This window comes from Burkholderia sp. Tr-20390, assembly GCF_017104595.1.
Taxonomy (GTDB): domain Bacteria; phylum Pseudomonadota; class Gammaproteobacteria; order Burkholderiales; family Burkholderiaceae; genus Burkholderia.
In genome coordinates this window covers 115,343-173,013 of record NZ_JAAGPC010000002.1, presented here as the reverse complement: position 1 = coordinate 173,013, position 57,671 = coordinate 115,343, and the positions used below count along the sequence as shown (strand labels likewise).

44 protein-coding genes and 5 pseudogenes (2 of these 49 running past the window's edge) are annotated in these 57,671 nt (G+C 61.8%); 17 read left to right on the top strand and 32 right to left on the bottom strand.

Annotation, left to right across the window (positions count from 1 at the left end):
* Window positions 1-321: pseudogene (locus G3N98_RS01880) on the top strand (PLP-dependent aminotransferase family protein) (its annotated part extends 639 nt beyond the left edge of the window); the annotation flags it as partial.
* Between the two features lie 194 nt (window positions 322-515).
* Entirely contained in the window at window positions 516-2,744 is a 2,229-nt protein-coding gene (locus G3N98_RS01875; RefSeq protein WP_206147021.1) for a transglycosylase domain-containing protein, read from the top strand.
* Window positions 2,745-2,790: 46 nt separating this feature from the next.
* Here the strand turns inward: G3N98_RS01875 and G3N98_RS01870 are convergent, their stop codons facing one another.
* The 4 genes from G3N98_RS01870 to G3N98_RS01850 all read right to left on the bottom strand — a co-directional run bounded on the left by G3N98_RS01870 (window position 2,791) and on the right by G3N98_RS01850 (window position 8,935).
* Window positions 2,791-4,719, bottom strand: a complete 1,929-nt coding sequence (locus G3N98_RS01870) for a WG repeat-containing protein (RefSeq protein ID WP_206147020.1) — start codon at window positions 4,717-4,719, stop codon at window positions 2,791-2,793.
* Between the two features lie 54 nt (window positions 4,720-4,773).
* Window positions 4,774-6,036, bottom strand: coding sequence for a hypothetical protein (locus G3N98_RS39650; protein WP_241025686.1), 1,263 nt, complete (start codon window positions 6,034-6,036; stop codon window positions 4,774-4,776).
* A 402-nt stretch (window positions 6,037-6,438) separates the two neighbouring features.
* Window positions 6,439-7,539, bottom strand: coding sequence for an adenosine deaminase (gene add, locus G3N98_RS01855; RefSeq protein ID WP_206147019.1), 1,101 nt, complete (start codon window positions 7,537-7,539; stop codon window positions 6,439-6,441).
* 46 nt (window positions 7,540-7,585) lie between these two features.
* Entirely contained in the window at window positions 7,586-8,935 is a 1,350-nt protein-coding gene (locus G3N98_RS01850) for an NCS2 family permease (RefSeq protein WP_206147018.1), read from the bottom strand.
* A gap of 94 nt (window positions 8,936-9,029) precedes the next feature.
* Here G3N98_RS01850 and G3N98_RS01845 point away from each other — a divergent pair, with 94 nt between their 5' ends.
* A complete protein-coding gene (locus G3N98_RS01845; RefSeq protein ID WP_206147017.1) occupies window positions 9,030-9,941 on the top strand; it encodes a LysR family transcriptional regulator in 912 nt (303 codons plus the stop codon).
* A gap of 6 nt (window positions 9,942-9,947) precedes the next feature.
* On the opposite strand, the gene G3N98_RS01840 is transcribed toward G3N98_RS01845, so the two are convergent.
* From G3N98_RS01840 to G3N98_RS01785, 12 genes are all read right to left on the bottom strand, one after another.
* A complete protein-coding gene (locus tag G3N98_RS01840) occupies window positions 9,948-11,000 on the bottom strand; it encodes a nucleoside hydrolase (RefSeq protein ID WP_206147016.1) in 1,053 nt (350 codons plus the stop codon).
* A 10-nt stretch (window positions 11,001-11,010) separates the two neighbouring features.
* Window positions 11,011-12,123: a porin gene (locus G3N98_RS01835; protein WP_206147015.1), complete on the bottom strand. Its 1,113-nt coding sequence runs from the start codon at window positions 12,121-12,123 to the stop codon at window positions 11,011-11,013.
* Window positions 12,124-12,283: 160 nt separating this feature from the next.
* A complete protein-coding gene (locus tag G3N98_RS01830) occupies window positions 12,284-13,603 on the bottom strand; it encodes a L,D-transpeptidase (protein WP_206147014.1) in 1,320 nt (439 codons plus the stop codon).
* 388 nt (window positions 13,604-13,991) lie between these two features.
* Window positions 13,992-15,419, bottom strand: coding sequence for an MFS transporter (locus tag G3N98_RS01825; protein WP_206147013.1), 1,428 nt, complete (start codon window positions 15,417-15,419; stop codon window positions 13,992-13,994).
* 186 nt (window positions 15,420-15,605) lie between these two features.
* Complete coding sequence (locus G3N98_RS01820; protein ID WP_206147012.1) at window positions 15,606-15,965, bottom strand: hypothetical protein; 360 nt, start codon at window positions 15,963-15,965, stop codon at window positions 15,606-15,608.
* Between the two features lie 15 nt (window positions 15,966-15,980).
* Window positions 15,981-16,577 carry a hypothetical protein gene (locus G3N98_RS01815; RefSeq protein ID WP_206147011.1) on the bottom strand — a complete coding sequence of 199 codons (597 nt, stop codon included), beginning with the start codon at window positions 16,575-16,577 and terminating at the stop codon, window positions 15,981-15,983.
* A 77-nt stretch (window positions 16,578-16,654) separates the two neighbouring features.
* Window positions 16,655-17,053: an SMI1/KNR4 family protein gene (locus G3N98_RS01810; RefSeq protein WP_206147010.1), complete on the bottom strand. Its 399-nt coding sequence runs from the start codon at window positions 17,051-17,053 to the stop codon at window positions 16,655-16,657.
* A 25-nt stretch (window positions 17,054-17,078) separates the two neighbouring features.
* On the bottom strand, window positions 17,079-17,297 hold the full coding sequence (locus G3N98_RS01805; RefSeq protein ID WP_206147009.1) for a hypothetical protein: 219 nt from the start codon (window positions 17,295-17,297) through the stop codon (window positions 17,079-17,081).
* A gap of 212 nt (window positions 17,298-17,509) precedes the next feature.
* Window positions 17,510-18,100 carry a hypothetical protein gene (locus G3N98_RS01800; protein WP_206147008.1) on the bottom strand — a complete coding sequence of 197 codons (591 nt, stop codon included), beginning with the start codon at window positions 18,098-18,100 and terminating at the stop codon, window positions 17,510-17,512.
* 395 nt (window positions 18,101-18,495) lie between these two features.
* Window positions 18,496-18,816: a hypothetical protein gene (locus tag G3N98_RS01795; protein ID WP_206147007.1), complete on the bottom strand. Its 321-nt coding sequence runs from the start codon at window positions 18,814-18,816 to the stop codon at window positions 18,496-18,498.
* A 188-nt stretch (window positions 18,817-19,004) separates the two neighbouring features.
* A complete protein-coding gene (locus G3N98_RS01790; protein WP_206147038.1) occupies window positions 19,005-19,439 on the bottom strand; it encodes a hypothetical protein in 435 nt (144 codons plus the stop codon).
* Window positions 19,436-24,091: an RHS repeat-associated core domain-containing protein gene (locus G3N98_RS01785; protein ID WP_241025699.1), complete on the bottom strand. Its 4,656-nt coding sequence runs from the start codon at window positions 24,089-24,091 to the stop codon at window positions 19,436-19,438. Before G3N98_RS01785 ends, G3N98_RS01790 begins: the two co-directional genes overlap by 4 nt.
* Window positions 24,092-24,559: 468 nt before the next feature.
* Between G3N98_RS01785 and G3N98_RS01780 the strand changes: the two genes are divergently transcribed.
* A complete protein-coding gene (locus G3N98_RS01780) occupies window positions 24,560-27,007 on the top strand; it encodes a DUF3772 domain-containing protein (RefSeq protein WP_206147005.1) in 2,448 nt (815 codons plus the stop codon).
* Window positions 27,008-27,112: 105 nt separating this feature from the next.
* On the opposite strand, the gene G3N98_RS01775 is transcribed toward G3N98_RS01780, so the two are convergent.
* Complete coding sequence (locus G3N98_RS01775; RefSeq protein ID WP_124456264.1) at window positions 27,113-28,624, bottom strand: aldehyde dehydrogenase family protein; 1,512 nt, start codon at window positions 28,622-28,624, stop codon at window positions 27,113-27,115.
* Between the two features lie 716 nt (window positions 28,625-29,340).
* Here G3N98_RS01775 and G3N98_RS01770 point away from each other — a divergent pair.
* The 3 genes from G3N98_RS01770 to G3N98_RS01760 all read left to right on the top strand — a co-directional run bounded on the left by G3N98_RS01770 (window position 29,341) and on the right by G3N98_RS01760 (window position 33,031).
* Window positions 29,341-30,825 carry an amino acid permease gene (locus tag G3N98_RS01770; protein ID WP_241025698.1) on the top strand — a complete coding sequence of 495 codons (1,485 nt, stop codon included), beginning with the start codon at window positions 29,341-29,343 and terminating at the stop codon, window positions 30,823-30,825.
* Window positions 30,826-30,971: 146 nt separating this feature from the next.
* Entirely contained in the window at window positions 30,972-32,240 is a 1,269-nt protein-coding gene (locus G3N98_RS01765) for an FAD-binding oxidoreductase (RefSeq protein ID WP_206147003.1), read from the top strand.
* A gap of 116 nt (window positions 32,241-32,356) precedes the next feature.
* Window positions 32,357-33,031 (top strand): TetR family transcriptional regulator, encoded by a 675-nt coding sequence (locus tag G3N98_RS01760; RefSeq protein ID WP_089426695.1) that lies wholly within the window; start codon window positions 32,357-32,359, stop codon window positions 33,029-33,031.
* Between the two features lie 70 nt (window positions 33,032-33,101).
* On the opposite strand, the pseudogene G3N98_RS01755 reads toward G3N98_RS01760, so the two are convergent.
* Window positions 33,102-33,452, bottom strand: a pseudogene (locus G3N98_RS01755) (phospholipase D-like domain-containing protein); the annotation flags it as partial.
* A 68-nt stretch (window positions 33,453-33,520) separates the two neighbouring features.
* Between G3N98_RS01755 and G3N98_RS40305 the strand changes: the two are divergent.
* From G3N98_RS40305 to G3N98_RS01735, 4 genes are all read left to right on the top strand, one after another.
* The gene (locus G3N98_RS40305) at window positions 33,521-34,732 is read left to right on the top strand and encodes a tyrosine-type recombinase/integrase (protein WP_206147002.1); all 1,212 of its coding nucleotides are present in this window, start codon (window positions 33,521-33,523) and stop codon (window positions 34,730-34,732) included.
* Window positions 34,725-36,452 (top strand): phage integrase SAM-like domain-containing protein, encoded by a 1,728-nt coding sequence (locus G3N98_RS01745; protein ID WP_206147001.1) that lies wholly within the window; start codon window positions 34,725-34,727, stop codon window positions 36,450-36,452. Before G3N98_RS40305 ends, G3N98_RS01745 begins: the two co-directional genes overlap by 8 nt.
* A 123-nt stretch (window positions 36,453-36,575) precedes the next feature.
* Entirely contained in the window at window positions 36,576-38,516 is a 1,941-nt protein-coding gene (locus G3N98_RS01740; protein WP_241025685.1) for an integrase, read from the top strand.
* Complete coding sequence (locus G3N98_RS01735) at window positions 38,513-38,884, top strand: TetR family transcriptional regulator (protein ID WP_206146999.1); 372 nt, start codon at window positions 38,513-38,515, stop codon at window positions 38,882-38,884. The genes G3N98_RS01740 and G3N98_RS01735 overlap by 4 nt, the downstream gene beginning before the upstream one ends.
* Before the next feature lie 181 nt (window positions 38,885-39,065).
* Here the strand turns inward: G3N98_RS01735 and G3N98_RS01730 are convergent, their stop codons facing one another.
* Both G3N98_RS01730 and G3N98_RS01725 read right to left on the bottom strand, forming a co-directional pair.
* Window positions 39,066-41,561 (bottom strand): phospholipase D-like domain-containing protein, encoded by a 2,496-nt coding sequence (locus tag G3N98_RS01730; RefSeq protein ID WP_206146998.1) that lies wholly within the window; start codon window positions 41,559-41,561, stop codon window positions 39,066-39,068.
* A 382-nt stretch (window positions 41,562-41,943) separates the two neighbouring features.
* Window positions 41,944-42,462 carry a 3'-5' exoribonuclease gene (locus G3N98_RS01725; protein ID WP_206146997.1) on the bottom strand — a complete coding sequence of 173 codons (519 nt, stop codon included), beginning with the start codon at window positions 42,460-42,462 and terminating at the stop codon, window positions 41,944-41,946.
* 661 nt (window positions 42,463-43,123) lie between these two features.
* On the opposite strand from G3N98_RS01725, the gene G3N98_RS01720 reads away from it, so the two are divergent.
* Window positions 43,124-43,369 carry a helix-turn-helix transcriptional regulator gene (locus G3N98_RS01720; protein ID WP_124483872.1) on the top strand — a complete coding sequence of 82 codons (246 nt, stop codon included), beginning with the start codon at window positions 43,124-43,126 and terminating at the stop codon, window positions 43,367-43,369.
* A 13-nt stretch (window positions 43,370-43,382) separates the two neighbouring features.
* Window positions 43,383-43,922 (top strand): LysR substrate-binding domain-containing protein, encoded by a 540-nt coding sequence (locus tag G3N98_RS01715; RefSeq protein ID WP_346779058.1) that lies wholly within the window; start codon window positions 43,383-43,385, stop codon window positions 43,920-43,922.
* A 175-nt stretch (window positions 43,923-44,097) separates the two neighbouring features.
* On the opposite strand, the pseudogene G3N98_RS01710 reads toward G3N98_RS01715, so the two are convergent.
* The 3 genes and pseudogenes from G3N98_RS01710 to G3N98_RS01700 all read right to left on the bottom strand — a co-directional run.
* Window positions 44,098-44,280 (bottom strand): annotated as a pseudogene (locus tag G3N98_RS01710) (fumarylacetoacetate hydrolase family protein); the annotation flags it as partial.
* A gap of 622 nt (window positions 44,281-44,902) precedes the next feature.
* Complete coding sequence (locus G3N98_RS01705; protein ID WP_206146996.1) at window positions 44,903-45,757, bottom strand: SDR family oxidoreductase; 855 nt, start codon at window positions 45,755-45,757, stop codon at window positions 44,903-44,905.
* A gap of 28 nt (window positions 45,758-45,785) precedes the next feature.
* Window positions 45,786-46,550 (bottom strand): SDR family NAD(P)-dependent oxidoreductase, encoded by a 765-nt coding sequence (locus G3N98_RS01700; protein WP_206146995.1) that lies wholly within the window; start codon window positions 46,548-46,550, stop codon window positions 45,786-45,788.
* A gap of 353 nt (window positions 46,551-46,903) precedes the next feature.
* Between G3N98_RS01700 and G3N98_RS01695 the strand changes: the two genes are divergently transcribed.
* On the top strand, window positions 46,904-47,812 hold the full coding sequence (locus G3N98_RS01695) for an AraC family transcriptional regulator (protein ID WP_206147037.1): 909 nt from the start codon (window positions 46,904-46,906) through the stop codon (window positions 47,810-47,812).
* A 419-nt stretch (window positions 47,813-48,231) separates the two neighbouring features.
* Here the strand turns inward: G3N98_RS01695 and G3N98_RS01690 are convergent, their stop codons facing one another.
* The 3 genes and pseudogenes from G3N98_RS01690 to G3N98_RS01680 all read right to left on the bottom strand — a co-directional run bounded on the left by G3N98_RS01690 (window position 48,232) and on the right by G3N98_RS01680 (window position 49,482).
* Entirely contained in the window at window positions 48,232-48,519 is a 288-nt protein-coding gene (locus G3N98_RS01690) for an ATP-binding protein (RefSeq protein ID WP_346779057.1), read from the bottom strand.
* Window positions 48,468-48,862, bottom strand: a pseudogene (locus G3N98_RS01685) (DDE-type integrase/transposase/recombinase); the annotation flags it as partial. The gene G3N98_RS01690 and the pseudogene G3N98_RS01685, both read right to left, overlap by 52 nt.
* A gap of 152 nt (window positions 48,863-49,014) precedes the next feature.
* Window positions 49,015-49,482, bottom strand: a complete 468-nt coding sequence (locus G3N98_RS01680; protein ID WP_206146994.1) for a cupin domain-containing protein — start codon at window positions 49,480-49,482, stop codon at window positions 49,015-49,017.
* A gap of 266 nt (window positions 49,483-49,748) precedes the next feature.
* On the opposite strand from G3N98_RS01680, the gene G3N98_RS01675 reads away from it, so the two are divergent.
* Window positions 49,749-50,585 carry an IclR family transcriptional regulator gene (locus G3N98_RS01675; RefSeq protein ID WP_206146993.1) on the top strand — a complete coding sequence of 279 codons (837 nt, stop codon included), beginning with the start codon at window positions 49,749-49,751 and terminating at the stop codon, window positions 50,583-50,585.
* A gap of 439 nt (window positions 50,586-51,024) precedes the next feature.
* Here the strand turns inward: G3N98_RS01675 and G3N98_RS01670 are convergent, their stop codons facing one another.
* From G3N98_RS01670 to G3N98_RS01660, 3 genes are all read right to left on the bottom strand, one after another.
* The gene (locus G3N98_RS01670; protein WP_206146992.1) at window positions 51,025-52,158 is read right to left on the bottom strand and encodes an MFS transporter; all 1,134 of its coding nucleotides are present in this window, start codon (window positions 52,156-52,158) and stop codon (window positions 51,025-51,027) included.
* A 128-nt stretch (window positions 52,159-52,286) separates the two neighbouring features.
* Complete coding sequence (locus G3N98_RS01665) at window positions 52,287-52,469, bottom strand: DUF1508 domain-containing protein (protein WP_206146991.1); 183 nt, start codon at window positions 52,467-52,469, stop codon at window positions 52,287-52,289.
* A 19-nt stretch (window positions 52,470-52,488) separates the two neighbouring features.
* Entirely contained in the window at window positions 52,489-53,148 is a 660-nt protein-coding gene (locus G3N98_RS01660) for a glutathione S-transferase family protein (protein WP_206146990.1), read from the bottom strand.
* Window positions 53,149-53,237: 89 nt separating this feature from the next.
* Here G3N98_RS01660 and G3N98_RS01655 point away from each other — a divergent pair.
* Window positions 53,238-54,012, top strand: a pseudogene (locus G3N98_RS01655) (transposase).
* Here G3N98_RS01655 and G3N98_RS01650 read toward each other — a convergent pair.
* From G3N98_RS01650 to G3N98_RS01635, 3 genes are all read right to left on the bottom strand, one after another.
* Window positions 53,913-54,725: an amidohydrolase family protein gene (locus tag G3N98_RS01650; protein WP_206146989.1), complete on the bottom strand. Its 813-nt coding sequence runs from the start codon at window positions 54,723-54,725 to the stop codon at window positions 53,913-53,915. The pseudogene G3N98_RS01655 and the gene G3N98_RS01650 overlap by 100 nt on opposite strands.
* 354 nt (window positions 54,726-55,079) lie before the next feature.
* Window positions 55,080-55,829, bottom strand: a complete 750-nt coding sequence (locus tag G3N98_RS01640; RefSeq protein ID WP_206146988.1) for an RraA family protein — start codon at window positions 55,827-55,829, stop codon at window positions 55,080-55,082.
* 17 nt (window positions 55,830-55,846) lie between these two features.
* Complete coding sequence (locus tag G3N98_RS01635; protein WP_206146987.1) at window positions 55,847-56,806, bottom strand: membrane dipeptidase; 960 nt, start codon at window positions 56,804-56,806, stop codon at window positions 55,847-55,849.
* Between the two features lie 291 nt (window positions 56,807-57,097).
* Here G3N98_RS01635 and G3N98_RS01630 point away from each other — a divergent pair, with 291 nt between their 5' ends.
* Window positions 57,098-57,671, top strand: partial view of an aldehyde dehydrogenase gene (locus G3N98_RS01630; protein WP_206146986.1) — the 5' end (the start) only. 887 nt of this gene lie beyond the right edge of the window; the window shows 574 of its 1,461 coding nt (coding positions 1-574); its start codon is at window positions 57,098-57,100; its stop codon lies off the right edge, out of view.

Sequence of the window (57,671 nt, the reverse complement as noted above, 5' to 3'; positions counted from 1 at the left end):
GTGTATGCGGAACAGCGCACGCTGCTGATCGACACGCTCGGTGCGCGGCTGCCGCGCGAACGCGCGTGGGTGCAGCCGGGCGACCAGGGCATGCACGTCGTGCTGTGGCTCGCGGAAGGGATCGACGATCTCGACGTGGTCGAGCGCGCCGCGCAAGCCGGCGTCGCGGTGCGCGCGGTGTCGCCGACGTTCGCGCCGGGCACGGCCCGCCCGGGGCTCGTGCTCGGCTTCGGCGGGTTCGGCCGCGCGCAGATGGAAGCGGCCGCCCAGCGCCTCGCGGAGGTGGTCGCAATGGCCGCCGACGGCGCCGTGCCACGCTGACCCGACGGCTTCGAGCGCGGGCGGCGCCGGCCGCGATTCGTCGGGAGAATCGTGCCACGCCGCGCCATAAAAGGTTGTCGGCGGGCAACAAACGTAATCGTCTGTAAATCCTGCAAGCAAACGGCTGTTTTGGCGGGCGTCGCACGCGTGTCGTTTGCTAGGATCGCGCCTCTTCCATCCGCGCTCCTGCCGCCTTGAATCGCTTCGTGCCGCTTCTCCGAGACGCGTGGCTCCGTTGCCGCGCCCGCGTCGTACCGTTCGCCGCCGCCTGCGGCGTGCGCCTCCGCGCGCTGGGCGCCGGCGTGCTGCATCGCCTGCGTCATCCGACGCGACGCGGCGTCGCGCTGACGCTCGCCGCGATCCCGGTGCTGGGCCTGCTGGTGCTGCTCGCGTTCGTCCCGTTCACGCCGAGCATCGGCGACATCCGCAAGGCGCGCATCGATCGTCCCGCGCGCGTGCTGTCCGCCGACGGCCAGCTGATCGCCGAGTTTCGCCCCGTCAACCGCGAATGGGTGCCGCTCAAGCAGATCTCGCCGCACATGGTCGACGCGCTGATCGCGACCGAGGACCACCGTTTCTACGCGCATCACGGCATCGACCTGCGCCGCACGCTCGCGGCCGGACTGCACACGTTCTCGGGCGACCGCCAGGGCGGCTCGACGATCACGCAGCAGCTCGCACGCAACCTGTATCCGGATGAAGTCGGCCGCGCGCCGACGCTCACGCGCAAGGTGAAGGAGCTGATCACCGCGTTCAAGATCGAGTCGGTGTACAGCAAGGACGAGATTCTCGAGACCTACCTGAACACCGTGCCGTTCCTGTACAACGCGTACGGCGTCGAAATGGCCGCGCGCACCTACTTCGGCAAGTCGGCCGACCAGCTCGACATCGTCGAAAGCGCGACGCTCGTCGGGATGCTGAAGGGCAACAGCTACTACAACCCGGTGCTGAACCCGGAGCGCGCGGTACAGCGACGCAACATCGTGCTCGACCGGATGGCGCAGATGCACATGCTGACGCCGCAGCAGCTCGCGAAACTGCAGCGCCAGCCGCTGCGCGTCGACTTCGAGCCGCAGTCGGGGCAGCCCGGCCTCGCCCCGCACTTCGCGGTGCAGTTGCGCAAATGGCTGATCGCGTGGGCCGATCGCAACAACTACGATCTGTACTCCGATGGACTCGTCGTGCGCACGACGCTCGACGCGCGGCTGCAGGACATGGCGACGCAGGCGCTGACGCGGCAGACCGAACGGCTGCAGGCGATCGCCGACAGCGCGTGGCGCGGCCCGTCCGGCTGCGGGCTGCGCAACGACCTGTTCCGCGGCTTCATCCGCCAGACGCCCGACTATCGGCAGGCGCGCGACGCGGGGCTGACCGATGTCGTGGCGCTGAAGCGGCTCGGCGCCAATCGCGATTTCATGCGCGCGCTGTGCGAGCGCAAGACGCAGGTGCAGGCCGGCTTCGTCGCGATCGATCCGCGCAACGGCGCGATCCGTGCGTGGGTCGGCAGCCCCGATTTCGGTAGCGAGCCGTTCGATCATGTATCGCAGGCGCGGCGCCAGCCCGGCTCGACGTTCAAGCCGTTCGTCTATGGCGCCGCGTTCGCGGACGGCATGCGGCCGGGCGATACGTTCATGGACCGTCCCGTGGCGATCCCGATCGACGGGCGCGCGGTCTGGCGCCCGACCGATGCCGAGCCGCCGACCGATGAGCCGATGACGCTGCGCGATGCGCTCGCGCTGTCGCGCAACCGCATCACCGCGCAGGTGATGCAGCACGAAGGCGCCGCGAAGGTCGCGCAGCTCGCCCGCGCGATGGGCGTGCGCGAGAGCCCGCTCGACGCGGTGCCGTCGCTCGCGCTCGGTACGAGCCCCGTCACGCTGAAGGAGATGGTATCCGCGTACGGCACGATCGCGAACCGCGGCGTATACGTCGCACCGCAGATGATCACGCGCATCGAGGATCGCGACGGCAAGGTGCTCGCCGTCTTCGGCAGCGCACCGCCCGAACGCGCGTTGCCCGAGCCCGCCGCGCAGACGCTGGTCGACGTGATGCGCGATGTCGTCGATCGCGGCACCGGCGCCGACATTCGTTCACGGTATGGCATTCGCGTCGACGTCGCCGGCAAGACGGGCACGACGCAGGACAACGCGGACGGCTGGTTCATCCTGATGCATCCGCAGCTCGTGGCCGGTGCGTGGGTCGGCTTCGACGATGGCAGCGTGACGCTGCGCAGCGACTACTGGGGCGCGGGCGCGCACAGCGCGCTGCCGATCGTCGGCAGTTTCTACGATGCGGCGCTGCGCGCGCGGGCGATCGATCCGCACGCGCAGTTCTCGCCGGATTTCCGGCCGCGCAGCGCGCCGGCGCCGCGGCGGCGCGCGCCGCATCCGGGCCTGTTCGACTGGCTGAAGTTCTTCCGCTGATCGGCATGCCGGCGCGCCACGCCGGCCTCCACGACAACGGCTCGGCCTATCGAAGCGTCGTCGTCGCTTGCCCGTCCGCGTACAGCCATACGGGCACGCCGTCGTCGCGCAAGGCGGCGACCGGTTCGCCCAGGCTCCAGTTCTGCGCGACTGCGACACGGCGGACGAACCACGGCATCAGCATCGCGTGTCCGTCGGCGGCGTCGCGATCGTCGTCGAACAGCGCATCGTCACCGATGCGCGTGTAACGCGCCGGATGCAGCACGGTGCCGTCCGCGCGAAGCACCGTCGCACGCACGTCGTTGCCGCCCTCTTCCTCCACACACGCCAGCCAGCCGTGACCGGCGCCCCAGAACAGGCCGGCCACGTCGTCGTAGCGCCCCTGCACGAGCGTCGCGCCCGTCTCGAGATCGCAGATCGCGAGCTGCACCGGCTCGCCCGGCAGGACACCGATCGCGTAACGCGTGAACAGCTCGCCCGGCACGGCTTCGTCATCGGGCAACCACGGCAGCGCCCCCATGTTGACGAAGTCGAACGGCGTCAGCACGCGGCCCTGCCCGTCGACGATCGCGCAACGCCCGTCGTCGCGCCGCACGATATGGCGGATCGCGCCGAGCTCGGTCAGCATGTCCGTCCGTTCGTCGTCAGTCAGCCTGGCGACTTCCGCATAATGCGGCTCGACGACGACGCGGCCTTTCGCATCGACGAGGCCGACGTGACCGTTGCGCCGCGCGACGAAGGCGCCGCATTCGGACGACCATTCGAGCGCGTCCCACTCGGGCTGCGCGCGCCATTGTCCGTCGCGCCCGATCAGCCCCCACCCTTCGCCCTCGGATACCGCCGCGACGGTGCCGTTCTCGAACTCGTGCGCATCGTCGAAACGCGGCGGAATCGCCCACGCACCGCGCGTGTCGACGAAGCCCCAGCGGCCGTCCAGGCTCGCGGACGCGACTCCGCCCGTGAAGTCGCCGAAATCGTCGAGCGACGGTTCGAGCACCCACGTGCCGTCCGTGCGCACGAGCCCGAATCGCTCGCCGACGCGCACGCAGGCGACGTCGCCGCTGAAATCCCACACGGCATCGAACGACGGTTCGCGCACGACCCGCATCTCGTCGCCGTCGCCATCGCCGTCGCGGTCGACATCGCCATCGGCGGACAGCAGGCCGACCTTCCCGTCACGTTCGGCCCACAGGAGCCGGTCGTCACGCGCGCCGCTCGTCCACAGGTTCGTCCACTCGGGCGGCACGATCACGTGCCACGCATCGTTGGTTTCACGTCGCACACCCCACAGCCCGTTACGTGCGCGAAAGCTGAACGTGCCGTAGCCGAGCCGGCCGCCGTGCACTTCGCCGGCATCGAACAGCTCGGCAAACGCCACGCCGCGCGGCGGTTCCTGACGAACGAAATAGTGATGCAACAGGCCGCCGAACCCGAAGCCCCACGCCCAGTCGCGCCAGTCGGGCGGCGACTCGATCTCGAGCGCATCGCGCACGCCGCGCACGTCGCGGAAATCCATGCAGTTCGCGACCTGCCACCACAGCCGCGTGCAGGTATCGCGTTCCTGGTCGATGTAGTCGTTCGGATCGCCGCCGTCGAGCCACGACAACTCGTCAAGATTCGCGGAAAACCGGGGGGCGCCGTGCGCGTCGCCGAGCGCATCGATCGATTCGCCGAGATGCCGCACGACCGCATCGAACTGGCGCGCGAGCGCCGGATCGTCGCCGGGCAGCGGATACGAGACGACGAACGACGCGAGCCGGCTCAGTCGCGCAAGCCCGGTGCGCGCGTCGCTGGTGAGATTCGGCGTGCCGGCATCGCCGAATATGCGCTGATCGGTGATCGCGTCGCCCGCACCGCCGTCGGCAAGCAGCACGCGCCACAGCAGCGGAAAGTGATTGTTGGATTCCGCGAGCGCGATCGTTCGCGCGTCGTCGCCGTCACCGGCCTGGAGATACAGCCATGATCGATTGCCCATTAAAAGGGTCGCCCTCGTTCTTGTTGTCGTCGTATTGCGTCGGTTCGCCCGCCATCAGCGTGCGGTGGATGCCTTCAGCAGCCGCAGGATCTCCGGCGTGTCGGCGGCGTCCGCCAGCACTTTTGCGGACGGCTTCACGCCCGCGTCGAGCAAGCGCTGCACGCCGTCGACACGGCGCGCGGTCACCTCGCCGTCGAGCAGCGCATCGTCATGCAGCACGTCCGGGTTCGCCTCCTTCGCGAGCAGCACGAAGACCGAAGCGGCCACGGGCGGATTCAATGCGTCCGGCAACGCGACATCGGCGAGCCGGTACGGGTTGTTGTCATGGAGCTGCCAGCGCAGCACGCCGCGCGCCTGCAACTTGCCGAGCGCGGCGAGTGCCTCCGGTTCCGGCAGTTTCACGATTTCGGCGATGAGGTCGCTCGCGTGCTCTTCGCGGCCATCGCGCAGCGTGTCGGGCGGCGGCAGGTTCGGCACCAGCGCGTCGAGCACGAGCGCCTGCCGGCGCGCGCGATCGGGCGACGCCTGCGCGCCTGCGTCGGGCCGGATCTGCCGCAGCAACTGGCCGGCCACGCGCCAGCGATCGTCCCGGCCGAGTTCGTCACGCGGCACCTGATGCGCGCGCAACAGCATGCCGAGCCGGCGCCACATCGTATCGATTTCCTTGTCGTCGTTCGACATCAGGCCGTCGCCAACGATCTCGTCGAGCGTCTGGCCGCACACGAACGCGCGCTGCCGCACCGGATCGAGTTCGGCGAAATACGTGTGCGCGGCTTCTGGGAGCGCATCGAAGTCGGCCTGGCTCATGTCGGGCGGACGGTGGCCCGGGCACGGGCCCGCGCCGGCAATCTCCCGCCCCGCCACCGCCTTCACGGGCTCCGGCGGCGAATCGCCGCTGCGCGCGACCGGATACAGTTCCATGCCGTTGACCTGAAAACCTTGTATCGCCAGCATCACGACGCCAGTCGTCGAATGCTTCGTCTCGAAGTTCTTGCCGGCAATCGATGTGACCTGATACGGCGCGCCGATCGGCAGCTTGATCAGTTCGCCGCCCGGCACGTCGAGCACGCAGGTGCCCGGCGGCGCCTTGTCGGGACCGTCGGTTTCCAGCTCGGCCTCGTGCGTCGGCGCCGTTTCGACACTCCACTGGCCGGCGTCGCGCACACGCAGCACGATCTCGCCGCTCACTTTCTCGACGCGCAGCGTCGCGGGTTTGCCGGCCGCCGGCGCGTAATCGCCGAGCAACGCATCGCAGGCAGTGCCGGCCCGCGCGGACAGCGACGCGAGCAACAGCAGACAGAACAAGGGGGTACGCACGGCTGAAGCCTCTCTCTTCGAATTGTTTTGGGAATATCCGGCGCGACAGCGCACGGCGGCTGCGACACGACCAATCGCTACCGGACGCCAATATAGCGAACGCGGGCGACGCGTGCCAGCGGGCGCGTGCCCATGACGGCGATGTGCAGGAAATGAAAAGGTATGGAGAGGCGTGTGCCGGCTCAGGCCAACCGGACGAAGCGGAGCCGCCGCGCACCATCGTCGTCATCGCTCAACGAGGGAGGAGCCCGCATGACCCAGAGCGCAGTCGCGATCGCGAACCTGCTGTACCGCTACGCGGAATTGCTCGACGCCGGCGGCCTGCCGGGCGTCGTGAAGCTGTTCCGGCACAACGAGTCGCCGGCCGGTTGAAGCACCGGCCGGCGTAAAACGCCGCCGCGCTCAGCCGGCCGCGAGCGTGGCAGCCAGCACGTCGAACTCCGGCGCCCACGCCGCACGCCACGCAGCCTTCGTCGCGTCGTCCACCCATGCGCCGTCGATCCCGTTCAGCATGAACTGCTTCAGCTCGGCCACGGTGAAGCCGAAATGGCTGAACATCAGCTCCCATGCCTCCGACGGATTGACCTTGTGCAGCGTCGGATCGTCGGTGTTCGGATGGATCTTCAGCCCGAGGCCCGGCATCTTGCGCATCGGATGAAGTTCCGCCCATTGCTCCGGCGGCAGCGTGCGCAGGTAGTACGAGTTCGTCGGCACGACGGTGAAGACGATCCCGCGCTCCGCATAGCGCGCGCACAACTCCGGGTTGTCGACGATCGTATAACCGTGATCGACGCGATCGACCTGCAACAGATCGACGGCCGTCTCGACGTTGCGCCACGGCATCCCGAACTCGCCCGCATGCGCGGTCGTGCGAAAGCCCGCCGCGCGCGCATTGCGGTAAGCCTTCCAGAACAGCTCCGGCGGCCGGTCGTTCTCGCGATAGTCGATCCCGAGCCCCGCCACTTCATCCGCGCGGTTCGCCTTCATCCATTCGACGATCGCCACCGCTTCGTCGGAATCCTGCTCGCGGTCGATGCTCGGGATCAGGCGCGCGCCGATTCCGAAGTCGCGTGCGGCGTCGCGAATACCCGTCACGATCGCGGCCTGTGCATCCGCATACGCGATACCCGACACGCGCACCGTACCCGTCGGATTCCAGAAGAATTCCGCATGCCGGACGTGGTGCGCGGCCGCATCCTCCAGATACTCGTACGCAATCCGCCGCAGGTCGTCGGGCTGCGTGAGCAGATGCCGGTCGAGCGCACGCAGCACATGCAGCACGCCGACCGGCTTCTCGCCGCGCGCGTAGAACGCGTCGATCTCCGCGCGCTCGATCGGCGCGCCGCTGCGCGCCGCGAGCGCGACGAACGTGTCGTGCCGCACCGCGCCGAGCAGGTGGCAATGCAGCTCGACCTTCGGCAGCGCGTGGAAGAAGGCCTGGTGGGCCGGCGTGATCTCGATGCCCGTGCGCGCGGCCGGGACGTTACCTGGTGTTGCCTTCATTGCAGTCTCGTTATGGGTAGTGCCGATGCGTCGCGAAAGCCGTCTCTCAGTGCGGCTTCACGACGGTCCAGAAGTAGTAGCCGAGCGGAAGCGCGAGCACGACGAGCCCCCACGACACGTCGCGCCAGCGGCCGGCCAGCAGCTTGACGAGCACGTAGCACAGCAGGCCGCCCGCGATGCCGGTGCCGAAGCTGTTCGACATCAGCGTGAGCAGCACCATCGACATCACGGGCAGCGCATCGGTGAAGTCGTCGAAATGCGTATGGCGGATCGTCGCGAACATCGACAGCCCGATCAGGATCAGCGCCGGCGCGGTCGCCTCTTTCGGGATCGCGAGCGCGACCGGCACGAACAGCAGCATCGCGGCGAACAGCACGGCCGCCGCCAGCGACGACAGCCCGCTGCGGCCGCCGGCCTCGACGCCTGCCGCCGATTCGATCAGCGCGGTCAGCGCGGGAATGCCGAACACGGGGCCGAGCGTCGCCGCGAGCGAATCGACGAGGAACGGCCGGTTGATGTTCGGCAGGTTGCCCTGCTCGTCGAGCAGGTTCGCCTTCGCGCCGACCGCGAGCGCGGTGCCGAGCGTCGAGAAGAATTCCGCCGCGAAGAACGCGAACAGGTACGGTGCGGCCGCGAGGCTCAACGCGCTGCCGATGTCGAGCTTGAACGCGATCGGCGCGATGCTGTGCGGCAGCGACACGAACGACGCGGGCAGATGCGTGACGCCGAGCGGCACGCCGGCCGCGGCCGCCACGAGGATCGCGATCAGGATCGCGCCGGGCACCTTGCGCGCCTGCAGCACGATCGCGACCGCGAGGCCGATCAGCGCAACGAGCGCGCCCGGCCGCGAGAAATTGCCGAGCGCGAACGCGTTGGTCTTCGCGTTCGCGACGACCATCCCCGCGTTGCGCAGCCCGAGCATCGTCACGAACAGCCCGATCGACGCGCCGAGCCCGAGCTTGATCTGCACCGGAATCAGCCGCACCACCACGCCGCGCGCGCCGAGGATCGTCAGCAGGAAGAACAGCACGCCCGATACGCAGGCGATGCCCAGGCCCGTTTGCCAACCGACGTGCTCGGTCGTCGCGAGCGTCACGCCGATGATCACCGAGCCGCCGATGCCGGGGCCGACGAGGAACGGCAGGTTCGCATAGAGCCCCATCAGCGTGGTGAACAGCACGAACACGATGATCGTCGCGGTCGTCGCCGCGCCGCGCTCCATGCCGCCCGTCGCGAGCAGCGACGGAATCACGACGAGCAGGTACGCGGCCGCGAGAAACGACGTGACGCCCGCGATCGTCTCGGTGCGCACGCTCGTGCCGCGCGCGGCGAGCGCGAAGCGGCGTTCGAGCCAGTTGGCCGGCGCGTGCGCCGGCATCGTGTCAGTCGCTGACATGGTGGTTCTCCTGTGATTCCGAATATTGTCCTGTGTCGATTCACGCAGCGCGGTCTTATACTGCCGCGTACCGCATCCCGACCGCTATTGCCCGATGTCGTCCGACCGCTCGTCGCTGCTGCCCGCGCTCACGCTGCGGCAGGTCCAGCACTTCGTCGTGCTCGCCCACGCACGCAGCTTCACGCAGGCCGCGCAGGCGCTGTCCCTTACGCAGCCCGCGCTCACCGCGTCGATCCGCCAGATCGAGTTCCTGCTCGGCGGGCGCCTGTTCGCGCGCTCCGCGCACCGGCTCACGCTCACCTCCGCGGGCGAAGCCGTGCTGCCGCTCGCCGAACGCCTGCTCAACCAGGCGCGCGGCACCTTCGACGACATGACGCGGCTCATCAGCGAACGCATCCAGACCGTGCGCATCGCGTTCATCCCGTCGGTCGCGGGCCGCCTGCTGCCCGCGCTCAATGCACTGCGCGACGCGCATCCGACGCTGCGCTTCACCCTCACCGATCTGCCGAACAGCGCGCTCGTCGAAGCCGTGCGCGACAGCGTCGCGGATCTCGGTATCGGCGTGCGCGAACCGGACAGCGACGACGGCACGCTGCGCTACCAGCAGCTCTTCGAGGACGAGATCGTGATCGTCGTGCGGCATGACGATCCGCTTGCCCGCGCGAAGAGCGTCACGTGGGCCAGGCTCGTCGATCGCGAGCTCGCGGTGTTCGTGCGCGGCAGCGTCAGCGAATCGCTGCATCGCACCGGCGGCGCCGAGAAGCTGCGCCTGAACGTCACGTACCGGATGGAATACACCGAGCCGCTCTACGCGCTTGCGCGCAACGGCCTCGCGACCGCCGTGCTGCCGAGCCTTTACACGATGCATCTGCACGATCCCGAACTCGTCGCGCTGCGCGTCGACAAGCCGCGCGTCACGCGCGCGATCTCGCTGATCTCGCTCACCGGCGACGATCGCGGCCCGCACGTGCGCGCGTGCCGCGAATGGATTGCGAAGCACATCTGAATGCCTTCAGGGCAGCTTCGCGATGCGCTCGACGAGCGCCGCGTAGAAGCGGTCCGCATCGACCTCGTTGATCCACGTCGCGTTCGCCGTACGGCCGCTGCGCCCGTTCCAGTCGACGACCGTCTCGCCGAGCGTCCACTGCCCGGTCGTCTCGACCATCACGTTCACCTTGCGTCCGCCGAACAACGTCGGATCGACGAGATAGCCGACCGCGGTCGGGTCGTACATCGGCGCATCTTCGACGCCGCGCCGCTTCTTGTTGTACGCGAGTTCGGCCTCCATGATGTCCGCGACGATCGCGCCGCAGCGGTTGCCGAGCGCGCGGAACGGCGCGACGCGCGCCGGCGTGATCGGCGCTTTCACCGCGACATCGCGCGGCAGCACGACGATCGGCACGCCGCTGCCGAATACGACTTCGGCCGCCTGCGGATCGACGTAGAGGTTGAATTCGGCGGCCGGCGTGATGTTGCCGCGCTCGAAGAACGCGCCGCCCATCAGCACGATCTCGCGCAGCGCGCCGCGAATCTGCGGCGCTTCGACCAACGCGGTCGCGAGGTTCGTCAGCGGGCCGAGCGCGCACAGCGTCACGCTGCCCGGCGCCGCGCGGCTCAGCGTATCGACGAGATACGCCACCGCGTGACCGGCGGCAAGCGGTGCGCGCGGCTCGTGCAACTCGACGCCTTCGAGCCCGGTCTTGCCATGCACGTTCGCCGCCGTCACGAGGTCGCGCACGAGCGGACGCGGACAGCCGGCGTAGACGGGCAGCGTCTTCGTGCGGCCGGCCCAGTCGCGAATGATCCGCGCATTGCGTTCGGTCAGGTCGAGCGGCACGTTGCCCGCGACAGCGGTCAACGCGCGCACGTCGAGCCGGTCCTGCGCGCCCAGCGCGAACAGGATCGCGATGGCGTCGTCCTGCCCCGGGTCGGTATCGATGATCACCGTGCGGCGCGCAGCGTCGTCGCCGGCCGCGAACGCGCCCGTTTCGGGCAGCAGCGCGCTGCCGGCCAGCGCGGCGGACAGTTTCAGGAAGGTGCGGCGGGATGCGATCGGATGGGTCATGGTCGGGCGCTCAGAAAACATGCCGGACGCCGAGCGTCGCCATCATCTGGCGCGTGCCGGTCGACCGTGCGTACGCGAAGATCTGCGCATGGTCCGCGTCGCCGGCCGCCTGCTGCGCGATCACCGTCAGCGCGACGTCGGTGCGTTTCGACAGGAAGTAATCGGCCTGCAGGTTCACCTGGTGCCATTTCGGCCGCTTGTCGATCACGTCGTACTTGCCGTTCGTGAACGCATACGCGGCGCCGAGGAAGAGTTGCGGCGTCATCGTGTAGACGACGTTCACGCCGAGGTTCTGCAGGTGCAGGTGCGAATTGTCGAGGTAATCGTAGCGCACGTCGGTAAACATCGCCGCGAACTGCGCGCGGCCGATCGTGTAGAAGCCGCCCGTGCCCGCGATCCGCTGCCGGCTCGCGTACGCCGCCGGCGACATCGCGCTCTTGCTGAAGATCAACAGCGGCGACGCATAGTCGTTCGCGATCGCGCCGTCCTGGTTCGTCGCGCTGTACGGATGGTTGTACTGCACGTAGACCACGCTCCAGCGCAGCGGGCCCTGCTCGTAGCCGAGCCCGAAGCTGTATGCGCTGTTGTTCGCGAAGCCGGTCGCGTTGCTGAAGCCGTACAGCGCGGTGAATTTCAGGCCGTAGTAGACGGGGCTCACGTACTTCACCGAGTTCTGCACGCGGATGTCGTTGTAGCCGTTGTCGTTGTCGCCGATGTTCACGCCGTTGCTCGCGATGATCACCGGCCCGATGTAGTCGTGGATCGCGTCGTACTGGCGGCCGAACGTCAGCGAGCCGTAGGTGCGGTCGGCGAGGCCGACGTAGGCCATCCGCCCGAACTCGCGGCCGTTCTGCGCGGCCGTGCCGGTCATCACGTTGAAGCCGTTCTCCAGCTGGAAGACCGCGGACAGCCCCTGCCCGAGATCCTCCTTGCCCTTCAGCCCCCAGCGCGGGTTCTGGTTCGTGCCGGACAGCGCCTGCCAGGCGTTCTTGCCGCCCTGGTTGGTCGCGAACCCGACACCGGCCGAGATGAGACCGTACAGCGTGATGCTGCTTTGCGCACAGGCATGCGTCGCGAAGGCGCCGAGCATCGCGAGCGGGGCGAGCTTGTAGAGAGTTTTCATCGGGTCGTGTGATCGGTGGTGGTCCAGGCGCGGCAGGGTTCCGCGAAACTGGCCTCGACTATACGAACCCGGATCGGATAATAAAAGTTTGCTTTTATTATGGTTCAATAAAACGGATTTATTCTCATCCGGATCGCTCCCGCGCCCGCCTCGCCGGCTGTCAGTCCGCCGTGTCGCCGCCCTTCGGCAGTTGCGACCACGCCTTGCGCCCCGGCAACGGCGACCATGCCGGCCGCGTCTTGCGTGCGCTGTCGATCACGACCAGGTAGCGGCCCGCGATCGGCGTGATGTCGCGATCGCGGCGCAGCACCCACAGCGACTTGCCGGCCTCGACGCGCGCCTGGTAGTCGTCGTCGAGCAGGCCGTGCTGGTCGAAGAACGTGTTCAGCGAGGCGGGAATGCGCACGCACCCTTTCGAGTGCCGGATGCCCAGCAGCGCTTCGAGGCGATCGGGATCGGTCGCATGCATCTGGAAGCGCATCGGCGACACGCCGCCCTTGCCCCACCCACGCTCGCCGTCCACCCAGCCGAAGTCGTAGATGCGCATGTCGCGGTGCCCATAGCCGCGAATGCCGTTCTCGTTCGTCGTGCCTTCCGCGCGGAAATCCATGTTGTCTGGCGAGTGATGGAACACGCCGAGCGGCGTCAGGAAATGGTCGTACGTGCCCGGCAGCCCGGTGCCGACCGGCGATGCGCCGATCATCATCCACGCGTTGGCCTGCGTCGCGCGGAAGTAGATGAACAGCGCCTGGACGTTCGGCGCGCGGTCGACCATCGCCACATATTCGCCGGCGAGGTCGCCGAGGTCCGCATCGACGAGCGCTTTCTGGAGACGCTCGCCGTACGCGCGCTGCTCACTTGCGGGCACGTTCAGGCGCCGCGTGACTTCCTGCGTGAAGCGCTTGCGCATGTCGATCGCGCGCGCCGTCGCATCTTTTGCCTCTTCGGCCGACAGGGGCGGATGCTGGCGCGGCGGTGTCGGTGCGGGTGGCTCGGCTTCGCTGGCGGGCGCAGCGGAAGCGGCCGATGCAGGTGCGGCGGTGGAAGCTGCGGAAGCTGCGGATGCGCCCGATGCACTCGATGCGCCCGACGCCGGGCTGGCAGGCTCCACGGGATGCGCGTGTGATGCGGCAGGCGCGGGCCTAGCCGCCGACGCACCCGACGATGCATGCGCCGGCGAAGCGGGATGCGCCCGAGAAGCTGCCGATGCGGGTGACTCGACTGATGAGGACGACGTAGCGACGGGCGCCGATGCGTCGGACTCCGCAAAGGCAGGCCGCTCGACGAGCATGGAGATCGGCAGTGCCGCGGCGATCCCGATACACGCAGCGGCGACACGGGCAAGGCAACGCGGCTTCGCAAATCGCCGCGTGAAGCTGAAAGGCATCATACGTTCGAAGCCATCGGCCGATCCGGCCGCCGCATGCTGCTGTTGCGGGCGGCGCATCTTCCGCGCAAGCCATCGACACGTCCGGCGCATCGTGTGCGCCCGGCGCCGACGCCTCTTCGCGGCGGAGCCGTTCGCTGTTGCAACGCGGTCGGTCCGATGGCGGCTAATGAGTCGTCAGGCCCTTCATTTTACGCGTCCCTGCAGGAATCGGCAGGGGCGAACGTCGTGGTTTTGCGCTTCGTCACGCTTTGTTTCAACTCGTTGCCGCTTGCTTGTTCGTTACGTGGCAGTCTGATTTATTGGGCGTTCGCGATCGATACAGGAAGCGGTGTGTTTCGCCAAGGCATGACCTGGTCTTCAAATCAATTCGGATACCAGATTACTTCCGATACGCGGTACATGCCGTACGCGCGATGCAATCGCCATCGCATCGCACGCACGCCGCACGAACCATGCGGCATGCGTGCGCAACCACCGGTTACTTCGAGATGGCTTCGAGCGCGATGCCCTTCGTGCGCGGTCCCATGAACCCGATCGCGGCCATCACGATCACCATCGCGCCCGCGATGAACGCGAACACGCCGAACGTGCCGAAGCCCTTCAGCACCGCCGCGATCACGAACGACGAGAAGATCGCCGAGAAGCGGCTCCACGAATAGACGAAGCCGACGGCCCGTGCGCGGATCGACGTCGGGAACAGCTCGGCCTGATACGCGTGGAAGCTGTACGACATGATGTTGCTGGCGAGCGTGAGGCCGATGCCGAGCACGATCAGGAATGCACCCACCGTCGTCTGGCTGAACAGCAGCCCGCAGACGACGATCGCCGCCGCCATCGCGACGATCACCGACTTGCGCTCGAAGCGGTCGGCGATCACGAGGCCGATCAGCGGGCCGATCGGCGCGGCGAGCGCGATCACGCTCGAATACATCAGGCTCGACGTGATCGTGATGCCCTGCTTGATCAGCAGCGTCGGCACCCAGTTCGCGAAGCCGTAGAAGCCGACCGTCTGGAACACGTTGAAGATCGTCATCATGATCGTGCGGCTGCGATACGGCTGCACCCACATGTCGCGGAAGCTGCCGCGCGGCGGCACGGGCTCGGCGGGCGCGGGCGGCGGCAGCGGCCGGCCGTATTCGGCTTCGACCTTCGCCTCGAGCGCACGCATGATGCGGTCAGCTTCTTCGACCCGGCCCTGCTGCGCGAGCCAGCGCGGGCTTTCCGGCAGTTCGCGGCGAATCCACCATACGAACAGCGCGCCGTGCGCGCCGATCAGCACGACCCAGCGCCAGCCGTCGAGGCCGAACGGGGCGTGCGGCACGAGCAGGTACGCGAGGAACGCGACCACCGGCACCGCGACGAACCCGACCGCCTGCTCGCACGCGAATGCGCGGCCGCGGATCTGTTTCGGAACGAGTTCGGAGATGTACGTGCCGATCGTCACCATCTCGACGCCAAGGCCGAGACCGACGACGAAGCGCCAGAAGTTCAGCCCGGCGGCGGTGTCCTGGAACGCCATCACGACGTTGGCGGCCGTGTACCACAGCAGCGACCAGGTGAAGATCGCGCGGCGGCCGAAACGGTCGGCGAGGAAGCCGCAGGCGATCGTGCCGATGAAGAGCCCGGAGAACAGCGCGGCGATGAAGCTCGCGACGCCCGTGGTGCCGAACAGGCCGTGCGTCGTTGCCGACAGGATTCCGCTTTTCACGAGGCCGGGGGCGACATAGCCGCTATAGAGCAGGTCGTAGAGCTCGAAGAAGAAGCCGAGGCTCAGCAGGACGACGAGCTTCCAGACGGTGCGGGTGGGCGGCAGGCGGTCGAGGCGGGCCGAGATGGAGCCGGGGTCGATCGTCCCGACGCGGGTGGCGCCCGCTGCGGCGAGCGGGTCGGGCTGGGTGGATGCCATGGTGGCAAGTCTCCGGATTCTTGGTGGTTTTCGCGCCGCCAACGCGGGATCGGCAGGCTAGTCCGCGCATTTTAGCGGGGTGAGGGACGGAGCACACCACGTCCTTGCCATCGAAGTTGTCGTTCGGCATCCAGGCGACGCTGAAGGTCGCTACTCAATCGATGCCCATATCTGGCAGATTCAACTTTACCGGGACAATATGAATGAGAGGCCATCCTCATCCTGCTTGACGTGCCATACAACCAAGCCATTTGACCAAGCACTGCCGACCGCGTCCAGGAACTCATCCACTCCATCTGCCAGCAAGCTGCCTAGCGCGAAAGGAGGAAGCCACATAAGCTCGACACGCCCCTCCCCGCTCCAGCCATGCCGAAGAAATTGCTCTCCAGCATTTTTCTCATACTCCCGCCAGTCATCCACAAAATCACTAGCTGGAAGGCAGAAATTTAAGTTATCGATCCACTCATAGATATAGCAAAAGAATTTTTGCAAATCATCGGAACGATATTTAATTACATCCCGCTTACTTGTAGAGCTACGCACCATTGACCCACATTAAATCTAGCCAAGTTGAAGAAAGAAATGACCTATTTTTTCGCGCCGCCCCTCAATTGCATCATCATCAATAAACAGATACCCCATACCATCTGCAAGTATCCCCTCGTATTTTGGTAGCGCCAAATCTAGATCTCCGCCGTATATCGAAATCCTTCTATGCATACCTCGCATCGCAATTGGACACTGCAACCACGCGTCCACTCCGTCAATTTTCGAGGCCAGATTTTCGGAATCATCGATTGCATCAATCAGAGAAATTTCAACTCGCCCAACATCCTTTATTTCGTTCGCACTTTCGCTGCGAAGAAATTCGCCCGTCGGATGCCCGATAACAACTGCCTCAGAACACCCGCCCCTTTCACGGAGTCGTCGATAATGGCTTACCTGGCCGCTGACATAAGGAATGAATATGGAAACCGAGAAATCATTTCCTTTAATATTTTCACCAAACCACCATCCGGGGAGACTCATCAGATGAACCAAGGGCTCGCCGTTGTCGGATGTCGGCCAGCGAACATCGGGCGGAAGATAAACTCCTCCGCCAACGTAGGCATCACCTTTGGCCGGCTTTAAGGGGGAAAACATCAGCTCCCGGTACACTTTTTGTCCTCAAATTATTCGCTACGAAATCAATTCATCACATTCAAACAAACCGTCATCTTCACATGAACATCCGCTCAGCGCTCCCCCAATGTCAGACCGAGCCTTCTCACCAAAAGGTCTTCAATTGACTTCGCCGAAATTTTCAAACAATTTATACTCATTACCCCCATGCCCACCTCGAAAATTCTTCCTTCACCACTTATTAGAATAGCTTGCCCACCACCATCATCACCAATCATGAAGTAGTTCGGTAAATACTTTTCAACCTCGTAGACTTCATTCCGTTCCGGAAGAACTTCTATTTCATGCAAAGCAAGACAGCCAGACGAGCTCAATCCATTACAAAGCAGAAGAAAATCCACATACTCACTCGGAAAGATCATCTCGACCGTCGATTGAACCAACTTCACCTGATTCAGCGTTGCAGGCGGGTTCAGGGAAAAGTGCTTATCCAGATACTCTTTACTTAGCATTGAATCCCCCAAGCAATATGATGCTTCACACGACCTTGCCGCCGTCGTCTGGCATCAGCAACGGCGTACCGATCTTGTCGCCATGGTAGTAGAACAGATGCGCGTCGGACTGCCTTTCCGGCACGGATTGCAGCGGATCCTTCGCCGGCACATACGGTTCGTCATCCCGCCAAACCAGCGCCTGAATTCCCGCAACCGGCTGGAGCACCATAAATTGGGCGAGCGGGACGAACGATTCCGACATACTGCGTCGCGCCGCCCTCGCTGCTTTCATAAACAAGTTGGCCGCCTTCCCAGCCGAACATCGTCCGCACACCATCAACGTCCTTGCCGATCCTGTGCCCGAAGGCACAGTAAAAATGCCGGGCCCCATGCGGCCGCGCAGTGTGGTCGACACGCGCAATTCAACTCAACATCTCTGCCAATCGCTGTACTTAATGAATTATCAACAACGGATCACGTAAATTGAAAGGTAATAATACCCTGTGCGCCTGGCCTGCTTTTCGTTTGAAATTCATTGCTTATGAACGTGTACACCACACCATCTGAAAAAATCCCAGGCTCCTCATCAAACACGACATCAAAATCATCTCCATTTATTGCAAAAATACATTCATGCCCCTCAACATCCTCTTTATCTTGTAGCCACGCAGGAATTCCGTATATCTTTGATTCGAAATTCTTATTTGAATCAACCTCATTGACGACACTCAAATCAACCCTCTTTGCTTGAGAGGTCAGATCAGAATATTCATTCCTCTCCACGCCACCATTATCATGAAAAATCACAACGGAATGATTGTCGCCATCCGCAGTCAATTCCTCCCAATGTCGAAACGGATCATCCGTGAAAAATGGCGTGAATATTGATATCCACCCATTCATCGATTCATTTACCCACCCAGCAGGAATCGTCAAAAGATGGAGGAGATTATTGCCACCCCGGTCCTTTGGCCAAGGATAACCAATTGGCAACAGACACCCTCCGCCAGCATGAGCTTGATCAAGGTCGATAAAATCACTGGAGAAAATGATTTTCTTAATCATGAAATTTCCCTTAATTTAATCACAAAAACACATTCCCTAAAGGAATTTATTAGACCTCTCTCGCAATCGCCTTGCCTGAGCCGCACTCATCCCAGCCTCTCTCAGCGCCCCTTGCCAAACGTCCATTTTTTGTTTGGTATGCCGATCCGGCGTCCAAACGGATCATAGAAATACCGCGCTTCATGCTGCCGCTCAGACTCCTCGACACGCACGATTTTCAATCGATTGAATCCGCCCCACTCGTACTATTTCTGCCTCCACGACGGCGAACGCTTCCCGCTCAAATTCCCGCGCGCATCGTATTCGAAGTGTATATGCGTGTTTGGAACGCCCTTGGTCAATGCCGGGCTGAACGCGAAGTCGCTGCCACACTTAACGATCCATTATTTTACCGACTAATCGATATATGCATCATTGTCGCAGTAGTAGACGAATGCATCCACCAAATCTGATATGGTGGCGGCGCGCCGCTGATCTCTCGCGTTCTCGACAATACTTTCGATGACCTGCATCCCAAGCGCATAATAAAGCCCATTTTCGACTGCAAACCTCGGGCGATCGGGATCAGGCTCGTTTTCGAAATCGTCTGGATTCAAAACGGCACACTGAGTGCTTTCATTCCAATCAACACCATGCGGCATGAACAAGGCAAAATTCCACGGGAACTGATCGATACCGAGCAATACCTCGCGTAGTGCCAACAATTTGTTCGTCACCGCCTACGCTCTCCCCAATGCCCCATCCAGCCCTTACCACTTGGATGCTCCTCACTCACGACAGTCGACGCGTCCCACCATATCGCCGAACCCGTCAAGGCCGCGCAACGCATGCCCACATGGTTTGGCCGGGACTGCGACCGGGATTGACTTCACATACAAAAAGGGCCGCTTTCGCGGCCCTGTCGTCAAGGCGTTGTTTCAAAGTACCACGTCAAAAAATCATTGAAGGTCTGCCAACGAGCTGACAGCCTCCCGTTCACAAGATCGTCCAATACACCAATATCAAGGTCGTAAACAGCGTGATCATCTTTGTTATACAGATACATGCCCTCGCTCTCATCTGATGTCAGAGCAAGATATTGATCAGGGACATGGTAGCGATCACGGACATAATCCGTTTGGTCTGGAATTGCTGGAATCGCAGGCCCCTCGATATCCAGAAGCTCAGCAACAGGACGAGGGCTTATAAAACTACCCTGGTACTTTAGATAGAACTCGCCAAGCTCCGAACTAGGAGCAACGCCCAGGTTCAAAAGCACTTTTCCAGCAGACCTGGGATCGGCCCTGCTTACATCACCAGAAACTGTGGCCAGATACTGTTCGACCTTCGATGGGATCATAAATCACATCCTCCTTTGTTAGATACATTGGCCGCTGCCGCTCGATCCTTCCAGTACTGTTGCCGGTCAATGTCGAATGAGCCGCGATCGACAGGATAATCCGGATTTTTTTTATTTCCGTATGGGTGCAATGCCTCGCGACCTGCACCGCTTGCTGCTCGGTGCGTGCTGATTGTTACCTCAAACAACGGGCCAATGGATTGCTGTCTAGAATGATGCAACTGAAGCTGCTGCGGCACGCCATCCTTCATCATGAACGGAGCACCACCTTCCATCGCTCGCTGCAAGTTCGTTTTGCCCCTGTGCTCCATGTTCCAGTCAATTTCTTGCTGGAACACAGTGTAAGAAAGCCCGGTGCCCTTCTTGCATGGCCCCCAACTGGTCTTCTTAAAACGGCTTAGGCCCGACGGGTCAATCCATTCGACTGGATTGGGCGCGTATTGATAGTCGTTGATCCCCCCCGCCAACCCGATCGGATCCTTGCTGACGAACCGCCCACTGTTCGGATCATAGTACCGATTCCGGTTATACCTCAGCCCCGTCTCCGCATCCTCCTGCTGCCCTTGAAACCGAATCGGGTTCCTCGCCACGATACCCGCCCGCTGCGACACCCTCGCGATAACCTCCCGCGCTTCGCCCCAGGCCCGATACGCCGCCTCCCACACTACCTCGCCGGCCTCGTCCGTCATCAGCAACGGCGTACCGATCTGATCACAGTGGTAGTAAAACAAATGCGCGTCCGACTGCCGTTCCGGCACACGTTGCAGCGGATCATTCTCCGGCACGTACGGCTCGCCTTCTCGCCACACCGGCGTCTGAATCCCCGCGACCGGCTGCGCCGTCACATATTGGGCAAGCGGCACAAACGATTCCGGCTCGTACACATACTGCGTCGCCCCGCCCTCGCTGCTTTCATAAGCAAGCTGATCACCGTCCCAGCCGAACACCGTCCGCACGCCGTCCACGTCCTTGCCAATCCGACGTCCAAACGGATCATAGAAATACCGCGCTTCATGCTGCCGCTCAGATTCCTCGACACGCGCGACTCGCAACCGGTTGAATCCGTCCCACTCGTACTGCTGCCTACCCGACGGTGAACGCTTCCCGATCAAATTCCCGCGCGCATCGTATTCGAAGTGCGTGCCAGCGTATTCCTTCAACAGATTGCCGAGCACCTTCGGCACTTCGGGCGGCAACGTGCTGTCCACGCTGTCCGGCACCACCGGGCTCGCTTTCGCCAGCCCCGGCGTGCGCGCGTGCTTGGGACTGCCTGGATCAACGATGTTGCTCGCAGGGTCGAACGCAAAATGCTCCGCGCCGAGCGGCCCGATCGCCGCAATGAGGCGGCCGATCGGGTCATAGCGGTAACTGATCAGCCCCTTGCGGCTGTCCTCGATATGTTCGAGCTGTCCAACGGCATCGTACCGATACCGGCGCTCGGCCAGCGCAGCCGGCGCGTTCGATCGCCGAACCGCCTGCCGGGCAATCCGGCCGGCCGGATCGTATTGCGTCTGCTGCGCCAGTTTGCTCGACAGCGTCCGCCCCGTTTCGCGGTGCAGATCGTCACGCTCGAACTGGATTCGCTCCTCGCCATCGAGCACGAGCCCGTGTACGTGACCAGAGCCATAGGTCAGCCAGTCCAGCACATGCCCATCGGGTCGAACCGTCTTGATCCGCGTGCCGATTTCATCGTATTCGTGATGCCAAACGTAGCTGCGCGATTCGCCGAACAACCGGTAAGCGTGATGCTCGCGAACCGGATTACCGACCGGATCGAAGAACACCTGCATCCGGCTATGACTGTTGCGCGCCTCGATGAGCCGTCCGCTCGCGTCGTACGCGAACCGCTCCTCGCTGGCACCCGAGATCCGGCGCGTAATCCGGCCGGCCTGATCGAATTCGAGTTCCGTCACCTGCCCGGCCTCATCGATCTTCACCGGCTGCAGCGTGCCTTCAGCGTATCCGTACGTCGTCCGCTTGCCGTCGAAACCGATCTCTTCCAGCAAGCGCCCCGCAGGATCGTAGTGGAACTGATAGGTCGCGCGATTCGCATCGGTCAATGCAGTCAAGCGACCGAGACGATCATAGCGATATGAAAGCGTATAGCCGAGCGCATCGACGCGGCTTGCCACACGCCCCGCCACGTCGTACGAAAAACGCGTGACGCGCTCCATCGGATCGGTTTGGGACAGCAACCGGCCTTCCGCATCATGCGTGAATCGAACAGTACCTGCCGCCGACGATATCTCGCTCAACCCGCCATTCTTGCCATACTGGTAGACCGTGGCATTGCCCGCGGCGTCGATCGACTGCGCGAGTCTCCCGTCGCCGTCGTACTTCCACTTCGTCACCTTGCCCGAGCAGTCGGTGTACTGCAGCAATTGCCCGGCGTCGTCATAGACGAGCGAAGTCGCACCGCCCTTGGCATCGATCGTCTTGATCGGCATCCCTGCCGCGTTGTACGCGTACTTCGTCTCACGCCCGAGCGGATCCTTCTGCCCCACGAGATTGCCCGCGTCGTCATACGAACGCTCCCACACGTACCCTTCGGGGTCCTTGAGCCGAACGAGCTGATCCTTGTCGTCGTATTCCATCGCGACAACCGACCCGTCGACGCGATAATGCTTCGTCATGTTCCCGCGCGCGTCGTAGTCCATCTCCTCGATGCCGCCGTCGCGATGAACGTGCATCACCAGGTTGTTGTCCTGATCGCGCCGCATCCACTCCTCGGTGCCATCCGGATACGCGATCCGGTACATGTACCCGCGGATGTTGTAGTAGTACCGCGTGACGTTGCCCAGCGCGTCGGTCACATAGGTCAACCGGATGTTCGGATGCCACATCAGGCGAATGTCGTGACTGCCGTCATCGGCATATTCACGCACGCACTGTGCGTTCGTATTGTCGTCGCGCTCGGCCCCCTCCCACTCGAGGTTCATGCCGCGGCCCGTGCGATCCGTGTAGCGGGTAATCAGGTGGCGATGGTACGCATACTGGCGTGCGTTGCCGTAACGATCAGTTGCCCGAACCAGGTCGCCGTTCTCGTCGTATTGGTACTGCGCGAGTGTCCTGCGGGTGTTCGCGTCGACGATCTGCTCGATCGTTGCGATACGCCCGTGGCGGTCGTGACGAAACGCGAGCGTATGGCCGGCCGAGCTGACGAGCCGCGCCAGGCGATTCGCGTCATCGTAATCGAGCGCGATCGTATTTCCCGCGCGGCTCTTCTGCAATGCGAGGCGGAACGAATCGCCGCGCTTCTCGTAGACATGAAGCAAATCGTGACCGTACGCGACAGTTACCCACGTGTCGTCGAGCCGGCTCAGCGTGACGCCCTCCACGCGGTCGTCGTGAACGGCACCTGCCGCGAGCGCCGGATATTCGATGTTGCGGCCGGTTGAGTCGCTGTAGATCCACTTACCGCCCCGAACATCGATCCGCGTCATGTACGGCGACAGCCAGCGCGCACCCAGTTCGCCGTCGTCGTATCCGGCCAGCCGGGACCGATAGACCCGCATCCACACGACCGGCATCGCACCCGGCAATTCAAAATCGGCATGGGAAAACGTCTCGTCGCCGAACGAATAGCTGATCGAACCGATCGATACGCCCTTACCGCACTCTTCGCAATGGTTGACGCCAGAGCCCTTCGCCTTGGCCTCCTTCTTCGCCGCTGCAAGCGGTACCTGCGGCCGCCGGGCCTCTGCTTCCGTCGTGCCCTGCGACTTGATCGATGCCGTCCGCATCGCTTCACGCTTGTGCCGCAGTGCATTGATCAGCTTCAGCAGCAGCCACATCAGCTTGCCTTCGTCGCTGCCCTTCAGTTCGTTGATCTTGGCGACCACCACCGGCGCCAACGTGCGCAACGACGCCGCAAGCGAGCGAATCGGCGCGACGTACTCCTCGGGAACGAGCCCGGCCGCCGTGCTGCCGGCGGAGTTGACGTTGCGCTTGCCGAGTGCCACCCCGGACTCGGACAGATAACCCCACGCCCCCTTTACCAGGTCCTTGCTGAGCCATCCGCTCTTCTTCATCAACTGCCGGTATTCGGCGGCTTGCCGTTCGTTCTTCGTCGGATCGAACAGCTTGCCCGCCACCACCGCGTCGATGCCGTCGGCCAGACCCGTGAAGATCTCCTGCGCTTTCGCCGCGCAGTGGTCGATCAGGTCGTTGACCACGGCCTGCAGCTTCGTCAGGAAGTCCTCGACCTCGGTCGAAAACGACGCCTGCACGTGCGTGACGACGATCGACACGACCGCGGCCCCGATGTCGCGCTTGTGAATCAGAAGCTGGTTACGGATCAGCGCCAGCAGCGGCCGTGCCGTGAGGCGCATCGGCGCCAGTACCGGCGGAAACGGAATCACGCCGATCAGGTTGATCGCCAGTCCGAGATAGTCGAGCAGTTCACCGCCACGCTTGCGGATGATCGAGACGATGTCGGTCAGCGCGTCGGCCAGCGCCATGAGGTTGTTGAGGACCGGAATCATGCTGGCCACCGTCGCCAGCCGGTCGACGTTCACGTAGCCGTCCGTCACGCGGATCAGCCACGCGTTGAAGCCTTCTCCGGACGCCACGACGTCGTCCGGATGCACATCGGTCAGCCACGGGGTGGCCTGCTCATATTCCGCGCCCGGCGGGAGTTTTTGATCTGCCATGCTCTCAGGATTCTTCTCGTTGTTCGTTTTTTCGGCCCGCGGCAGCCGTCCCTGGTTCATCTCGTGGACGTCGTGCCAGCGACCCGCGGCATTGTACCGACGAATGGACGACTGGAAAATGAAAGGTCACGGCTCGCTAGCCCACCCCCGAAACGGGTCATCGCACCCTATTTGTTGGCACGCCTTGCCCCGAATGTTATGTAAATTCGGTAACCATCTATCTGGCCGATCAGCGTCACCGGGCACCACGAACCGCGACCTTTCCTGCGTGGCACGATCAACGCAAGCCCGGTAAACCGGGGCACAAGCCGCCGGACGTGGCCCGTCACCCTCTCACCGCGCCCCAATTCCGTCCCCGCAGATTCGGACATCGCTCGTCCCCACACCCCGGTAACATGCTACCGGGCCAACCACCGGCTTCCGGGCGCCTTTCGGCGACCGGCATTGTCGGCAAATCGTAAGCATTCCATGTTGATACAACGACTATCCACCTACGCTCGGCGGATCGCCCTGATCGCGCTGCTGCAGTTCGCGGCGATCGCGACCGCGTCGGCGTTTCCAGCGGCCGCCTCGGCCCCGAACGCGAGCGGCGTCGGCGCGCCCGTCCCGGCCATCTCGCTGAACGACGCGGTCGCGCAACTCAAGCAAATGCAGGCCGAACTGGACCGCATCAAGCAGCAGACCTCGACCGCGTCCAACAGCAAGGAGCTGGACGGGCTCAGCGACTCGACGCAGGAGCTGAGCACCGATGTCGAGAAGCTGCAGAGCGATCTCGTGCCGCAGCGTGCGCAGATCCAGGGGCAGCTCGACGTGCTCGGCCCCGCCCCTGCGGAAGGCGCCGCGCCGGAAACGCCGGCCGTCGCGAAGCAACGGGCCACGCTGAACGCGCGCAAGACGCAGCTCGACGCAGCGCTGAAGCAGGCCGCCGACCAGAAGGCCAGCCTCACGAACCTGAACGAGCAGTTCGCGAAGCTGCATCGCGGCCTGTTGAAGAACCAGCTCGCGTTCCGTTCGGGCGGCATTTTCAGCGCGCAGTTCTGGCTGCCGCTGTTCCATCTTTCGCCGGACGACACCCAGCGGCTCGGGGATTTCGACGAAGAAATGCTCGACATGCTGCGCTCATCGTGGGTGCCCGGGCAAAAGGCGATCACGGTGGTGCTGCTGGTTGCCGCCTTCGCGGCATGGATGGGCGGCCGCCGGCTCATCGAGCGCGGGCTCGCGTGGTTCTGCGTGAACCGCCTGCCGGCCACCCGTTTGCGCCGCAGCGCGCTGGCGTTGTCGACCGCGCTGTCGACGCTGCTGGCAACCGCCATCGCCGTCCAGATCTTTTACCTCGCCGTCGCGCGCCATTACGACCTCACGCCGGCGCTGAACGATCTGTGGGACCAGTTCGCGAAGCTTGCCGCGACCTGCGCACTGATCGCCGGGCTCGGCCGGGCGCTGCTCTGCACGAAGCATCCGTCGTGGCGCCTGCCCGCGCTCGCCGATCCCGTCGCGCTCGCGATGAAGCCGTTCCCCGGCATCCTGGCCGCGCTGCTGCTGGTATCCGGCACGCTCGAATCGATCAACCGGATCGTCGACACCAGCCTGTCGGTCACGCTGTTCGGCCGCGGGATCGTGTCGCTGGTCGTCGCGGTGACGGTCGGTGCATCGTTGCTGCGCTCGAACCGTGCGCGCAGCGCGCTCGCGGCCGCCGGCGAAGCGCCCGAGCAGCGCTCGACGCTCGCCGGGCTGATCCATGCCGCCGTCACGCTCGCCATCATCGCGACCCTGATCGCACTCCTGATCGGTTACATCACGGTCGCGCGCTTCATTACCTACGAGCTCGTGTGGTTCGAGATCGTGCTGGGCGCCACCTACATCCTGATCCAGTTGACGCGTGACGCGAGCGAAAGCCTGTTCTCGTCGAGCCTGACGACGGGCCAGCAGATCAAGCACCTGTTCGCGCTCGAGGATCGCCACCTCGACCAGGCCCGCACGGTCCTGTCCGGCTTCGGCACGAGCCTGCTGATGCTGATCGCGGCCATCGCGCTGCTGACGGGCGGCTTCGGCACGACGCCGGGTGACCTGATGGACAGCGCGGTCGCGATGATCGGCAGCCAGCGGCTGCAGAGCCTGAACATCATGCCCGACCGGATCATGAACGCCGTGATCGGGTTCGCGATCGGCTTCTACCTGCTGCGCTCCCTGCGCCGCTGGCTCGACAGCGAGTTCATGCCCGCGCTCGGCATGGATACCGGGATGCGCGTGTCGCTGATCACGCTGTTCACCAACGTCGGCTACGTGCTGCTCGTGCTGATGACGCTCGGGCTGCTCGGCGTTCGGTGGAACAACCTCGCGTGGATCGTCAGTGCGTTGTCGGTGGGTATCGGTTTCGGCCTGCAGGAGATCGTGAAGAACTTCGTGTCGGGGCTGATCCTGCTGACCGAGCGCCCGGTGAAGGTGGGCGACATGATCAGCATCGCGGGCGTCGAAGGCGACATCCGCCGCATCAACGTGCGCGCGACCGAGATCCAGCTCAGCGATCGTTCGACCGTGATCGTGCCGAACTCGCAACTGATCTCGCAGAACCTGCGCAACGTGACGATGGGCAACAGCACGCAGGGCGTCGCGACGCTGGTGCTGACGTTCCCGCTGAACACCGATCCCGAGCAGGTGCGCGACCTGCTGCTCGAAGCCTATCGCTCGCATGCGGCGATTCTCGAGAAGCCGGCGCCGTCGGTCACGTTCAGCCAGCTCACGCCGGACGGCATCACGCTGAGCGTGACGGGCTACGTGTCGAGCCCGCGGATCGCCGGCTCGACGAAGAGCGACCTGCTGTTCGAGATCCTGAAGCAGTTGCGCGCGGCGGGCATCACGCTGTCGAGCCCGCAGATGCTGGTCGTGCAGAACATGCCGGCGGCGGGAGACGCATGACGCGGCTCGCACGCTTGCCGTCGCGCAGATGAACAAAGGGCCGGCACCGCAACGCGGCAGCCGGCCCTTTCCACTTCTACGCAGCGCCCGTCCGGGCGCCCCGCATCACACGTCGAACTTCACGCCCTGCGCCAGCGGCAGCTGACGGCTGTAGTTGATCGTGTTCGTCGCGCGGCGCATGTAAGCCTTCCACGCATCCGAACCCGACTCGCGACCGCCGCCCGTTTCCTTCTCGCCGCCGAACGCGCCGCCGATTTCCGCGCCGCTCGTGCCGATGTTCACATTGACGATCCCGCAGTCGCTGCCCGCCGCCGACATGAACTGCTCGGCCTCGCGCATGTCGTTCGTGAAGATCGCCGACGACAGGCCTTGCGGCACCGCGTTGTGCAGTTCGATCGCGTCGTCGAAGTTGTCGTAGACCATCACGTACAGGATCGGTGCGAACGTCTCGCGCTCGACGACCGCCGATTGCTTCGGCATCCGCACGATGGCCGGACGCACGTAGTACGCATCCGCGTGACCGACGTCGACGCGCTCGCCGCCCTTCACTTCGCCGCCCTGCTCGCGTGCATCGCCCAGCGCCTTCTGCATCGCATCGAACGACGCGCGATCGACCAGCGGGCCGACCAGCGTGCCTTCTTCGAGCGGGTTGCCGACCTTCACCGACGTATAGGCCTTCTCGATGCGCGGCAGCAGCTGCTCGACCAGGCTGCGATGCACGATCAGGCGGCGCAGCGTCGTGCAGCGCTGGCCGGCCGTGCCGACCGCCGCGAACGTGACCGCGCGCACCACGAGATCCAGATCGGCGCTCGGTGCAACGATCATCCCGTTGTTGCCGCCGAGTTCGAGGATGCCGCGCGCGAGACGCTGGCTCAGCACCTTCGCGACTTCCTGGCCCATCCGCACGCTGCCCGTCGCGCTCACGACCGGCACCTTCTTCGATGCCGTCAGCACCTCGCCGACATCGCGCATGCCGAGCACCAGCTGGCTCAGTTCCGCCGGCGCGACGCCCGGGTGGGTCTTCTCGAATTCGCGGATCGCCTTCTGCAGCAGCACGTGGCATGCGATCGCGGTCAGCGGCGTCTTCTCGGACGGCTTCCACACGACCGAATCGCCGCACACGAAAGCGAGCGCGGCATTCCAGGCCCACACGGCGACCGGGAAGTTGAACGCCGAGATCACGCCGCACACGCCGATCGGGTGCCACGTTTCCATCATCCGGTGGCCCGGGCGCTCCGAGGCGATCGTGAGGCCGTAAAGCTGGCGCGACAGACCGACCGCGAAATCGCAGATGTCGATCATTTCCTGCACTTCGCCGAGGCCTTCCGACGTGATCTTGCCGGCTTCGAGCGTGACGAGGCGGCCAAGCTCGGCCTTGTGCTCGCGCAGCACGTTGCCGAACACGCGCACGAGCTCGCCGCGCACCGGTGCCGGCACCGTGCGCCACTTGAGGAACGCGTCGTGCGCGGCGTCGATCTTGCGCTCGGCGTCGGCGGGCGTGTCGACGGCCAGCGTCGCGAGCGTCGCGCCGTCGAGCGGCGAACGCGCGGTCAGCGCGTTGCCTTTCCACTGGGCGAGATCGATGTCGAGCGCGGCAAGAATGTCGTTGAATTGCATCACTTCCTCTTCAGGGACAGATTGATCGGTGCGGCGGCAACGCCGCCCGCGTGATTCGATTGGAGCGCGTTCGCGCGCCCTGTGCAAGCGGATGCGCCGCGCGGCAGGCCCGGTGCGCCGTCGGGCGCATCGCGCCGCGCCGCCGCCGGAAGCCCGCCGGACGGCGCGCTCCCGCCTCGCAGGGCACGATCCATGAAACACATTGTCGGTGGCCACAAGTCGGGCCGCTATTGATATTAACTCACGACTTCATTCCGAAAACGCAACACCCGGGCGCGATGACACCGTGCGCTTCTTCGCTGATATCAGACTTGCCCAAGGCCCGTGACCGGGCATCAGCGATGCCGTGACGGTGCACAAGTTGATGACAAAGCCGCATCACCCTGTTCTGAAATATCGTTTGCCGCCCGTGCACTGGGCACACACAATCGTTGCGACGTCGGGGTGCACCGCACCCGGCGCGCCGCCGGCCGCCATCACGGCTGCCGGACGACAGACGAAGGCGACACGCATCGCGGCCCGCTCACCCGGCCCGTTTCAGCACCGCATCACCGCTGCCCGGCAACGCGTCGCGCTTCGTCACCGAAAAACAATCCCGGAGACAGCGCCCAGCGCCCGCCATGCATTCAGATGCCCGCCCCGATTCGCCCCGCCCCTCCGGCTCGCCACCCGCGAAGCCGTCCCTCCACCGTGCGCTGCAGGCACGCCATCTGCGGATGATCGCGATCGGCGGCTCGATCGGCACGGGCCTGTTCGTCGCGTCCGGCGCGTCGATTTCGCAGGCCGGCCCCGGCGGCGCCATGCTCGCGTACATGGTGATCGGCCTGATGGTCTATTTCCTGATGACGAGCCTCGGCGAGATGGCCGCGTTCATGCCGGTGTCGGGCTCGTTCGCGACCTACGGCGCGAAGTTCGTCGACGAAGGCTTCGGCTTCGCGCTCGGCTGGAACTACTGGTACAGCTGGGCCGTGACATTGGCCGTGGAGCTCGTCGCCGGGCAGCTCGTGATGAACTACTGGTTCCCGCATGTGCCGGGCGTCTGGTGGAGCGCGCTGTTCCTCACGCTGATCTTCGCGCTCAACGCGCTGTCGGTGCGCGGCTTCGGCGAAGCCGAATACTGGTTCGCGCTGATCAAGGTGCTGACGGTGCTCGCGTTCGTCGGCGTCGGCCTGCTGATGATCTTCGGGATCATGCAGGGCGGCCCGAGCGCGGGCTGGGGCAACTTCACGATCGGCGACGCGCCGTTCGCCGGCGGCTGGGCGACGATGCTCGGCGTCGCGATGATCGCGGGCTTCTCGTTCCAGGGCACCGAGATGATCGGTGTCGCAGCCGGCGAATCGGAAAACCCGCGCACGACGATCCCGCGTGCGGTGAGCCAGATCTTCTGGCGCATCCTGCTGTTCTACGTGCTGGCGATCTTCGTGATCGGCGTGCTGATTCCCTACACCGACCCGAGCCTGCTGAAGAGCGACGTGACCGACATCGGCGTGAGCCCGTTCACGCTCGTGTTCCGCCACGCGGGCCTTGCGTTCGCGGCCGGCGTGATGAACGCGGTGATCCTGACGGCCGTGCTGTCGGCCGGCAACTCGGGCATGTATGCATCGACGCGGATGCTCTACAACCTCGCGGTCGAAGGCCGTGCGCCGAAGATCTTCGCGAAGCTGTCGGCGGGCGGCGTGCCGCGCAATGCGCTGTACGCGACGACGGCGGTTGGCGCCTTGTGCTTCCTCACGTCGCTGTACGGCGACAAGACCGTGTACCTGTGGCTGCTGAACACGTCGGGCATGGCCGGCTTCATCACGTGGCTCGGCATCGCGGTCAGCCACTACCGCTTCCGCAAGGGCTTCCTGAAGCAGGGCTACCGGCTCGACCAGTTGCCGTACCGGTCGAAGTGGTTCCCGTTCGGCCCGCTGTTCGCGTTCGCGCTGTGCGCGGTGATCGCGCTCGGCCAGGATTACCAGGCGTTCCTCTCCGACAAGATCGACTGGGTCGGCGTCGCCGCGACCTACATCGGCCTGCCGTTCTTCCTCGCGATCTGGCTCGGCTACGCGATCGTGCGCAAATGCCGTCTCGTGCGCTACGAAGACATGGAGATCGCGCCCTGGATCGAACGCAACGCGACGCCCGAACCCGCCCGCCAAGCTGAAACCGGCTACGCGAGCTACGGCGCCCGTCCGGCCAACCCGACGCCGGGCGCCTGATCGCGCGGATCGGCCTGCACCGCACCGGCCGCCGCCCAGGCGCGGCGGCCGGTGCCCAGACAACCCCCATTCGACGCGGCGCGCACGTTCAGGCAAGATCGACGCGCGCCGCCTGTTTTTCCGCCGTCAAGAGTCAACGAAATCGCATGCAGAACTTCTACGAAGCCACCGTTACCCGCCAGCCCTACCCGCAACTGACCGGCACGATCGACACGCAGGTCTGCATCGTCGGCGGCGGCCTCGCCGGCCTGTGCACGGCGCTCGGCCTCGTCGAGCGCGGCGTGCAGGACGTCGTCGTGCTCGACAGCGAACGCGTCGGCTTCGGCGCATCGGGTCGCAACGGCGGCTTCGTCTTCGGCGGCTACAGCCTCGACAACGCCGACCTGCTGCGCACGCTCGGCCGCGACGAGGGGCGCCGGCTGTACCGGCTCACCGTCGACGCGGTCGACCTGATCCGCGCGCGGATCGCGCGCTACGGCATCGACTGCGACATCGTCGACCAGGGCGTGATGCTCGCGAACTGGTTCGACGATCCGTCCCGGCTCGACAGCGTGCGCACGCTGATGAAGGACGAACTCGGCGTCGACTGGGAACCCGTTTCGACCGACGCGCTGCGCAAGCGGCTGAAGACGCAGCGCTACTACGGCGGCCTGTTCGAACCGAACGCCTTCCACTTCCATCCGCTCAAGTACGTGCTCGGCGTCGCGGCGGCCGCGTCGCGCGGCGGTGCGCGGGTGTACGAACGCTCGGCCGCGCTCGGCATCGCGCGCGAAGGCGCCGGGTACGTCGTGCACACGGCGCAGGGCACGGTGCGCGCGAAGGACGTCGTGTTCGCCGGCGGCGGCTACGCGCGCGGCGTGTCGCCGCGCATCGAGCGCGCGGTGCTGCCGATCGCGACCTACGTGATCGCGACCGAACCGCTCGGCGCGCGCCTGCCGGACGCGATCGACGCACCGTACGCGATCTACGACACGCGTTTCGCATTCGACTATTACCGCCCGCTGAAGGACACGCGCATCCTGTGGGGCGGCCGGATCTCCGTGCTCGACCGCGGCCCCGACGCGATCGCGCGCCTGCTGCGGCGCGACCTGCTGCGCGTGTATCCGCAACTGGAAGGCGTGAAGGTCGACTACGCGTGGGGCGGGCTGATGAGCTATGCGCGGCACAAGATGCCGCAGATCGGCCGCGACGCGGACGGCGTGTGGCACGCGATCGCGTTCGGCGGCCACGGGATGGCGCCGACCACGGTGGCCGGCGAAGTGCTCGCGGCCACGCTGGCCGAAGGCCGGCCGGTGCCGGAAGGCTTCAACGCGTTCGGGCTCACGCGCACGTTCGGGCTGGCGGGCCTCGCTGCCGCGCAGCTCACGTACACCGCGTACCAGGCCCGCGACGCGCTCGCGTCCTGCCGCCGCTGAGCGGCGGCCACGGCGGCCGAAACCGCCCTGCCGATTAGAGCGGAAGGTCGGCCGGGCGGGAATTTCCCACATGCTAGAATGGCTTTTCCAAGCCGCCGAAGCCACAATAAAGCCACATGAAAGCAGGAAGCAAGGCCGCCACGTCCGACCCCCGCGCGCTTCCGTCCGATGCGCGGCGCAAATACGATCCCGAGCAAACCAAGCGCAACATCCTCGACGTCGCCACGCAGGAATTCTCTGCGATGGGCCTCGCCGGTGCGCGCGTCGACGCCATCGCCGAGCGCACGAACACGACGAAGCGAATGCTCTACTACTACTTCGAAAGCAAGGAAGGCTTGTACGAGGCCGTGCTGGAGAAGGTGTACGGCGACATCCGCGCGCTCGAGCAGGAGCTGCACGTCGGCGACATGGAGCCGCGCGAGGGCATGCGCCGCCTCGTCGAATTCACGTTCGACTATCACGACAAGCATCGCGATTTCGTTCGCCTCGTGTCGATCGAGAACATCCACGGCGCGAAGTATCTCGAACAGCTCAAGTCGTTCAAGAACCGCAACGTCAGCATCATCAAGACGCTCGAGGAACTGGTCGAGCGCGGCGCGGCAAGCGGCGCGTTCCGCAAGGACATCGACGCATTCGACCTGCACCTGCTGATCAGCTCGTTCTGCTTCCACCGCGTGTCGAACCGTTACACGTTCGGCGCCGCATTCGGCCGCGATCCGTCGGCGCCGCGCCTGCGCGCGCGGCACCGCGACACGATCGCCGACGCCGTGCTGCGCTACGTCGCCGCGTAAGCGGCGGCGGCAGCCGGTTTCCGGACTCACGCCGGGCGCGCGACATCCGCGCCCGGCCTTCTCTCGTGGGTCAATCCGTCGGCGCGGTCGACGCCAGTGCGATCCGCGCCTTCGCCTCCGGGCTTCCCGCCACGTAATACTTCTTCGCCCAGCTCGAATCGGGTGCAAGCGCGAGTCGTGCATGCGCGCCCGTGCCCCCGTCCGTGCCGTGCTGCTTCGCATTGATCGCCAGTGCCCGCGCGCGGTAGTGCTCGTACAGCCGCAGGAATTCCGCGAGATAGATCGCCGCGATCCGCTGGTCACGGATCTCGAGCAGGTTCTCGTCGTTGTACTGCTCGGAATTGCGGCTCATGTTCGCCGAGCCCGTATAGACGACCGGATTCGCGCCCTCCGCATCGATCACGATGAACTTGTGGTGAACTGTAACCCTTAGACTGTTACCATTCAACTGAATTGACATAAATTTCAGAACCTGTCAAGGAGAAAGCAGTGAAAATCTTCTACACGACCGAGGACTTTGTGTACAAGGGGCGCCCTTGGCCCGGAATCCCATTCTTGTGCAATGACGACATGGAGATTGTCCCGGCAGTGACCGACTACCTCCTCTGGCTCGCCTTGGAGAATGCATATACCGAAAGTCGTGCCACGTGGAAGAGCCATGCCGAAGGCCTGTACGACTACTTCTCCTGGCTTAGCGCAAACGAACTCGAATGGGACGCCCTGCCGAAGAAGGGTCCCTATGGAGAAGAGATTTCCAATCTCGCTACCTACCGGAACTGGTCTGAGGATCTCACCGATCCAGCGACCGGGAAGCACCGGATCGCATCAAGCACCATACGCAAGCGGCTTACACAGATCATGTCTTTCTATCAGTGGGCTCTACGACGCAGACGGATTGCAGCACTTCCGTGGGAACGGCTACTCAAAAGGACGACAATTCGGGAATCCCATCCTTCGATGTACCGTCATACGCGAGCAGCACGCGAAACACTTAGGGACAATCTGCGCCCGAAAGTACCGAAGAAGCCCATACGGTTCTTGCAACTGAATCAGTGTCGCAGCCTTCTAGATGCGTGCGGAACACAAACGCTCCGTTTGATGACGAAGCTCATGTTGCAGACGGGACTCAGGAATGAGGAATGTCGGACATTCCCTCGCAAGTACATTTTCGATCCCTCAAATCAAGTTCCAAGCAAGCGCATTGCAATCGAACTTTCGCCTATAGACATGGCCATCAAGGGCAACAAACCGCGACGGATCTATATATCCCGGCAGTTGATGAAAGACTTATTCGATTACCTCAATCTCGGCGAGGGGGCTCATCGTTCAAAAATCTACAGGCGGAATTTTCGAGAAAAATCCCCGTTCACTTTTTTGAACCAAGACGGAATGCCTTGGAGCGAGAAAGGTCTGAACAACGCCTATCGGAAACTTTGGGCACCGGATAATAATAAGCCGCTCCTACCTTTTCGAATTACCCCACATATGCTGCGGCACACGTTCGCCACTTTCGAACTTTCCGCGGAGAGTCAAAGAGAGAATCTGGCCACCGCCCTTACATGGGTTCGAGATCGACTTGGACATACATCGATTGCAAGCACGACCATCTATGTACATTGCCTCGACCTGATAGGTGAACGAGACTTGAACATGTACCAACTAGAAATCGACGCCCTCTTGGCAGAGACAGCACATGGCTAATCGCAAGGACTATTCACTGGATGCTGCGCCGAAACGAGCAATGGTCGTACAGTTGCCAGTCAAGCACAACTGGATCGTCAAGTTCGGAGACAACCAATGCGATTTCTCTCGTTGGCGCGAGCATGCATCGACTGGAAAACTCGCCGATCGTGATGATCTTGTACTCAAGATGTGCGTAGCCGTGGATCGTATAGCTCGCTATTCGGCTCCATCTTCGATGGCAGGTATGTGCTGGGGAGCACTGCAAATCTGGTTCGGCTACCTGGACTCACGACTAGATGCCGGCATCAAACCGATTTCGACACTAAGCGATGTAACCCGAGAAGTAATGGAAAATTACGCATCTTGGTTATTACACGATTCAAGAGCAAATACCAAATCTGGACGGTACTCATACTCGACTGCCCGGTCACACTATACACGCATAAAGTCCGTGTGGCTGGAGTGCATTGCCTCAGGCCAATTGGATCAAGATTGCTTTCCCGATAATCCATTCCCGAATAGTGCACGATCAAAAATTCCACATCAGCCATACACCAAGAACGAAATGCGACGACTGCTTGGCGCTTTGGGTTCTGATCTTCGCAAGATTCGCTCGTCGCGCTTCGAAGGCACACAAAGCGACCGGCTAATGGTTTACTTGTTACTTGTAGCAGCCAGAACTGGACGAAACCCAACGCCGCTGTTCGAAATGAACCGAGACGAACTACAACCCCACCCCGTCAAACCAGAAACACATGCACTACTGACGACGTATAAGCGGCGTGGGAACAATATCACCGTTCAGTCCCTCAAAATCGCCCCTCGCGAAATTGAAGACGTGGCAACGGTTGGCACCGATGTCGCAACGATCATCGATGAAGTACGGACACTTACCGAGCCACTCGTAAATTCTGCGCACCCTAATATCCGTGACTATCTCTGGTTGTTCAAATCAAAGCATGTTGACACCCCCGGGAACATCACGCGCATCAGTGCAAACAACTGCCACGATGCGATTAAGCGATTTGGTACGCGACACAATCTCAAAAGCGATAGCACCGATCCGAAAACCGGTGAGCAGATGCCATTTCAGCTCACATTTATGCGACTACGAAAGACCTTTGCTTCACGAATGTGGGAGGTGACAGATGGGGATCTTGTCCGTACAGCACTCGCCTTAGGAAATCGCCCCAAAGTGACCGACACGCATTACCTAGCGGTCACACCTGAAATGGTGCGAAACCATCGCTTCGTGGGCAAATGTCTAGAAGCAAACGTCCGCGGCCAAAGTGACGACCCAAAGATTATTGACAGCCTCGCTGTTGAGATGAAAATTACGACCGATGAAGTCAAGAAAATACTTCATGGAAAGAACAACACCGGAGTTGGTCGCTGCACGTCACCCCTATTCGGGAAATATGCACCTAAGAATGGCACCAGGGCATGCACCGCTTTTCTCTATTGCTTCCGTTGCCCTAATCAGGTTATTCTAGAGTCAGATTTATACAGGATTTTTAGCTTTTATTGGCTACTAATCAAAGAAAGAAATATTCAAAAAAGAAATCAATGGCGCAAGATATACTGGTGGGTTATTAGGGAAATTGATCAAAACATTTCACCGAAGTTCGACCCAAAGATTGTGGCCGACGCCCGAGAAAGAGCTAGGGTCAATCCGCATGTCATGTGGCGTGATCGAGTGATGTTGGCAAGTAGCGTCAGTAACGTAGCGGAGGTTTGAATGCGTAGTTCCGGCACTCATCTTGTAGACCTATGTACGCTCCCCGCGGCCCTCATTCCCGACACAATTATCAGTTCCTCTGGTGATCGTGTATTGTCGAGATACAGCGACAACCTTTGGGACATGAGTCCCTACCTGCCTGCGAAGAACGTAGGTCGAAAACGTATTCGGTTCGACATCAAGTTTGCCGACGGCACCTTTCTCACCGAGGCTAAGCATGCCAAGCTACTCGACGCCGCGAAACGGTTCCTCTATGTGCGCTGGAGAATTCAAGCCCCACACTCGCGCAAACATATCTCTGCCAAATCGGTCATAAATAACTGGTCGGAACTTCGCTCTGTGCTGAAGTGGATGGCTGATCAAAAAATCAATTCGTTCGGCAAGCTCACCTCCGAACGCTGTCTCGCGTATGCCGCCGACCAAAAGGGCCACCTCAAATCATCGACACTCGTCATTTACCTACAGGTACTGACTACCTATTATGATCTACGCGACCATTTGGCCGATCCGTTGCCAGAGTATCCGTGGGGAACCTCTGCACCGATAGTCCTTGCTGGAAACGCTCTCGCAGGTCAGTCCAATGGATACCTGCAGGCGAGAACAGAAATCATTCCAGCACGCATCCTTCGCCAGTTGGCTCAATTCGCGTTGGACTATATCGAACGCCTCGCAGAGCCGATACTGCAAGCTAGAGACGCATTTCATCAAATTCGAAATTCTGAATATGAAAAGTTATTTGTGTCACACAGGCAGCGGCATCCCGACGGTTTTTCAAGTACCTTTCGCTATGAGGAAAAGTATCTTTCATGTCGCGTCTCTCAAATTGCATCAAAAGCATTCAATGATACGTGTATCCGATACGGATTCGCATCGCTTAGCCATCTAAAAAAGGAGTTGATCACACTCCGCACCGCCTGCTATGTAGTCTGCGCTCTTTTTTCCGGAATGCGTGCCTCGGAACTCGCCTCCCTGGAGGTCGGTTGCTTCAGTAAGCGCGAAGGCTTCGATGGAGAATTGTTCTGCTGGCTCAAGGGGCAAACTTACAAACTGCAAGAAGACCCAGTGCCTGCACAATGGATGGTTCCGGATATCGTTGGAATGGCTGTCGATGTCGCAACCCGACTCGGTGCTCCCGAGCGCGAAAAGTGTGCCAAGCGCATTCACATCATTGAGGACATTCTGGCCGGCACGGATGTTCCGGATGCGACCAGACATAGCCTATTGGACGAACTAGATGGAGCCAGAAAGCATCAGTATTCACTTCTGTTCACAACAAAAAACGACAGGATTGCTGCCCTCGGTGGCACGTCAATCGGCTTTTCCTTGCGCGACTTTTCGCTGGCAGCAAGCGCTACGGTGACACAGGCTGACATGGAAGGGGTGATTGACCGTGACAAGATAGTTGTCGGTGAAGTTTGGCCGCTGACAACCCATCAATTTCGCCGAACTTTCGCAGTCTTTGTAGCACGCAACTTGTTGGGAGATGTTCGATACCTGCGTGAGCACTTCAAGCATTGGTCGATAGACATGACCCTATACTACGCACGCCACGATGCAGGGGTGGACTCGACCGTGTATTCCGAGGTACTCACTGAACGTGACGAACTTCAGGCAATCATCCTCGAGAAATGGGTCAAAACGGACATGAAGCTTTCGGGCGGTGGTGGCAAGCGTATCACGACCTTTCGCGGTCGCGGAGAGGTGAAGACCGTCAAGAATATGCGAGAATTTTGTCGGAATCTCGGTGAAGACGTGTACATCCGTGGAACCGGGCACTCATGGTGCATGGCAAGCGGCAATGGATGCGGTGGTCAGGGCCTGTACGACGCTGCCCGCTGTTCACCTTGCAACGAAGGCGTGATTGACGACACACACCTTCAAGTCTGGCGTGGAATTCGTCAACAGCAGATCGAAGTTTTGCAATGCCCGGATATCGGGGCGCCCTCCTGGCAGCGATGTGTGGATCATTTACACGAGGCCGAGAAGGTTTTAAGCGACCTGGGTGATGTGGTGACGCCATACCAAATTCCACCGTCACCCTTCGATGGCGAACCCCAACCATGAGCACAAGTGCCAAAGTATCTCGTAGGACGACGGAGAGAGCGCTCGAACTTGCGATCTTACGGATACGCCAAGGTGTACCCAAACTTGTCCCTATTGGAACGAAATTGAGTATTGCGGCGGTAGCCAAGGAAGCGGGCGTCAGCAACTCTACCATCCATAACCGCTATCCAGTAGTTGCAGATTCAATCCGCCGTATCGTGCGAGGAGAGCACTCACAGCAACTTGAATCGAAGCAAGGAGCACTGAAAGACTGCATGGAAAAGCTGAAGCAGGCCAAAAAGGAAATAAAACAGCTTCAGGATGATCTCGCCAAGTCTCAGTCGATAAATCTTCGACTCACTAAGGAAAACGAATTGCTTCGCAAATAGAAATCCACAATGTCGGCGAGTGTCGACTCCAAAGCAATGCCCGTCCTACAGATAGCCTACGCTGAGAATTGCAATTCACGGGGCCTATACATAGTGGCGTACGGGCATTCGCATCCCCACAGACGCTCACTGATCCGACTGGAAGCCTAACAACGGTCCCCCAGGTTCGAGCGGGACCATATCACCCAGAGACCGGCGAGGCGAGATAGTCCCAGTCATGTAGGAAAATTTTCTGGAAGTAGCTCGCTGCGTCAGCATGATAGATGATAAGACCGGCGTCTCGGTTCCGTAGCGTCCCGTCCGCAGACCAGTTCTGGCTGCTGACCATGACTTTTTCAGCATCAACCACGATACCCTTGTTGTGAACGTTAGCTTGGCGACGCAGGACCGAAGTAGGAATGCCAGCACCAACAAGCTTTTCAACCCAGGGATTGGTTTGAAATTGACTCGTGATTACTCGGACATCAATCCCGCGACTGATGAGATCCTTGACCGCAGCAATCAATGCGTCGTGTTTCTCGTCTTGGGGGCGCCCGCTCGGATGGATGTACTGCGTCTGCATGTAAAACGAACTCCGTGCAGACGTGATCAGCTCCAGGACGTGCTCCTGATAGTTGTCAGGTGTGAGCAGCGGCTGAATCCTAATCGTGTCGCTAATCGTACGAGGCGTGAAGAATTGCTGCGGGGCTTTGCCGACTGCAAACATCTCAATTGGCATCCCGTCGTTGAGGACTCCGGCATTGAACGATGGCCCGCCTACAGCAGCCTGCGCCGCAACCGTAGCAATCTCCTTACTGGCGACATCGAAATCGTGCTGGAGAAAGGCACGGAATGTTGGTCCCAGCTCTTTGCTCGAAGCAATGACGTGCCAGTCGCGGTCGCTCTTCATCGCGACCGCACGCGCGGAGATAGGATCCGAGAGATCAATCTCGGGCTGGTTGCTATTGTTCCAGTTGCCCGACGAGAGCCAGAAAGTATCGTCCTCGCGTACCGCAACCTTGATGTGATAGGCGTTCGGATAGATCCAGACCGGTGCCTTCGGGTCGGAGTTGGTTAATGCCCATGTACCCTCGAAGTCGTCACCGAGTGCCTTTGACAAGTCGCTTTGGGTCTGCTCGTCAGTCTGATCTGCAGTCGCGTTCTTGGCCGGGTGGTCCAAAGTGAGCGTCATCTTCTTGCCACCGGCAAGGGCTTGCTCGACAGCTGTCAAGACGTGTGCCGACGTGAAGTCATACATGCCGACCACGAGATCCTTGCGCACCCCCGCGAGAAACTCTGAAAGTTGCTCCCAAGCCGCGTCGGGACTTGCGTGCAGCACCAGGGTAACTGGAGCAGTAACTGCATCGAGGCTCGCTCCGGGCGCAGCCGTATATGGTATCTCTTCCTTGCGTGCTCGCGCGGCGGCAAACGCCATCAGCGACGCGGGCTGACTATCGATGGGCTCGCCCCTGCCATCGAAGAAGATCTCACTATCAAAGTCAGGCTGTCTTAGCTCTTGCCGGGCTTCAGCTAGGGTTAGGTAGCGAGTTGGATCGAGCGCGCGCATCTGTTCCATCGGATTCGCCTCGCGCACGTCAACCGGCACGTTATCGAGCACCGCAGGCAATTGCGATCGCAGCGCCTGGAAACGGTCGACCTGCACTACGACGACGATCACGTGCTGAGGAATTACTGATGAGATGCGCCAGCGAATGCCAACGCGTACCGAAAGCACGCCTTCCACTGCAAAGACGGCCACGTTATTCTTGAGGGCGTTCTCCGCAGCCTCGGTCGAACCCGCGTCTGCCTGTCGTTGCACAACCTCGTCAGCAGCCTGTCGCATCGTCCCCTCGAGCGCTGCAGTGTAGATCGCCCCTCGAACTGGTGCAGCCACCGAAAACATCGCTCGCCGCGCTTCCAAATTCTCAACCGCAGGCGCTCCCTTCGTAATTCTGGACAGGTGTTGCGGCGGCAACGTCATTGCGTCGACGAAACTGCGCAGAGAACGTCCCCCTGTCAGCGAACCGGCACCGGTTGCCGCCTTCGCGAGATCAACAATCTCCGGCGCACCGAAATGGCGTACCTGGCGAAGTATCTGAGTCTGCAAATCGAACCAGGTAAGATAGCCGTTCGGAAGCACCTGCCTTGGACGGGAAATTTTGCCGCTGAAGCTATAGCGTGCTCCCGACGAACCCGCGGGGTCGAAGTAGTGGGGAGTATAAAAATCAGAAACCAGCACCTCATCGATTAAGTACGCGTACGCAGCATCTTCTGACGGATCGCAGATCTCGACAAGATATTCGACCTTGCCATCACCGTCCTGTACTTCGTTGTCTATGATCGTGACTGCATTCGATGCCGTGAGCCGATTACCACTCGGGTCAACCAGCATTTCGAGGACCTCGTGGCTTGCCGATATCGACCATGTATCGCCAGATCGAACAATGGCGTAAGGTTGATTGTGCTCAGTGAGATGAAAGCCAGCAGTACCCTCCGGGACCTCATCGACCACGTACACTGGCCAAAGACCAGGATCCAGTCGGTCAACAGACTCGAGCGCAACCACTGTGCCGGCCACATTCCAGAGCGGAGCGAGATCGCGGCTGACCTGCAAATTCAGCGCTTGCGCAACTCGCGCCAAATTGGAATAGCCGACTTTTGCGGATTTCGTTACGAGCGCAACACGTGCTGGAAGCATAGCGATCTCCCTCATCGTTGAGCGAAGCCAGTCCGATCTCTCTCGTATGAGAAACCCGGCATGCCTTTTAGCGTGCGCCGCCTATGTGGCAACGGCGTGAACGCTGCCCACTGGAAATCAGGGTTCGAAATCGTTGATTCAGGTGCCCTCCATGCGCTCCCGGACGTGATGCGAGACGATCTGCGCCACGCCTTGGTGGCAACCGCACCGACTTATCCCCATGGCAAAGACACAAAGCGCGCGCGTCAGGTCAGTGAAGCCTTCCAACGTCAGCCCGCAGATCACCTCATCGAGGCACCCCGCGCGATTCGATAATCAAGCAATACGCGAAGCAAGGAACGGGATTTTCTGCGGGTATGACGCGACCTCGACTGAGTCACGCTCAACCGATGTAGGCGTAGGCGTTTGCTCGAGCATCCTGCAGCGCATGGTGCTCGCCGCCATGCCGCGCAAAGTATTCAGCTTTCCGCCGAGCATCGATCTGGCTCCGGATATCCGCGAGCGCCCAACCCTTGGGCAATGGGCCACCCAATTGGAATCGCAGCAGGTCTAAGTCAATCTGGAGGTCGTAGCAAAGCACGGGCTTGGAGGCGGCCGGGATAGCCGCGATCCAAACCCCCAACGTCTGACGCAGTTGATCAAACTCCATCGTGCGCCCCTTGAACCGACCCAGTTGCGGCAACACCACTGCCCCAACGAAGTCACTGCAGCGCGCCGCATCATAGTCCGAGCATTCGCCGTAGAATTCGGATCCGTTCTCCCCGACGATGGCGAGACTAATGAGTTGGGGTGCCTCGAAATCCGTAAACTCGGTGTCGATGAAGAAGCGGTTTCCCCAACTACTACGGCTCCTGGAAGATACCGACCAGGTCGGTCCATCGCGGAAGCGGGCATCTGTCATAGCCGCTCACCTTGGACATGTTTGTCACGCAACATCTGGATTCCCTCCCGTCTCACTACGAGAGCCAAATCATGCGCACGATCCGTCCATCTGAAAACGCGATCCCTCTCGGTCATTGCGCAGAGGCTGAACGTGATCGACGCGCTTGCCAGACTCGCCTTCCGCGAGCGTAACGCGTCGCAAAGCCGCTCGGTACGGAAAACTTCCGTCCTGCCGCCGTCGTAAACTGGGTCACCGTCAACAGCGTCTGATCGTCCTCGCCCAGTTCGGTCGCCCCAACCCGGATCTCGCTCAGTGGATCTAGATACCAGTCATCTACCTGACGCGCACGACGCGTACTAACGACCGCCGCCCCACGTAGCACATTACTGCCACCGAGAAACTGGTGCAGCGATGCCGCACCAGAGACGAGATCAGTCCAGATCACGCAGGGAATTCCTCGCGCGCGCTTTTCAGACACTCGCAAAACCAGCAAGTCACCTGGCGTCCACTGCTCCATCACGGCCCAAACCCCTGCACCGGCCACCACCGACTGAAGCGGTAGACGGTTCCCATCCTGAATCAAAAACATATGCCTTACAGCTAGAGAGACTGGCAGCAACCGCGAAAATGGGTCGTAAATGCCGTGGCCAAACGAGCATCATACCGCGACCATCGTTGGATGCAAAGGGTATCTGGCAAACGGGACGATGCAGGACATCTGGCCGCGATTGGCGCGGCGGTCCGCGCTCGTCGGCTGGAGTTTGGCGTCTCCCAGGAAGCGCTTGCCCTTGTCACCGGAATCGACCGGAGTCACATGGGCCGCATCGAAAGAGGTGAGCGCAACTTGACGATTCTTAACCTCATCCGAATTTCAGACGCTCTTAATATTTCGCCGTCAAAGCTTCTGAAAATCTCTGGCCTCTAAGGTACTGCTCGGCGTGACCGATCGTCAAATCGACTTGATCGGTGAAGGCGTCGATTGCGTCGTCCGTGTCGATGCGCTCGACGACTCTGGGTTTATCGCAAAACGAATCGGAGCCCTGACGACGTGCACCTGCGCATCCCCTATCTATCTAGACCGATTTGATTCGCCCGAATCGGTAGGCGATCTCGCACAGCACGTCGCAGCCAGTCACATTTCTGCGGATACGGGTCGACCGCGGGTATGGGACTATGTTGTCGAAGGCGAAACGCGGATCGTACAGATGTGTGGCACGGTACCAGTCAACGACGCCGATACCTACATTGCGTGTGGCGTCGCTGGAATCGGCTTGATCAAAACTTCCCTATACTTGGTTGAGCCGTATCTGAAATCGCGCCACCTGCGTGAAGTACTATCCGAATTCAATGCGCCACCACGGCCCATTTCGGTACTTTATCCCCCCAATCGGCATCCTCCCGTCAAACTCAAGATCTTCATCGACCGGCTGACCAATCTGTTTGCGAAAATTCCGACGCTTCAGGGGCAGCGGGGCTGAACTCCGCGATCGGGCAATACGCGTGGCAGAGGTACCCTTCGAAGAACGCGCTACGTACAAAACCAGCAGACACCACTTCTAGACCACCGGTGTCGCCGCTCACACGCTGTCAAACCCGATCATGCGCACGACACGGCGACAGTCAATCTACACACGACATGCTCGACTTGTGAGATCAGTCGTGACTGATGGCAACCGACGCAACCGGGTTTCGCAACACGCCAAGCCGTTCAATTTCGACTTCGCATACGTCACCAGACTTCATCCAGAGCTGGGGATCGCGCGCCATCCCGATCCCGGCCGGTGTCCCGGTGACGATCACGTCGCCGGGTTGCAGTGACTTCGCAAGATCGCTAACGTTACGCAGGAAGATTTTAGGCTGGTCTCCAGTCACACATACATAAGCAAGATTTAACAGGAGTCGAAGTCACACACACTGGGCAAGATCGAGCAGCTGGCTGAGGTGCTAAACGTCCATCCACTCACGCTGCTGACGGCTGCCTATATGGACCGGCCCACGCCCAAGGACATCGAGCGAACCATCACTTCTGTACGCGAGCAACTCATGAAAGTCATCGGCGAGAAGTGACTGCGTCGGCCCAAAGCATGGACGTGCGACAGCTTCTCCGACCAGTATTTGATAGATGTTTAGCTACCCTGACGAGTTTTTCAGCGCGATAACTCTCGCAGCGCGTCGGCCATCACTTGACCGCCGGCAATCAGCGCCTCGACTGTCTGCACGGTGGCCGACTCCCGCACCGGAATCACTTTCGACACAACTTCGCGCGGAGGGTCAACTCAGCAGCACATCATAAAGATTGTGTCGACATCGAAACGGTGCCAGTGTTAATTGTGTAAAGTCGAAATTCGGAAGATGAACCTGCGAGGTGTCGCAGGTATGGCCGCCAACACGACACGAGTCCGGAAGGTGGTGACGAACCGCACGGCATCGCGCCGCAGCGGTTCGCACCGGATTGCAGTTATTCAGGAAAATCGGTGGCATCCGATGAGCCGCGCCACGCATCCACGTCCTGGCGAACACCCTGCATCTTCTGCTCGGCGAGCGTATTGGCGATCTTGCCAGCGAACAGATGGACAGGAGGTTCGGCGACGCTGGCTGCTTGAAGAATCAAGGCAGCCAGTCTCTCGGGGTCGCCTGCCTGCCGGCCATCCAGACCATCGAGGTGCAGGTCCAGAGAGGCTTGAGCTTCCGTATAGTCGGCAATCGAGTGCTGAGCCACGACGAGGCTATTCTGCGACAGAAAGCCCGTACGCACCGGCCCGGGGTAGACCACGGTCGCCTTGATGCCGAGTTCGGCCACTTCAGCGGCCAGGGTTTCGGTCAATCCGGCCAACGCAAACTTGCTGCCGACATAGCTGCCCCAGCCTGCGTAACCACCCTGGAAGCCGACGATGGAGGCCACGTTGAAAATGTGACCGCTACGCTGCCGACGCAGGTGCGGCAATGCGTGACGCAGGACGTGTAGCGGCGCGAAAACGTTGACGTCGAAATTTCGGCGCAATTCGGCGTCGGTAAGCGCCTCGATCGTGCCTTGCTGACCGTAACCGGCATTATTGACCACTCTGTCGATGTGACCGAAAGTCTCGATGGTCTTTTCGATGGCCGCTTGTACGCTCGCCTCGCTAGCCAGATCGACTTCTAACGCCAGCAGATTTGTGCTATCCGCGCCGAGCGTCTCGCGCAAGCTACCGAGCGTGCGCGAGGTAGCCGCCACGGCGGCGCCATTGGCCAGCACCTGGCGAGCCAATGAAAGACCAATGCCGCGCGCCGCACCGGTGATGAACCAAACGTCGGGATGTTGGGGGTGCTGCATGTGTTGATACCTCCGTTGAAATCGAGTACTAAATGGCGACGCTCATGCCACCGTCGGCCATGACGACTGCACCGACCATGTAGCTGGCGCGATCCGACGCGAGAAACGCGACGACTTCAGCAATTTCTTCAGGTTGCGCAGCGCGCCCGATAGGCGCCTTGCGACCGTGCTCGGCAAGGTAGGTCCGTCCATCCGGTTGAATGGCGTTCGAGATGTTGGTGATGGCATCGCCTGAGCCGACCGCATTGACACGAACGCCGTGGACAATAGCTTCCAGTGCCAGTGTGCGAGTCAGCTGGGCCAGTGCGCCTTTGGACGCGGCATAGGCGGCAAGTCCCTGGAACGATTGATAGCAGGCATAGGAACCGATGTTGACGATGGCACCGCTTCCTGCAGCCATCATCGGCCGCATTGCTTCCCGGGAAAACAGGAATGCGCCGGTCGCGTTGACTGCGAGTACCTCGTTCCAATCCTCCAAACGCATGTCAACCACCGGCTTGCTGGACAGAATCCCGGCGTTGTTGACCAGAATGTCGAGGCGACCGAATTGCTGAAGCGCAGTTTTCACGGCCAACGACGCACTGGCCTCTTGCGCCACGTCTGCAACCACAGGGACGATGCCGTCGCGGGCCAACTCCTGGACGTCGGCATTCCGGCCCACGGCGACAATGCGCGCGCCCTGGCGATGCAAAAGTTCAGTCGTGGCCAAACCGATACCACTGCCTGCGCCAGTTACGATGGCGACACGGCCGGCAAACGGCGTTTCGCTCCAAGACGATGTATGGTTAGACATTAGAACTCCTTATATTAGTGAAAGAAGGTACAGATCGATGTCTGACCTGCCGACGATGCTGCTGGCGCCGGTCAGCACAATCGCCTTGCATGTACCCGGTATGACAGATTCCACGATTGCTCGTTGTTGTTTCCGGGCCACCACATGCACGACTGCCCCGGGGCTGAACGAACAAGTGAATCGTAGGCCTGTCGGTTAGGCCGGACTAGCCACAGGCCTCTTGCGTCATTGCCTATTCCTATTTCGCACGTAGGCCAACGGCAACCATTTATGTGAAAATCTGGCTGTTTCGTATTCGTCGACGGAGTGCTTTCATGGGTGGCGCGCAGCAGGTCTTGTCAAGGCAGCGTGAGATGGTTGCGCTGATCCAGCATCTAGCCCCTGACGAGGGCCACACGCGATCATTGCTTGATGGTGTACGCCTTATACGTGCTGACCGGCCGCTGGGGCGCACGCCGGTGCTCTATGAGCCCAGTGTCGTGATCGTCTGCCAAGGCCACAAGCGTGGCTATCTGGCGAACAAGGTATACCGCTATGACGCCCAGCATTACTTGGTTTTGTCCGTGCCGTTACCGTTCTCGACGGAGACCGATGCCAGCCCTGAAAAGCCGTTGCTGGCCGTTTCCGTGCGACTGGACTTAACTGCCGTGGCGGATCTCATGATCGAGATGGACCAACACGCGAATGGACCGGTCATCGAGCCCGCAGGCATCATTTCCACCCCGTTGGACGAAACGCTAGCTGATACGACCGTGCGCCTGCTCAGGGCATTGCGCTCACCGCTCGAAGCCAGAGTGTTGGGACCGGGCATCGTGAGGGAGTTGTGCTTTCGCGTCTTGATGGGCGTCCAGGGTGGCGCGATCCGGGCCGCATTGGCCAGCCACGGCAACTTCGGCCGGATTGCTCGCGCCCTTCGCCGAATCCACAGCGATTACGCCCACCCGTTGAACGTCAGTTCGTTGGCCCGCGAGGCGGGGCTTAGCATTCCCGCCTTTCATGCACACTTCAAGGCCGTCACCGCCACCTCCCCCATTCAGTATGTCAAATCAGTCCGATTACATCAGGCGCGACTGATCATGATTCGCGACGCTGCCACCGCGGCGGGCGCGGCAGCACGGGTCGGTTATGAAAGTGCCTCGCAGTTCAACCGCGAATTCAAGCGGTTCTTCGGCCGCAGCCCGGCGGAGGAAGCGCGCGAAATGCGTTCAGCCTTCGCGCTAATAGCGCCAACCCAGTTCGAAGTTTCGGCAATCGAGTATTGACGATGAGATTACCGCCCGGTCGGCTGTAGTCATTCGTGATGAGGGTCCGGCTTGGACGCCGAAAAACAAGCCCAAAGCGACGGTAACAGCGTACGGTCGCAACGCCCCGCTCCTCATCGAAGGTCCAAACAGGCAGATTCGAAACAAGGCCTCCGTCGATAAAGCATCGCTCCACCGATGACACATCGCCTTTTCGCATAAACGAAAACGACCACGGCTTGAAGGCAACCGGCGGGCAAATCGATGCCGCGACCGCGTCGGCAACCTTGGCCGTCGGTGTCGTCTCCACCGAGAACAGCTCGAGCTGTCAAACGCATTTGAAATCTGAGCCACTTCGTACCTGATCGCGCAAAGTAAAACTGAGCCAGTCGTTACCTCTTCGATGACGAAACGTGGCCGGCTTGGCGTTGCTTTTTCAGTCAGTAGCTGTCTCCTTTGATCTGGATGACGTGGGCGCGGTGCAGGATGCGGTCGAGCATCGCTGCAGTCAGTGTGGTGTTGCCGCCAAAGGTTTCATCCCACTGCGCAAACGAAAGGTTGCTGGTCAGGATCATCGAGCCGGGCTCGTAGCGCTTGGCGACGATCTGGAAGAAGTGGCTAGCCTGATCCCCCAAGAGCGGTAGATAGCCGATCTCGTCGACGATGATCGTCAGCATCACGCGTAATCGCGCGTCGTCGATGGTCGCCTGTGCGAGTGCTTGCTCCACCTCGCGCAGATCCTCGCCGAGGCGGTCCAGTTCGCGCAGTCGCTGCTCAACACTTGTTGAGGCATTCGTCGCGGAACTTGCCGTTGAACGATTCGATGTACGCATTCTGCGTTGGCTTGCCCGCCTGAATCAACTTCAGTGTGACGCCGTTCGCATACGCCCACTGGTCAAGCGCGCGGCTCGTAAATTCGGGGCCCTGGTCTGTTCGCACCGCCTTGGGATAGCCACGGAAGCGAGCTGCACGGTCCAATGCCCGAGCGACATACAAACCTGAGATGCCATGGTCGACGATTTCGACAGCCTCTTTCGTGAAATCGTCGACGACGGTCAGGCACTTTATGCGCCAGAACATCATCTGTGCGGCACAAGATGCCGTTTGGATTGTCATCACGTGAGATCATGTGGAATTGCTTTCACCGGAAATCAAAACACTTATTCTTGGACTCTCGTCTTGCGGCGTCGAGCGACAGCACGAAGCCGCAGGGATCTGACTCCTCAGTCCGGCACTTGGATCAACGACTGATGCTCGGCGCAGATGTTCACAAAGCGCTCGAAGTCAGGCGAAGAAGGCGAAATTTCGCGATCGAGATGCGCGAACATCGGCTCGAGAGCGTCGCGGCTACCGATGTTGATCATCTGACCTCCGCCTTCCCCAAAACGGAACGAGTGAACCGTGCCGGCCGGCAAGTGCACAAACGTTCCGGCTCGGGCAACAACCTGCTGCTCCTGATCGCCGACGTTGAACTTGAACGTGATTTCCCCGCCCGTCACATAGAACGACTCGTCCCACGGGTGATGGTGCGGCGGCGGGCCACTGCCTTCGACACCGTCCTGCAGCAATACCTCATATGCCCCCGTTCTCTTGGCTGAGGCGAGCACTGTGACGTGCTCACCGACGACCTTGAGCGGACGTGGGTAGCAGGTGGGTTCGATGAAGAAGGCGGACCGCTTGGTGGAATCCATGAGTTGTCTCCTGAAATCGTGGAAATGAGCGCCGCAATGAACTCTGCGCCAGGCGGACAGTAGTGCAGAGCCGGTCTGTGGCGGCGAAAAAATGCGGACTTGCTTGGCAAGCACGCCACCCGCGTCGCTATTGGCATACTCGAGCGTATCGCAGGATGCTTCAAGCTTCCGCCCGACTGTTCCACCATCCGGACCGTTAACGTAGTTGGCGCCGGCGAACAAATTCGGCAAAATCACACATTCATGTTCCATAAATTGGACCCGCTATGAGCACCCAGACGCTTGAGCGCGCAATCGGCCTGATCCGCATTTTGGCCGCGGGTGGGGGCGAAGGCTGCCGCCTGGTGGATTTGCAGCAGACTTCCGGCCTGACCAAGCCGACCGTACACCGTATCCTCGACACCCTCAAGCAGCAGGGGATGGTCGAGCAACTGGAGGACAGCCGGCGCTACCGCCTGGGTCAGGAGCTGGCGGTCCTAGGATGGTCCGCCAACCGCACAGTGTATGATCTCAAAGAACTCGCCGCAGAGGACCTTGCGGCGGTTGCTGCAAAGACAGGCGATACCGGCTTCCTCACGATCCGCAGCGGCACCGAGGCGGTCTGCATTGACCGGCAGGCCGGCAGCTATCCGGTGAAAGCCTTCACGGTCGAAGTGGGGACCCGCCGCCCGCTCGGCGTGGGAGCCACGGGGGTTGCCCTGCTAGCGGCGCTAGCCCCGGACGAGGCAGACGCTGTGCTGGACGCCGTCAAGGGAACCCTCGCCAACTTCTCCAGCGCGGGGCTGCGTCAGATCCAGGAAGCGGTGGAGCGGGCCCGGCGCGTCGGCTATGCACTGAGCGACGGCCTCGTGCTCAAGGGCGTGCGCGGCGTCGCCGTCGTGATCCGCGACGGCGCGGACCGACCGATCGCAGGCATTGGGACTGCGGCCATAGCCGACCGCATGCCCCCGACCCGCATTCCGGATATCGTGCGGATCATTCGCTTCCATGCCAACCACGTCGAGCAACGGATCGCGACTGCCGAAAGCGGCACGGGCACAGGCAGCGTGCGGCGCTTCCGTGCCGTCAAAGGGGGGCTCGCCGCTCACAAGAAGTCCAGATAATGGAATAGAAAGTCGAAGCCACTGCGAGTGAGGTTTGGAAGCTGAAGATCGCGGTGCGCCATACTAACCGAGCTAACCGAGGCGCGATTTCAGGGTCCGAATCAACTCGCGCAAGGATGCACACGGCACGTCGAAGCGGGGCGTGCTTGTTCTGCAGCACGTCAGCGTGGCGCACAACGCTATGAAGAGCATTTCCTCCAGCGGATAGCGACACCTGCGGTAGCGCGGGTCATGTAACTTGGCAAACACATCCATGATCGACAGCAACTCTCGTTCTGGCAGAAATCGGGAGTAAAAGCAGGAGTAAAAGCCTGAACGCGCCGCAGTTAGCAAGCGCTCCAGCGTGGGGAAGCCTTGGAGCATGTGTCGGCTGACTGACAATGGTATCGCGTCATGCTTTCGCCTTGCCATTGCTGGGACAACCCGCAGGACCGCCTGCTCAGGAGCGGGAAGCCCGCTTGGATAGTAGCCGCGCCGGAATATTGACGAGCAGGAGAATGCTCCCGAACAGGACGAAGCAACCGGCGACCTGCAACCCCACCTCAAGGCTGCCCGTGGTCGATTTCACATAACCGATCAAGCTCGGTCCAACCAGCCCGCCCAGCCCGCCGATGCTGCTCACCACTGCAATGCCGGCGGCTGCACTCGCCGGCGGGAGATCGGTGGACGGAATCGTCCAGAACACGGACAAGCTCGACAAGTGCCCCGCCGTTGCAATCGTGAGCAGTAACACAGCCAGCCCCAGGTTACGCTGCATGTACGGCAGTCCCACATGGAACGTATCGCGCACACCCGCTGACTGAATCACGACCGGGGCGAAGAACGCGATGGTGCTCGCCAGTACGTGGGCACAGAACGAAACCAGCCCCAAAATGTACACACGCCAGTCGCTCAGCGCCGCGAGCGTGCCGCCGTGACCGACCTCGCCAGCTTTCAGCCTGCGCTCCTCATTAAGCACATTCGTGAGCCGCGTCTTCTCGTCAGCTCTCAACCACTTCGCTCGTTCCGGGCAGTCCTCCAGATTGAAGAAGACAATCACGCCAAACACGATGGTGGGGAGTCCTTCGAGCAGGAACATCCATTGCCAGCCCGCCAGACCGTTCACGTCGTGGAACTGACACATGATCCAGCCCGACGTCGGCGCGCCGATGATCGTGGCAATCGGAAGTGCGACGAACGACAGCGCCGTCACCCGTGCGCGCTGTTCGGCCGGAAACCAGTAGCTGAGATACAGAATCAACCCGGGGAAGAAGCCCGCCTCGGCTGCACCCAGCAGCAGGCGGGCGATATAGAATTCCATGGGCGTGTGCACGAACATCATGGCGCAGGATATGGTGCCCCAGAGGGTCATGATCCGCAGCAGTGTCAAGCGCACGCCTATGTTCGCGAGCATCAAGTTGCTCGGCACCTCGAAGAGCACAAAGCCGACGTAGAACAACCCCGCACCGAAGCCGTACACGAGATCGCCAAAATGCAGAGCCGCCTTGAACTGAATCTGCGCGATGCCGATGTTGGCACTGTCAATGTATTTAATGATGAAGCACACTAACAGCAGCGGCAGGCGTCGCCGCACCGCTGAACGGCTGCGACGTCGTCGCGTGTGAAGTCACGTCTCCTCCGACATTGTTTTTGATGGACCGGCCTTTCGTGTCAGGACAGGCCGAATTACCGTATATCGCCACCGTCGCCAGCTGATCCTGGTCACGGCGTTTCGCGTTGAGTGACTTCAGCGCCCCTGGAGTTCTTGACCAGTTCGATGGCAGACAGGCAGTCAGCGGCGTTGTAGTACTTCTCGACGCTCTCGGCGACCTTGCGGCGATCTTCGCCGTAAAGGGTCCAGCGCCAGAGGTTCGAGCTTTCCTCGCGGTAGTAGATGAATTTCATGGGACTGTCCTCCTAGGGGTTAGCGCGGGGTCTCGCCCTGCATCGTTTGTTGCATGGACGGCCGCTGGGCAAATTTGTCGTACCACTTCGCCAGGCGAGGCGCCGGATTGCGCCAGTCGTCTTCCGGGAAGCGGAAGTCGGATGTCGCACAGGCGCAAGCCACCGCGATCTGGCCCAGATCCGGCTCAGAACGGAAATCGCCGCAGATGTTGTCGAGGTACTCGTAGCAACGATCCTGTCGATCCATCATCTTGCGCACGAAGCTGCCAGAAAACTCCTGCGGGTTGGGCGATCCCTCGCGTTTGCGCAGCATCTCCGCGCGCCTTAGCACCTGGGCCTCCATCACCCCATGCGTGGCGATGGAAACCACGGAAAGGATGTCCCAGCGCGCCCTGCCGGATCGGGGGCACAACCGGAAGTCGCCGAGCTCGTCGTTCAGGTACTCGCAGATGGTGGAGGAGTCCGTCAACCGAATTCCATCCTCGCTTCGCAGCGCCGGAATCCTGGCGATCGGGGACGCGTCGAGAAAGTCTTCGTCATACGGGGTCGTTTCGGTCCCCCAGTTGTGCGGCCAGACGGTAGGAACCAGTTCGAAGCGATCTTCCAGGCCGAGTTCAATGATCGTGACGCGGCATTTGCGCGTGAAGTGGGAGGCAGGAGTGATAAAAAGCTTGTTCATAAGAGGTAAGTTTCAAATAACCTATGAAGGGCGGGCTATTTTCCGGACACGATGTTAACCTCGCCTTCCGGGCAACGGAGACCGAGAAGATGCAATCGCCGATCATTGACAACGAATTGTGGACACTGATCGAAGCGTCATTGCCGAACCCAAAGCGTCGCAAAGACGAAAGAACGGCCGACCTCGTGTTTTGGAGCGGGCAGCGCTCAATGGCGCTCGCTTCGTGTTACGCGCCGGGGTCCGATGGAATCACTTGCCGACCGCACTGGGGTCCGGCACGGGCCGCAACCCGCTCGCGTTGTCTGCACCAGCTGCGCGACTCCGGCCTACTGGGCCGGGCTTCTCGTATGCTGCAGTCGATGCTTCCTCGGTGCGAGCCATGGGGGCGGGCGGTAAATTGGAGCAAACCCGACGGATCGTGGGCGACCAGGTTCGAAGGATTACAACCTTGTAGACGCCAACGGCGGCCCCAAGGTCCCTTACGGCGTGCGCTGCTACCACTCCGACACACATCGCCAGCGCATGCGTGATCGCGGCATCAGGCCGGTGATCGCGCGGCGTCGAACCGAACTCGGAGGCGGTCTGGGTAAGTTCCGCTGGGTGGTAGAACCCACTCAGTCGTGGCGCCACAACTTCCGGTGTCTTCGTATCCGCTGCAATCGTCTTAGCGAAATTCATGTAGCACTCCTAAAATTTCGTTGCTCGCCCGTCTGCTGGAACATATTCAAACGAGCGGATTCAGTTTTAGACCTGGCCTCCAAAAATCAGTGGCCGAAGTACAGCCGCAAAGCGGTTTCGGAGATTTGCCGACGCTGCAGAGGATCAGGGACGGCGTGGATGAAGGACTGGACCGCTTCTGCGTAGGCGTAGCCTTTATGCGCGGCGACGAAGGGCCAGTCGCTGCCCCAGATGACACGGTCCGTGCCCAGTGAAGCCAGCAGCGCCGCGCCGAGTTGCGGGCCGCTCTCCCCGAGGCGGTGCCACGCAGCCATCTTGACCCAGGTGCGTCCGTTGTCCGCGGCGCGTACCGCCGCCTGGTAGCCAGGGCACCGGGTGCTGAGTTTGGGGTCCGGGAATCCGAAGTGGTCGACGACCACTTTCGCCGGGGATTTCGCCAACGCCTCCAGCACCGTAGCGAGACGCTCGCCACCCAACAGGATCTGGACATGCATATCGAAATCCGCAAGGCGCGCCAGGAACAGGCGGTACTCGGCGGAACGCAAGTCCGGCAACCCTTTCTGCATGAACCAGACCCACCGTACACCGACCACCCCGTCGTCCCGCATCCGGCGTAGGATGTACGGATCGACGGTCGGCGGAACGATGACCGTGCCGCGCAGCCGTGGCGACGCCCGCAGGGACTGGAGCGTGTACTCGTTGTACTCCCCGAACATGCTGGCCGCAGCGACCACTCCGAATGGAATGTGGTGCTTGTCCAACGTGGCCAGGAAGTCTTCGACCGGCGCGGGTTTCTCCACCCTTCGCCACGCATCCTTCGACAACGGCATTGTGCTCTTGTAGATATGGGCGTGGGTGTCCACCAGAGGCAGCTCCGCCACACCAGTGACCTGGGACATGCTTACAGTCCTCCGCAAGCTTGATGTTGTCGTTCTTGACGATTGTTCTGCAAAGATCGACCTGCTGCTTCCAGCAGGCGGTGAACTCCGCAGGCGACATGGGGCGCCCCTCCGCATCGAACTCCTGCCACTCTGCGGCCAGCTCGGGCGACACTGTCGCCTTGCGGATCTCGCCGGCCAGCTTTTCAACGATGCGAGACGAACTACTGGGAGGCGCGAAGATGCCGGTCCGGAGCGGCCGCTCGTAGCCCTGAAGGGCCTCTGTTATCGTCGCCATATTGGGAAGCGCAGGCGAGCGCTTCTGAGACGTGACGGCAACGGGCAGGGCCCGATAGAGGTGACGCCTGTTCATGATCAGGCTTGCGGAGTGAATTTGTACACGTGGGTGCGCTGGGCCAGCTCGGGCACCGGTACACCTTCGCGGATATCCGCGTAGCGCTTGGCCTCGCCGGCCGCGATTTCGTGCGCACGCTTGAGCACCGCCTGCACCGTATCCTGCGGAATGAAGCAGACGGCACCCTCGTCGGCCACCACCAGGTCGCCGGGCCGCACCTGCACGCCCAGAATGGTCACGGTTCCGTTCACGGCCACGGTCTCCAGTCGCCACTTGCCGGTGACCGAACTGGGCCCGCGAGACCAGATGGGGAACAGGTGTTCGCGTGCGTGCTGTACGTCCCGGATGCTGCCGTCGATGATCGCGCCGACTTCGCCCTGGCGTTGCGCGATGGTGACGGACAGCCCGCCCATGTTGGAGATGCCTACCACGCCCTCGATCACCAACACGTCGCCCGGCTCCGCCAGGTTGTGCGCTTCAATCTCCGCCATCTTCGAGACCCGCTCCTTCGCACCGCGGTAGGAGTTGTCCCGCTGCTCGACATTGCGAAGCGTGAGGGCGGGCCCGACGATCCTAGCGGAACAGAAGTTGGGCGGCAGGTTGCAGCCGGGCACCACCGTGGCTATACCTAGTTCGTCCAGCGCGTCGGAGACCGTGCCGGTGAGGTCCTCCAACTGATGGAAGCTTTCGATGATGTCCCGGTCATAGCGCGGGATGGTCAGCTGCAGGACCGCTTCGCGCGGAATCTTCCCCAGGGGTCGCTTGGTCATGTTGTCTCCTTGGCTTGTCATGAAAGGACGGCTTTGAATACGCGCATAAAGTTGCCCTGAGCAATACCTTCGATCTGAGCGCGGTTCAGGCCCTGCGCGAACAGGGACTCGAGCAGTTCCTGCTGCTGCTGCAGGTTGTCTACTGGAAAGCGCCAGGGCCAGGTGCCATACACCTCGGGCTTGCGCAGGAAATCCTGATAGCGCTCCGCTGGCTGGTCTGTGATGAAGTCCGACCCGATGCCCACATGCTCGGTGCCGATGCGCTCGGAGCAATAGGTGATATGGGCGACGACGTCCCTGGCCGAGGGCGCGCCTTCCGTGGGCATACGCACCAGAGGCGGGAGGTAGGTGATGCCGATCACGCCGCCGTTGTCCTTCAGCGCGTCGAGCAGAGCGTCGGACTTGTTGCGCATGTTCGGGCAGACCGTGAAAGAGTTGGCATGGGTGACGGCGACCGGCTGCCTGGACAGCATCGTCGCCTCGACGCCCGAGCGGTCGCCGACGTGCGACAGGTCGATCACGATACCGAGCTCGTTTAGCACGCAGACGAGTTCACGCCCCAGGGTCGACAGGCCAGCATCGGCAGGTTCGGCGCATCCGTCACCGTAGAGGTTGCGGATGTTGTGCGCGATCTGGATCACCCGCACGCCGGCGTCGTGGAACAGGCGCAGCAGGTTCAGGTCGCGCTCGACGCCTGGAACGTTCTGGTAACCCATCACCACGGCGAGCTTGTTCTCGGCGCGTGCGTGTTCGAAGTCGTCGAACGATTCCACCATCCGGATCAGGCCGCCCAGCGTGCGCAGGTGCGCGCGGTAGTTGGCCAGCTGGTCCAGCGAGTGGCGCAGGTCGGGCACGGGATTGATGCCCCGGAAGTTGTTGAGCGTGATGTGGATGGCGTGTACGCCATTGGACAGGCAGCTCTCAGCATAGGAGGCCGTCAGGCGCGACCCATTGAGGAGATCGAAGATTTTGAACATGGATGTTTGGCCGGTTAGATTGAGCCGTCGATCCACCACGTGGACCTTTCCGACGTCGACATGATCTTGCGGCAAACCAGATCCAAGCAACTCCCCTCAGTTTTGGTCCGCTATATGGACCATATATTTTCCCTGATCACCGGCGATACTAGGTTGTGGTTAGCAATCTTTAGGTGTATTTGTCGCGGCAAAGACACATAAGGTCCAATATTTGGAACGAATGCCGATGGGCCTTGCTGGGAACTTCCGGGTGATGGAGAGTAACCGCCATCGGAGTCTGGAGTTCAAATGATGAACAAGCAAATCGAAGTGGCACAATACCCGATGCACATCGGTGGCAAGGCACATAACCCTTGTGATGGTGAGTGGCTCGGCTCGCTGAATCCGGCCATGCAGGAAGTCTGGGCGATGATTCCCCGCGGTAGCGCGACGGATGCCGCAGTGGCGGCAGCGGCTGCCCATGAGGCGCTGTGCGGTGCCTGGGCGAAACTCACGGCCACTCAGCGCGGCGCCCTGATGTTCCGCCTTGCGGACCTTCTGGAGCGGGACGCGGAGTTGCTGGCGCAACTGGATGCGCGCGACAATGGCAAACCCCTCACCGAGCTGCGCAAGCAGTACGCCTACCTTCCCCAGCATTGGCGCTACTTCGCGGGACTGGCTGACAAACTCGAAGGCGAAGTCATCCCGGTCGACCGCATCGGGGTGTTCAACTTCACACGCCATGAGCCGGTAGGCGTGGTCCTAGCCATCACACCCTGGAACTCCCCGCTGGTCATTGCCTCGTGGAAGGTCGCTCCTGCGCTCGCTGCTGGCTGCACGACCATCGTCAAGCCGTCGGAGCATGCATCGGTCTCCACGCTTCACT

Excerpts from the sequence above, each read along its gene's own strand:
- G3N98_RS01870 (WP_206147020.1), bottom strand. The coding sequence starts at position 4,719 with ATGGGCAATCGATCATGGCTGTATCTCCAGGCCGGTGACGGCGACGAC.
- add (WP_206147019.1), bottom strand. The coding sequence starts at position 7,539 with ATGAAGGCAACACCAGGTAACGTCCCGGCCGCGCGCACGGGCATCGAG.
- G3N98_RS01850 (WP_206147018.1), bottom strand. The coding sequence starts at position 8,935 with ATGTCAGCGACTGACACGATGCCGGCGCACGCGCCGGCCAACTGGCTC.
- G3N98_RS01845 (WP_206147017.1), top strand. The coding sequence starts at position 9,030 with ATGTCGTCCGACCGCTCGTCGCTGCTGCCCGCGCTCACGCTGCGGCAG.
- G3N98_RS01840 (WP_206147016.1), bottom strand. The coding sequence starts at position 11,000 with ATGACCCATCCGATCGCATCCCGCCGCACCTTCCTGAAACTGTCCGCC.
- G3N98_RS01835 (WP_206147015.1), bottom strand. The coding sequence starts at position 12,123 with ATGAAAACTCTCTACAAGCTCGCCCCGCTCGCGATGCTCGGCGCCTTC.
- G3N98_RS01830 (WP_206147014.1), bottom strand. The coding sequence starts at position 13,603 with ATGCGCCGGACGTGTCGATGGCTTGCGCGGAAGATGCGCCGCCCGCAA.
- G3N98_RS01825 (WP_206147013.1), bottom strand. The coding sequence starts at position 15,419 with ATGGCATCCACCCAGCCCGACCCGCTCGCCGCAGCGGGCGCCACCCGC.
- G3N98_RS01820 (WP_206147012.1), bottom strand. The coding sequence starts at position 15,965 with ATGGTGCGTAGCTCTACAAGTAAGCGGGATGTAATTAAATATCGTTCC.
- G3N98_RS01810 (WP_206147010.1), bottom strand. The coding sequence starts at position 17,053 with ATGCTAAGTAAAGAGTATCTGGATAAGCACTTTTCCCTGAACCCGCCT.
- G3N98_RS01805 (WP_206147009.1), bottom strand. The coding sequence starts at position 17,297 with ATGTCGGAATCGTTCGTCCCGCTCGCCCAATTTATGGTGCTCCAGCCG.
- G3N98_RS01800 (WP_206147008.1), bottom strand. The coding sequence starts at position 18,100 with ATGATTAAGAAAATCATTTTCTCCAGTGATTTTATCGACCTTGATCAA.
- G3N98_RS01790 (WP_206147038.1), bottom strand. The coding sequence starts at position 19,439 with ATGATCCCATCGAAGGTCGAACAGTATCTGGCCACAGTTTCTGGTGAT.
- G3N98_RS01785 (WP_241025699.1), bottom strand. The coding sequence starts at position 24,091 with ATGGCAGATCAAAAACTCCCGCCGGGCGCGGAATATGAGCAGGCCACC.
- G3N98_RS01780 (WP_206147005.1), top strand. The coding sequence starts at position 24,560 with ATGTTGATACAACGACTATCCACCTACGCTCGGCGGATCGCCCTGATC.
- G3N98_RS01775 (WP_124456264.1), bottom strand. The coding sequence starts at position 28,624 with ATGCAATTCAACGACATTCTTGCCGCGCTCGACATCGATCTCGCCCAG.
- G3N98_RS01770 (WP_241025698.1), top strand. The coding sequence starts at position 29,341 with ATGATCGCGATCGGCGGCTCGATCGGCACGGGCCTGTTCGTCGCGTCC.
- G3N98_RS01765 (WP_206147003.1), top strand. The coding sequence starts at position 30,972 with ATGCAGAACTTCTACGAAGCCACCGTTACCCGCCAGCCCTACCCGCAA.
- G3N98_RS01760 (WP_089426695.1), top strand. The coding sequence starts at position 32,357 with ATGAAAGCAGGAAGCAAGGCCGCCACGTCCGACCCCCGCGCGCTTCCG.
- G3N98_RS01745 (WP_206147001.1), top strand. The coding sequence starts at position 34,725 with ATGGCTAATCGCAAGGACTATTCACTGGATGCTGCGCCGAAACGAGCA.
- G3N98_RS01740 (WP_241025685.1), top strand. The coding sequence starts at position 36,576 with ATGAGTCCCTACCTGCCTGCGAAGAACGTAGGTCGAAAACGTATTCGG.
- G3N98_RS01735 (WP_206146999.1), top strand. The coding sequence starts at position 38,513 with ATGAGCACAAGTGCCAAAGTATCTCGTAGGACGACGGAGAGAGCGCTC.
- G3N98_RS01730 (WP_206146998.1), bottom strand. The coding sequence starts at position 41,561 with ATGCTTCCAGCACGTGTTGCGCTCGTAACGAAATCCGCAAAAGTCGGC.
- G3N98_RS01725 (WP_206146997.1), bottom strand. The coding sequence starts at position 42,462 with ATGACAGATGCCCGCTTCCGCGATGGACCGACCTGGTCGGTATCTTCC.
- G3N98_RS01720 (WP_124483872.1), top strand. The coding sequence starts at position 43,124 with ATGCAAAGGGTATCTGGCAAACGGGACGATGCAGGACATCTGGCCGCG.
- G3N98_RS01705 (WP_206146996.1), bottom strand. The coding sequence starts at position 45,757 with ATGCAGCACCCCCAACATCCCGACGTTTGGTTCATCACCGGTGCGGCG.
- G3N98_RS01700 (WP_206146995.1), bottom strand. The coding sequence starts at position 46,550 with ATGTCTAACCATACATCGTCTTGGAGCGAAACGCCGTTTGCCGGCCGT.
- G3N98_RS01695 (WP_206147037.1), top strand. The coding sequence starts at position 46,904 with ATGGTTGCGCTGATCCAGCATCTAGCCCCTGACGAGGGCCACACGCGA.
- G3N98_RS01680 (WP_206146994.1), bottom strand. The coding sequence starts at position 49,482 with ATGGATTCCACCAAGCGGTCCGCCTTCTTCATCGAACCCACCTGCTAC.
- G3N98_RS01675 (WP_206146993.1), top strand. The coding sequence starts at position 49,749 with ATGAGCACCCAGACGCTTGAGCGCGCAATCGGCCTGATCCGCATTTTG.
- G3N98_RS01665 (WP_206146991.1), bottom strand. The coding sequence starts at position 52,469 with ATGAAATTCATCTACTACCGCGAGGAAAGCTCGAACCTCTGGCGCTGG.
- G3N98_RS01660 (WP_206146990.1), bottom strand. The coding sequence starts at position 53,148 with ATGAACAAGCTTTTTATCACTCCTGCCTCCCACTTCACGCGCAAATGC.
- G3N98_RS01650 (WP_206146989.1), bottom strand. The coding sequence starts at position 54,725 with ATGTCCCAGGTCACTGGTGTGGCGGAGCTGCCTCTGGTGGACACCCAC.
- G3N98_RS01640 (WP_206146988.1), bottom strand. The coding sequence starts at position 55,829 with ATGACCAAGCGACCCCTGGGGAAGATTCCGCGCGAAGCGGTCCTGCAG.
- G3N98_RS01635 (WP_206146987.1), bottom strand. The coding sequence starts at position 56,806 with ATGTTCAAAATCTTCGATCTCCTCAATGGGTCGCGCCTGACGGCCTCC.